Below are 53277 nucleotides of genomic sequence, written 5' to 3'. Positions count from 1 at the left end.
AGCGTGTGGATGCTCGGAAACTACATCGTGTAGTGACGGGTGATACTCGCGTATTCCTCAAGCCGGAAGCCAAGAAGCGCCCTAACACGGCGGTTCACATCCTGGTTGATATGAGCTCCTCGATGGCCTACAAGGCCGCCAATGGAAAGGAGCGTCAAGACATTGCGCGGGAAGCGTCTTTGGCTATTTCGATGGCCCTAGCAGCGATCCCCGGCGTAAACCCGGCTGTTACCTTTTTTGGTGGCAATCGGAACCAACCAGTGTTTAGCGTCGTTAAGCATGGAGACACTGTTCAAAATCGGGCTGGTCGATTTGGGTTCAAAGCAACAGGCGGCACTCCTATGGCGGAAGCCATGTGGTATGCAGCCTTTGAACTCACCAAGACCCGTGAAGAGCGGAAAATGTTGATCGTGGTGACTGACGGGCAGCCTCAAAGCGCTCCGGCATGTCGCTCTGTGATTGACCTCTGTGAACGAAGTGATGTTGAGGTGATCGGTATAGGGGTAGAGACTACCGCAGTATCAGGACTGTTCCAAAAGAACATTGTCATTGATGACGCGGCAGCTTTACAACGCACACTGTTTAAGTTGATGGAGCGGTCATTGACTGCTTTTGCGGCCTAACAGGAAGTGAAACGATAAACGGCTATCCCTTCGGGGGTGGCCGTTTTTATTTGGAGAGTCTATGAATCAATTCCATCCTTCCTTGGATTTGTATCATCGGAACAAAGGTAAAAGGGCCATAGTGCCTGATACGCCTTTCATACTGCTTGCCAAGCGCATTCCTCCAATGTACTGGAGACTTTTCCAAGGTGTTACCTTGGATAGTCGTATGGGATACACAGGCAGGCGGCAGTTCCACAATCTTGGGCAAGCAATTGATTGGGCAAAGTCATCAGTTGGTGATTCCTGGTCAAATAAGAGCTTTCGTAAGCCAGTTGGCCTCGATACCTTACTTGTCTGTACTGCGAGCAAGGTGCCTGAACATCTGGTCGAAGAACTGAAAAGGCGTGTTAGTTGATACGTCTTTGATCTTTGCACCCTAAAAGGGCAGTTTGAGCGTTCCTGTTCACACTGCTCTCGTGGAACAATCAAAGTGAGGAGGGAATACCCTCCCACTTTCTCAGATGCCTTCGCTGAGGGTTGCTGAGAAAGTGAGTTTTGTTCTCTTCGGAGAGCGAAAACGTGCGATAGCTGGTCGCCTAAAACAAACAGCATTAAACCTCAGCCTAAGGGCGCACTGCGCCTGTCAGGCTCTGTGTGCCCCAAAATTACTTTAAGGAGCGCACATGTCTCATTTAACTAATCTGAAATCCGTAATGGTCTCTCTTGCCGCCGAACATAAGCTGCCTGAAATCTACAAAGATGACATCACTACCGATGTGGAGTCTCTGGAAAGATTTGATGGTTTGCGTTTGGTATGGCTGTTGCGAGATTGCGGCAGCGTTTTGGTGCCAACGGAAGTTGGTGTCAATCCGATCTATATCACCCATTGGCTGTGGTCTAACCACGGTCAGCAGGTGGTTCCGTTCTCTGTAGATACCCGCACGGGGTTGATTGAAAAAATCGACTTTGAGCAAGCTGAAAAGCTAATCATGCAGATGCCTTGCAATCTATCGTCATTGCAGAACAAGGAATATTTGGTTGACCAAGTAAACCGAGTTTTGAAACGTGGTTGTGAAATGCGTATCTGGGGTATCTTCGAGTCTCCAAGTTCGGTCGAGTCTGTAGGTGGTTGGAAAGAGTGGCAGAGCTATTTCAGCTCTACTGGGAATCGGCTGATGGCTGATTTTATTGGTAAAGCCATTCGATTTACGAACCCACATTAATCCGCCGTTCAATTAATAACCCTATGGGGCCTCAATAGCCCTGAGGGGCAGGGGCTCTGCAATCGCAATAAGGAGCCCTTATGAAAAAATTATCAGCTTTGGAATCAGTTCTTAACCACGACAAACCTTCTCGACGTTTTCTTGATGGACTCAACGAAAACCAGATGAAGGACCTGTCAGGAGAGATATTCGCCAAGCTCTATTGGAGCAAGCGTAATCCCCAGTGGTACGAGAAAGACACCAAGCGGCTGTTTGCACGACTTCGTTGGATTCAGCGCATCATCAAGAAGCGTTTAAAGACCGGCAAAGTTAAACCTGAACTGACTGAAAATGGTTCAGTGATGGAACGCTTTAGCTTTCCCTGCGGTGACACTCTCGATTTCTTCCGTCGGTACTTGCGCCATCCCAAATGGGAGGTTATGTACCAAGATTCGGGGTGCAGTGCCTTTTGGAAAAATGAAGCAACGCTTGAGCTATGCACCTACTGCGAAGGTGATGTTGTCATGATGAAGGCTCCCGATAAAGTTGCTTTCTTTCGTGATTGCAATCGCCTTAGCTGGTGGTATGCAGATAACGCTTGATCTTAATCCCTAACCAGGGGCGAACCTGCCCCTGATGGGAGCATGGTGCGCCCCATCTATGATGGAGGACGCCATGTTCAAATCATCAGTATGCTCCTACGAAAATAGGGGGCCTTACGGAAACAACAAGTACAGAGGTAACTGCTCAGGCTTTATTGTGAAGGACTTTATTGAATCCTACATGAGAAAGCCTAATGGTCTGGTGGCCGATCCCAGTGTAGGGGGAGGTTCCAGTATCGACGTTGCCAATGAACTTGGTATCCGTTTCAAAGGAACAGACTTGCATCAGGGATTCAATCTGCTGCGGGATGACTTCCTTTCGTTCCTGGGAGAGCCTGCCCACCTTATCTGGTGGCATCCTCCCTACTGGGACATGATTCAGTATTCCGGTATGCAGTGGGGCGAGCCCAACAAATGGGACATGAGTCGCATGAACTTGCCGGAGTTCGTTGAAGCTCTGGAGCTGGCTGTTATGAACATTCATGACGCCTGCGAGCGAGGGGGACACTACGGAATACTTATGGGAAACCTGAGGCGAGATGGGGACTATTACAACCTCTCTAGCCTTGTAGAACGTATAGCGCCTGGGAAGCTGGTGGATGAGATCATAAAAACGCAGCACAACTGTGTGAGTGATCGAACTCAGTATTCTGGGAAGCTGGTGCGTATCGCCCATGAGAAACTGTTGGTGTTTCGTCGTAACGACGTTGCCTCATCGCTTAGTCTTCTTGCTGCGGTTCACCGTCGAGCAACCAATATGGTTTCGACAACATGGAAAGCTGCAATACGGCGTGTCCTGCAAGGGAAGACGTTGAAGCTGGAGCAGATTTATCAAGAGATCGAACCTTATGCAAAGCATCGAGAGAATAACCACTGGCAAGCAAAGGTCAGGCAGGTTCTCCAAGATGCCAGGTTCTTTATTCGCATCGAGGTAGGTGTCTATGCACTTGCTGAGTAGCCCAACCGGGGCGTGACATCCCGGAAGGGGTGGTCGCGCTCATCAATAACTAAGGAGCGTGACCATGAACGTACAACTGCAAGCCAGCAACAATGTTCTGCTGGAACAAATCGAAAATAAAGGCCTCACTGTTGAAACGCATTGTCGCAGTGGCTTTTGTGGCATGTGCCGGGTTCGTCTTCTCAAAGGTCAAGTGGCCTATGACGAGATCCCCGTCGCATTTGTCAAAGAAGGGGAAGTGTTGGTTTGCTGCGCTAAAGCAAAAACTGATGTGACCTTGGAAATTTAACCCATCCGGAGGGGCCTTTCCTGCGGGTGGGGCTCCTCTATCCATCACGAGGAGAAACACTATGTCTATCAAAACCAAAGTTGAACAAATCGCATACGGTCATGCTACTGCTCAAGTGCTCAGTGAACTGGGTCAACAAGAGAATTGGTACAAGGCTTATGAGTATTTGTCTGAGTGCGTAGAGCGGGGAGATGAGCCTGATGATCTGATCGTTTGGCAACCGTTTGAGCACTGGGAGTGGAAAGACATTCTGGAACAAATCGAAAGCGAAGCCGAGTCTCTGCTTTCGACAATTAAGTCGGTTTTGGCATTGGCCCACAAAGGCATCATACAGTCAGCGATTGATTGTTCTCTGGATTCGGACATGACCCAGCTAGACCTGATTGGAATGGTCGAACTTGGCAATGACATCGAAGAAAGCGAGAGGGCTGGAGGTGGCTATGCAGCTTAACCGATACACGGCCAGAGAATCTGATAAAGGTCGGATTCTCCGGACTATAGGTTGGTGCAAACGCAACCACCTTACACTTGCCGGTCTTCCATACGACGACAACCTTGCTGGGAGCGAGGGGATCAGCCTGGAGATAATCACTCCACCAGGTATGTCGAGGGAAATGCTGGAGCAAGCTGTCAGAGAAGGGTATTCGGAACGAGATGTTGTCAGACATCGCATTCTGGAGTGCCCCGTCGGCTGGTTCATGGAAGCTGATGGCAAGTCATTTGATCATGAATTATTCCACGATTACGTGGTTGCTCATGGTTATGGCGAGCCTTCCAGTGAAGCCTATGAGCTGGCGGAACGATGGTTCTGGCAAGGTAACGATTATGCGTTGATAGCAGCGGAGATAGTTGCTCGTGATCTTTGTGTTCGTGATGACGAGGATTGAGCCTATGACCGCTGTAGCGCATATAGCAGCAGATAACCTTTTACCAGCCTGTGGTGGTACAGAGAAGCCGTTTACCGTCAGTGGTAGGCAATGGCTTTACTGTTACCACCCTGCTAGTGGAAGGCACTGCTACTTAGATCTCGATAACGACCATCCAGTTTGGCATCGAGGATTCCATCCCGCTTTTCATCCTGAGTTTGAGTTTGCTGACGAAGCTGAATTGCCTCAGTCAGTCAAGCAAAAGCCGGATCATGAAGAGCCGGAGGATTTTTACTTTTAACCCTCGGGGCTGCTCTTCCTGATGGGAGACGGTCCCACATTCTCAAAGGAGAAGACCATGACAGATCACAGTCAAACGATTGTGTTCCCAGGGAACAATGTTGAATCACTTGCTGAGGCTAACGCCATGTTGAGCGCTGTGTCGGAAGATGCACGTAAAGCAAGCAATCTGAAAGACAAGTGTGACCTTGAATCACTTCAAATCTGGCTGGAAGAGAGTATCAACTCTCAACTGGCAGGCGCGAAGTAACTATGACTGTAACCCCACTGGGGGCTTCATGCCCCCGTGGGGGCATGGTGCCCATAAAAGGAGCCACCATGAACGCAGTAAAGATGATCCAGAAGGAAAGCCAGCTTGAGCTGCCTCTTTTCTTCTTGGACGAAGAGCCGAAAACCGCAGAAGTTATTCCATTTGAGCCAAGGCTTGAATGGTCTGATGATGAGGTGAAGCAGTTAAGATATGGGCTTCTATGGCACAGCCTTAGGGTCCTGGCAGATGGTCGAGCAGGAACTGAAATCAAGCAGGAAACTATGGAGTGGATGATGTCCGACGAGGTGCATCCTTTCTCATTTGTGGCCTGCTGCGGTGAAGCAGGTTACGATCCATCTGGAATAAGGGAAGGCGTGAAGTCTATCCTAAACCGCTTAGCGCGGGTTAAAGCGGGGGGTTAACCCCCTGCTTTCCCAGTGGCATCGACTTTCACATGTGAAAGTTTTGTGCCACTCGGAAAGCAAGATTTTGCTCTCTTACGAGAGTGAATAGTGAGGTAGCTGGCCTCCTCAAACAAACAGCATTCAACTTAACCCTTGGGGGATCACTGCCCCTGGGGCTGGTGGTTCCCTGTCAAACATGGAGCCACAACTATGACTACTCTTGCCAGCTTTGCGAATCCGATTTCTGTTATTCAACTCTCACCAACCAGTGGGGTGTTTGGCTCAAATCAGTTCGTAGGAGACAAAGAGGGATTTGTACAAAAGGTGCTCGGGAAGTGGTACTGCAATCCAGGGAATACCATTCCCGTTGAGAGCATGTCCCACCTAGAGCAGGCTGAGAAACTGTATGACTTTTATGTCAAGTATCTCCAAGTGAAAGAAAAGACCTCTGTGAACCTTGGACGGGTGCTGCATAAGCTGTACAGCACTGGTTCTATCAAGGAGGCAGAGATCGCTCTTGAAGCAATAAAAACTCAGGCTGGCGTGACAGCTTGATCAATCAATCAACCCTAAGCCGGGTGCATCCGCCCGGCTCGGGACGTGGTGCGCCCCCAAACTAATTGGAGAGCATCATGGAAAAACATAACCTCAAATCTGGATTCAGCATCTATTTCGCTGACGTCCATTTCGAGAAACAAGTCTACGCATTCGGCTCAGGACTTGGCTTCACCTCTGTGATTTACGCCTACTCGCTGGGCCGAGATCCGGAAGAAGCTGAAAAGCTGGCGCTTGAGAAGTACGACTCTGACGATACGAAGGTGAAAAAGGTACATGTCAATCTGGCTCGCAGCCAGGACATTAACCGCTACACCTTTCCTGAACATATGGCTGGCTTTGCTAATGCCATTCAGTCTCACGGCGTTGCTGTGAACTGAGAACCACTTTAAACCCATCGGGGCCATTACTTCCCGATTGGGACGGTAGTGGCCTCTCAACCGAAAGGAGAGAGCTCATGGCTACTATCGTAAACACTAAGTTAGGAGAACATCGAGGCAAGAAGCGCGTTTGGCTGGAAGGTCAAAAGCTACTGCGTGAAGGTTACTATCCTGGCATGAAGTACGATCTGGAATTGAAAGACTCCCAGGTTGTGCTCCGAGTCAAAGAGGAAGGTAAATTCACCATCAGCAAGCGTGAGCGCAATGGCCGAGTGTATCCAATCATCGATCTGACCGCGCAGGAACTCGCTACCGTTTTTGACGGCGTAGAGATGCTCCGCGTGTTCATTCGTAACGGCGCTATCGTGATCTCCGCTCACCATCAGCAAGAGCGAGTGATCGAGCGTGTCAACAGGCTTATCAGTAAGCTGGAGAATGGAGAATCGCTGTCAGTATGCAGCCTCTTTCATGGGGGTGGTGTGCTCGACAAAGCGGTTCACGCCGGTTTTCACAAGGCGGGAATTGCCAGTGCCATATCTGTGGCCGTGGAGATGGAAGGGAAATATCTCGATTCGTCTTTGGCAAATAACCCCGAGCTCTGGAATGAAGATTCAATAGTTATCGAATCACCAATCCAGGCAGTGAATCTCAGCAAGCGCCCACCGCAGGTGGATGTCTTGATGGGGGGAATACCTTGTACCGGCGCATCGAAGTCAGGTCGTAGTAAGAACAAACTGGAGTTTGCCGAATCGCATGAGGCGGCAGGTGCTATGTTCTTTAATTTCCTGCAATTCGTAGAAGCGCTAAACCCAGCCGTTGTGTTGATTGAGAACGTGCCCGAGTACCAGAACACAGCTTCGATGGAAGTTATCCGTTCTGTACTCTCTTCGTTGGGCTACTCCCTACAAGAGCGCATTCTCGACGGCAATGAGTTTGGGGTTATTGAACGCCGCAAGCGTCTTTGTGTCGTTGCGCTTTCCCACGGGATCGACGGTTTTGAGCTTGCGAAGGTTCAGCCTGTTCGTACCAAGGAAAGCCGCATCCACGAAATCCTTGAGCCGGTGCCTCTCGATTCTGAACGTTGGAAGTCATTTGACTATCTGGCTGATAAGGAATTGAGAGACAAAGCCGCTGGCAAGGGGTTCTCTCGTCAGCTCCTGACTGGATATGATGAGTATTGCGGCACCATAGGTAAGGACTATGCAAAATGCAGAAGTACCGAGCCTTTCATTGTTCATCCGGAACAGCCTGAGTTGTCTCGCATCTTTACACCGATAGAACATTGTCGAGTGAAGGGGATACCAGAGGAGCTCATCCAAGGTCTATCGGACACAGTTGCCCACCAGATTCTCGGGCAATCTGTAGTCTTTCCCGCGTTCGAGGCTTTAGCCCTCGCATTAGGGAAGAGTCTTTGGAACTGGGTTGGAATGATGCCGATCATGGTCGAAGTCGTGGATGAGTCACAGCCGGTTATCGGTGGTGAAGACTTCCATTGGGCAACGGCTCTGGTTGATGCAAAGGGCACTCTCAAGCTGTCACCGACAGCAGAAAGACAGGGGATGCCCTTCAACATTATGGACGGTCAATTGGCTGTCTATTCACCTAATGGAACCAAAAAAAGCTGCGGCCATGAACCTTGCGAATATCTCCCGGTAATGATGACCGGAGACGCAATTGTGGTCACTTCATCTTTGGTTCATTAGTAACTCACCGGAGCAATGCCGAAAGGTCTTTGCTCCGGCCTATCCGTAAGGAGAGTAATTATGAAAATCGAAACTGTTGTGCCTTTACCTCCCGAGGATTCAGGCCTTCAATACTGCATTGCCAGGTTCCATAACCGCAATATGGATTCCAAGCGAAAAGACAAAACCCGTTTTTTCAGGAGGGAGCCGGTTATGATCGTAAACCCAGAGACCAAAGCAAAGGTACTCCGGTATGCGATGGGCAACCCTGGGAATTTATCCATCACCAAGCTGGCGGTCGCGCTGGATTACGATGCGGTAGATGCTCTGGGTGTTCGTTTTAAAGACACTGTAAATCTTGAGGTTCGCAGAGCCAGGCGCTGGGAAGTCTGGCAGTGGTTCTGGAATCATCCGGATCAAAGTGTCCAACTGTCAATCAAACTGGGCGTGGTTGGTGCTGTGTTGGGAGTCATGGGCTTCCTGACCGGCGTAGCTCCGTACCTCTTGGGATAAACCAATAAGCCGTTAACGGGCAATGTAAGTCCGGAGACGGCTTGCATTGCTCTCTCGAAAGTGGAGAGTCAAATGAATACATTGGAACAACTTGTAAATCAGAGGGTGCTTGAGGAAGGTCTGAAAAAGGCGAAGCCATTGGCCGCGCAAATGGGGCTTGAATCAGTACCTGATGAGATGCTTGAAATGATCTGCCCGAACTTGAACTACTCAGGGCAATTTACGCCAGCTCTGTACGCAAGATTTCAAAGCGTAAAGCGATTGCTGAAAGAGTTGTCGGAACAAACCTCACCGAAGCACGGGCATATTGTGAAGTTTACCTACCAATATGGGAGCTACGACGAGTCTGCTTTGCTGTTCAAAGAAGGAGACGTCAGAAACGAGAACCTGATTGCTTGTGTAGGTGGAAAAACGCTGAACCTCGGAGAATTAGAGCTTCGAGATTATGGGCTCGATATGCACATTGGTTGCGGTGGCCCATTTGAGCCGATCTCAGAATCGCAGATTCAGTCGTTGTCTGAGTTTGACTTTTATGAGACGACCTACAGATTTTGGGGCCAGAATCCATGTGGAAATGGGTTGATAGAGATCACCGTTCCTATGAAGCGTTGGTTCTTGACTGTGTAGGTTCAACCTGAGTGCGCCGAGAAATCGGCGTACCTTTCCCTGAAAATGGGTAATAAGCGCAGGGGGGGAACCCCCTCGCTTTCCCAAGCATCTCGCTCTACCTGGATGTTTCGGAAAGTGCCTTAGGCGCTCAAGTGCGGTAGCTGGCTGCCAAAAACAAACAGTAAATTATCAACCCTGCCGGGGATAGCTCTCCGGTAGGAGACTATCTCCAAAAAACTTATGGAGATATAGATATGTCAAATTTCGATCAAATAGCAACCGTACACAAACTTACGGTTGTGAGAAAAGTTGATAAACATGACTCAGAATTCGATGTTTACTTATGTGAAGACCATCTCGGTAACGAATGGGCTTTATCAAAAGAAGGGGAGCCTGAGTATGCTGAATGGGGTGTTTACAATTATATCGTTCGTAACGATGTTTTTATGATCACCACTCCTGTATCACTACCTTGTATGACATTGGAGCTTGTAGAGCTTCCCAAAGATTATAAAGGTGAGCTACAAGTCGGTATGTCAATTAACTAGATTATTAACCCTGACGGGAGATCCTCCTGTCAGGGGATCTCCGTCACAAACTGGATGGAGATATAGCATGTCTAAAAACGTCAACGATGTTTTTTCAAACCGAACTTCTTTGGAATGTACTGTGAATGCAGCGCTGGATCGTCGTATCGGTCTGCGTGTCGGGTTCCCTCATTACCGAGAAGGGGCAAACGGTGTGGTTTGTGAGATCGAAGCAGAGTACCCATTGCTCAACACTCATTCGAGTGTTGCATGGCCCCTGATCGATGAGCTCAACAGTTACACCATCCAAAAAAACCAATCGCTCATTGATCACATTGATAATGCGATTGCTGAGTTGTTGAAACACAAGGCTCGTCTACAGCTTGATATTCAAAAGCTGCAAGACGGTGACATTGATCTGGTTAAACAGGCCAAGCGGCAATACGACGACAATCAAATGTCGAGTACCAGCTAGTGAGGCTCTGATAGGCAGTTTCAATTTTAACCCTACCGGGGTGCTTTATCCCGGAAGGGATGGGCACCCTGCTAATCCAGGAGGCCCTATGCAACAAACATTAAACTTTGATCTATCAGAACACCCCCTCCCTGTGCTTTTGCGTGGGGATAAGTGGGATTCTGTTTGGTCAGAACTGACTGATAACGAGGATTTGAACTTCGTTGATGCCAGTAGAGGAACCAGTCTGTCATCGTTGATCACGTCATCGGTTGAGGCCATTCACACGGCCTTAATTGATGGATGGACCATGATGATCGGCTATTCCAGTGGTAAAGATTCTGAAACGGTCTTGCATCTGTTCCTGATGGCCCTGATCCGGGCTGTCAGGAGTGGGGCGACCATCAGCCAACACCACTTCATCTTGCACACTGACACACTGATCGAAAGCCCTGAGGTAAGGTGGCTGGCGGATCAGAAACTGGCCGAGCTGGAGCGTTTCATTGCGAAGGAAAACCTTCCTCTGACCATCGTTCTAGCAAAGCCTGGGATCTCGCAGAGTTGGACGGGCCGAATCCTTACTGGGAGGGGGTTGCCTACGTTTTCCAACTCCACGGCCCGCCAGTGTAGCCAGGATTTAAAAATCACCTCGGCCAAAAGAGCGAAGGCAGCTTATATGCGAGAGCTTCCCAAAGAGGTTCGGCAGAAAGTCTGCCTTTTGCTGGGCAGTCGTGATGCTGAAAGCACTATTCGTGCAGCCAACATTGCAAAACAGCGAGGAAGCTCAGATCGCGTCATTAAGACGAAGGATGGGGGTGAGCTGTATGTAGTGAAAAACTGGTTGGCGAGTGATGTATGGGAGTTCTTGTTATCCGCTGGCATGGACTCAAAATATCCTCTGCCAAGTTACTTGGAGAGCAATGTCACTACGGCAGAGCTCTACAAGGCGGCAACAGGAGAGTGCGTGTGGTCGGCAACAGAGAAAAAGGCCAGTGACGCCTGTGGCGCTCGCTTCGGTTGCTGGGCTTGCCAGGCTGTTGGGTTGGATAAGTCAATGGAGACATTGCTTACCACGGACCCTGAAAGGCATGGCTACATGTCAGGGCTGAACCGCATCCAGCGCTACTTGGCTAAGCGCCGGTACGCATGGGAAGACCGCCATCCCGTAGGTCGAACGATTTACGAGGGTGGATACATCAAAATACAGCCTGACGTTTACAGTCCTGTTTTCCTTGAGCGATTGCTTCATGTCTGTTGCAGTATGGACTACATGGAGCAAAAGAGAGCTGATGAGCTGGCTTACAAGCTGGCTACTGGACAAGCAGAGGATAACGACTGGAACCGTCGAATGGCAGAGCCACAATTCCGGATCATATCGGAAGAGGCTTTAGTCCATATCGACTTCATGTGGGCCTTCCATCATTTCAATGATAAGCCTTTCCATGCTCTGGAGATTTACCACAGGGTTTGGTCGATGGGTGATCTGGACTTGCTGGAAGATGAGCCGCAGTGTGAAACCGTTCCTCAGTCACCAATTCCGAAGCCATTGTGGTTGAAGGTTGGACGATGGGGCGATGGTTCGCTTTCTGATGGCTTGGCCGATCCGTTAGCGGAAATGGTTTACTTTGACGGCGGGGATGACCCGTTGGCAACGAAAGTAATCAATACCTCAGACGGAAAGAGAAGGGTGGTTTGTTTCGCAGAAGATGATGAGGTGAAAGTCGATCCCGACTCCGCTGCGTTCATCATCTGGAACGAATACCCGCGACTAAGAGAGTCTGTGCTAAAGGGACATTATACGCCTGGCAGCGCTGCTCAGTTTTACCTTAGGTTTGGAGCAATCCAGCTTGCGAAAGGAAAAGGCGCTTTGTATCACCGCATGATGCAAAGAGGCCAAACCTACCACCAGATGGGCCTTACTGGGCTCCAGACGATGGAAGGAATCCAACAACGTAAGGATGTCAAAGTGCTTAGCGATGCCAAGTACAAAGATTTGGTTATGCGAAAAATCAAAGGAAGACTGGCAACTGTACGCTGGTGGGTAAACTTGCACTTAACGTTCAAGTACCACCTGCACCACCGGACTCCGACAGGTTTGTTCATCGAGAAGCAGCTCAACCAGGAAGTAATGGAAGAACAGAAGCGGCATCAAGCACGATGGTTTAACTACGTGACCGATGCAATGCTATGTTACTCCAGTGCATTCTGTATGAGCGTCATGGAAGGGCGAGAAGGAAGCGGAAACGCTAACATCCGCCGCTACATGATAGCGACCAGAAGAAAGGCTTATACGGCGCTCTGTGAGCTCCTAAACAATACTGATGCACCTTGGGTGTCTGATGTGTTGCAGGGGGCATTGGGGCAGTATGAGTCGATACAGGCAGCTTTAACCGAAGGTTCAGCGCTGACTATTTATCTGGATTGGATCAACCTACTGTCAAAACGTCACCCAGCCTCTTTGGAACGACATGTCAGAACGATGATCAAGGCGGTTCAACGCAAACATCGTCGTAACGGCACAGAGTTGCAAAGAGGACAACAAGGCTTGTCCTTGGCCGCATAAAATGCCCTCCTTCGGGAGGGCTTTTTCTCTTGCACCCCAAAAGGGCAATTACAGCGTTTTACCCTTGTACATGCCTGTCATACTCTTTGCTTATTGTCAGCGTTTGCTGGCTATAACGGTAGCTGGCCTAAAACAGCAATAAACTTACCCCTCGGGAGGAAAACCCCTCCTGGGTTTCTCTCCCATAACCAAAGGAGAGAAGCATGAGCCTAAAAAAGTTAAGTCGGCTGGTGGACCAACAACGAAAGACCCAGGATGAAATCAATGATGAAATCATTCTGGCCGTCAAAGAGGTGTTGGCTACCAATTCAGTCGGTTTAGCCCGTGAGCTTGTTGGGGGTGTCCCGCAAGATCATCCATTCCATCCGTTTTTACTCGCTATAGCTAAGCAGCTTGACCCGAGATAACTCATTAACCCAACCGGGTATACCAAGGCCCGGTCGGCTTTGGTGTACCTCCAACCAATTTTGGAGGCACTATGTCTAATTCAAATTTCGGCTTTTTAGCTCTGGCCTTGCGCCAACGCCTGATCAAACGCTGGTCACTGATGCACTCTGTTCAACCAGAGTCTGTGTTAGAGCACAGCGCTGTTGTTACCTTACTTTCCTATCTGGCTGGCAATATCGCTATTCAGCAAGGTAAGTCGGTGGATCTGGCAACTATGCTGGCTCATGCTTCTTTGCATGACGCTGCCGAGGTTCTCTGCTCTGATGTTGTAACACCAGTCAAGAAAGCAAATGCTGTTTTGCAGCGTGAGTTTGAAAGATTGGAGAAGGCCGCAGAGGACAAACTCATTCAGACTCTTCCCGTAGAGCTACAGGATGCAGTCGCCATAGCCTTCGCTCCCGGTGGCTATGAACAATCACTGGTTAAGGCCTGTGATACCTACTCCGCTTACATCAAGTGCAAACTTGAGGTGGCCGCAGGTAATGGCATTGAGTTCCAGGATGCGCTTAGCAAAATGGAGCTGGTTGTTGCTCAGGTGAAATTGGACTTTCCGGAAATCGACGCTCTGGATAAATGGTTTGGTAACGGACTCGGCCATTCAGTAGATAAACTGCTGTCAGGGGGTAACGATGACTAACCTACAACCTGGCGAAATCAAGATTAAGGACTTTGGCCGCGACCGGAAATTCCGTTCGGTTGATGAGCTTCAAAGCACTTTGTCTGAACAGTACAAAGGTCAGCATGTCAGTATCGTTTACCCAGCAAAGCCTAACGGGTTACTCCGAACGGTCTTTGTCAGTGTTGATGATGCTGGTGGCGTAAATCAGACCTATGGAGACCAATCTCCAGTCGATTTTTCTGCCATCAAAGATGACCTTTTTGGTGAAATGCTATGAAAGCATCACTAAAATCCTTATCAAAAGAGCAGGTTAATACACTGGCATGTAAGCTAGGGGAAATTCAAAGGTATTTGGCCGAAGATACTGAATTACTCTCTGATTTAAGTGAACTAGGTATTGATTTGTCGTCTGAGATTGATGGCTACGATTGTGTGATAGAAGCTCTATTTGAGTTGCAACAGTTCGCCAATCAAAATCTGTCTTAATAAGTTAACCCTCACTCGGGCGCATCATCCCGAGAGGGTGTGGTGCGTCCTAACTATAAGGAATGCACTATGTCTAACTTTGAACAAGCTCTGGAACGTACTGACGGCAAGACACTGATTCTCAGCAACGGGAGTAAGTGGGCAGGCCAAGACCCGGATAACATTCAGACTTTGCTGGATGTTCTCGGCAACAACGTTCTTGATCCAATGTTTGAGCAGTATCACTGCTACCGTTCTTATCCGTTTGAACCCCTGATTAAGACGGGGCGCAATGATAAGATATTCCAGCCTTGGCTGGGAGCAGCTTGTTTCTTTGGGAACTTTCTTACGGTCTCTCATGTTTTCAACATCATCACGAAAGATGACAGTGTTGTTGAGGCGTTAAATGAGGCGATCCAGAAGAACATAGCGACTGAACAATACCAGCAGTATGCCTATGAGCGTTACGCCGGTTGGTTCTACGTTGAAACTAGCGAAGGGTTTAGGCTTGTATCTCCAAGTGAGGCTGCCGACATCCGTGCTGGCGCAGTTTCAAAGCTGCGTTACCCAAGAAACTTCGAGGTTATGAAAACTGCGGTTATCAAAGGCCCTCGATTCGATGCTGAATTAAGCCGCAAGGCTTCTTAAACCCAAATATTAACCCCACGGGGGACATTAGTCCCTGCGGGGGTGGTGTCTCCCTCTGAAACTAAGGAGATACCAATGATTAAACAGCATTTTCAAAACGAACTGGTTAAGTGCGGATACCCGGATGATCTGAAAATTGAGTACAGTCTCGGGTACTGCCAGGGCGATGGAATGGCATTTTATGGAGACTTGGGCGTTGATGACGTAAAAGCACTCATGAAGCGCCTATTCAGCACTGAGCTCGGCCAAGTAGATGCTGTCAGTCGCGTGAAGAACCTGATGGCACAGAAAGACATTGAGAATATGCTTTTTGTCCTCCGTGAGTATGGTTCCTGTGACTTGTCCATTACCCGGAACAGTTATGGGCATCACTACTGCCACTGGAACTGCATGAACATCGACGACAACGTGGACTTTACAGGGATCTTCCCTGATGATGACACCATGCTAGGAACCGGCATTGAAGCGATTAACCAGGATATGATCGAGCGTTGGCAAGACATCTGGGATCGTTTTGTGTTGGAGCTGGCGGATGATGTGAAAAGCATTTCCAAGAAGCTCGAATCCGACGGATACTCGCTGATAGAGGCATCTCCATGCGAAGAAGAGGTGGTTTGGGAACGGACCACTGAAAACTACCTGGTGCGTGTGACTGAACTCCCTGAGCGGGATTTCGATATGGGCCACTGGGATGACGAAGTACGAGACCAAACAATTTGCTCCATTCTGGAAGGGAAAGAGCGAGTTCTTGGCCTACGAGTTGAGGTACTCTCTCGTGAAAACGAGATAGTTCTGGGTGAAGATAGTCTGCACGGTTTGACCGTTGCCAGTGATGACAAGAGTTACGCTGGTTACAGACGAGAACTTCTCCGGGCTGCTATCCAGCAAACCAGGGACTTCTTCTCTCGCCACCTCAAAGCGGCATAATCAAGGCAGGGGGAAACCCCTGCTTTACTTTCCAAGTCTTTTTACTCATGGTAAAGCCATCAGTAAGCAGATTTTGTTCTCTCCGGAGAGCGAAAACGTGCGATAGCTGGTCGCCAAAAACAAACAGCAAATTAACGTTAATTTACTAATCCCTGCGGGAGTTTATCTCCTGCTGGAGATACCTCCCGTTTTTTCTGGAGGTATCCATGAATAGCAAATTCCAAAATTTTAAGCTGGTTTATCGTCAAGGTGGTCGTCGCTTAGAGCGTGTCTTTACAGACACTCTTTACGTGAATGTGAAGCGTGTCGCTGACTCGTTTCCCCCGACCGTTCTTTGGCGCATCTTGCCAGCGTAAAATTCGGAACCTTAAAGCTCGGCTTTGGCCGTGACCTTTCAATAACCCATGCGGGTACACTTCCCCGCACGGGGTTGGTGTACCCATTAACTTTGGAGTACACCTTATGAACCAATTAGCTAAATTGGACATCGCCCAAATCCGTCAACAAGCCATCAATGATGGACTGCTGGTGGACCAATCTTCCATCGGTAAGCAAGCTGGTTTCCTGACGAATGTGGCAGTGACCCCGGCAATTGTCGATGGTGTATTTGGTGCAGATGGTAAACACTCAGTAGAAGACTTCCTTTTCATGTTTTTGCAGCTTTGTGTTGCTCAAACAAAGGTCGCTTTTACCGACAACAAGAACTGGGGAAAGATTCGTCTTTACTACCCCATGCCTACTGTAGATGGCTTTTTCAAACCCACTGAGGTTGTGATTAAGTCAGATCCTGTAACCGCAGATGTCACAGTCATGATGGCCTCGGAAGAGGGCACCCATTTGTGCTTGTGATATTCACAAAATTCGCCTCCGTTTCGGGGGCGATCTTTTAAACCCCTTGCCGGGGAGTTCTCCCCGGCTGGGGAGCCTCCTTGGCACATCCTCCCAGTGTCGGGGTTTCCTTAAAACCCTGGCAACGGGGGGTTAAGGAAGCCTCGATGCTGGGGTTCACGCTAAGGAGAAAACCTATGTCTTACTACAAAGCTGACACCGTTCGTGAAGCGGCTAACGGAAACTGGCTATTCATCCTGGCGGCCCTAGCGCCCCATCTTGAACCAGCTCTCCGTAAACCAGGTCGTCATGTTTCTTGCCCTATCCACGGCGGGAAAGATGGCTTCCGACTGTTCAAGGATGCCCACCTGACTGGTGGCGGCGTATGCAACACATGCGGTGCTAATCATGATGGTTTTGAGTTGCTCATGTGGCTCAATAATTGGGACTTTAAGCAGTGCCTAAGCGAGGTTGGTGATTACTTGGGAGTTGAGAAAGAGCAACCCCAGTATCAACAATCTGCTGCACCGTCACGAGCTCCTGCCCAGGCCAAAGCGCCTGTTCAGCAAGAGCCTATGAAGGTAAACAACAAGGTTCTCGATTCCAAGAATCGCAAGAAATCCATTGCCGGTACTCTGATCGCCCACGGTAAAGCTCCCTACGAGCATAACGAAGACAATGAGCTTAGCTACTTTGCCTTCATCCGTGACAAGAGTGGCTTGGAACGCACCGTTTGGGGTGTGGATCTTGAAAGAGCCATTGGTGAAAGCGAGGCCAAGTATGGGGATGAGATCATCATGACAAACCTCGGGCGCGAGCCTGTAACTGTCGTCGTTGAAGTTAAAGACGATCAGGGGAATGTTGTGAGAGAACAACCTATGCAAACGCACCGCAACACTTGGTTGGTCGAACGTCGTGGCGCTACGGTAACGCAGTTCCGCGCTCGTTCAAACGGTGGTGTTGAACCGGTGAGTCACTATGTTGAGACGGCCCCTGTGGTCAATCACACGGTAGCAACTCCGGCACCGCAAGCACAATCTGCGGCAACACAACCCGAAGCGCAAAGCAGTGAAGTCAAGCCGAAAGTTGTTCCGATGTTTCGTGAACAACCCAAGCCTTGGCTGCTTGAGCTCCAAGAGGAAATGGAGAAGAGAATGGAGCGCGAACGCGCTTACAGTGCTCGTCTCCGTGAGAAAATCGAGAAGGTATGGAACGAGTGTTTACCGTTCTCCAGTCATGTGACTGAGCCAATGCGTCTGTACTTCAAAAACCGTGAGCTTCTGTTCAAGGTCGATGAAGTAGAAAAAACAGACTGTCTGCGGTTCAATCCGGCTATGGCCTACTACGACGAAGATGGCAATGAAGTTGGGAAGTTCCCGGCTATCGTCTGCGCTATCCGAGATGTGGAAGGCAATCTGGTAACGCTCCACCGCACCTATCTCACCCCAAACGGTAAGAAAGCTAAGGTCGGCAACGCCAAGAAAATGATGCCCATTCCGGAAGGTTTGGATGTCAATGGTGCGGCCATCCGCCTTGGTGAACCGACTGAGGGTATCCTGGGTGTTGCAGAAGGGTTGGAAACAGCTCTATCCGCTTATCGAGTCACTCAAATCCCGGTTTGGTCAACGGTCAATGCGACCCTGATGGAGTCCTTCGAGGTTCCGGAAGGTGTTCACACCGTACTGATCTGGGCTGACAAAGATAAGTCTGTGACTGGTGAGAAGTCAGCGAATGTGCTGAAAGCCAAGCTGGAGAAGCGCGGCATTCGTGTGTACATCCTGCTGCCTAAGCTCCCTATCCCGCCCAGAGCGAAAGGGATTGACTGGAACGATGTCCTGATGAGTCAGGGAAGCCTCGGCTTTCCAAATGCTCGCTACCTGCGCGATTTTATTGCGAGAAGGAGAGATGAGTATGCCCGTCATTGATGTCTCAAAGGTTGATACCACGCCTGGTAACGACGAAGTGTGCTCCTTCTCACCCCCTGAGGGGTGGGAGGGTGACTCTGCGGCTTACATTGAGCTTATGCGGTCTCGGTATCGTAATCTGATGCACTGCCAGAGAATGATGGTGACGGCTTCTTTCGCAAGAAGGGAGTCCATCCAAGTTACTGGTCCTTTTGCTGACGAAGCGACTAAGATCATTAACTCAATGAAAATGAACAAGGCAAAGCCGCCATCGGCTTTGTCTGCTTAAAACTTTAACCCTGAGGGGGTGTTCATGCCCTCTCGGGCATGATTCGCCTCCTCTTCAACTGTGGAGGTAATTATGAAAAAGTTTTTGCGTATTAAGACGTGGTTTGTGCGTCTTTTCTCTCCTGACAAGAAGACTCTGGGAGCTATCGGTGAAGACCTGCGTAAGGTCGCCGTAACAGCCATCGGTGTTGGTATTGTAGGATTGGCTGTATCTGGGGACACTATTACCGTCAAAGAAGCCGGTTTAGTGTTGTTTGTTGGGGTTATCCTGTGGATCTATGGTATAATCTTAACCAAGGTCAGCAATTCCTAAGGGGGTCAAATGGACGCTTTCACATTAGGTATGTTAGGGTTGCTTTTATTTTTCACTGTCGTCACTGGCGGCAGTCTGTATCTCTACCATGAGAAACAGAAAGAAAAAAAGCATCACAATGCCTAAAGAATAACTGCGAAAATGAACGAAAAGGCCAGCAATAGCTGGCCTTTTTTTATACTTGAAGTTTGATGTGTTACATGTCACGATAAGATAAGTGTGACATGTAACGGAAAAGGTGGTTTTTTGAAAGTATCCAATGAAGACGCTCATTCGACGTCAATATATCTCCTCAGAGCCGCTTCACGTCCAGCGTTTTGGCGTGACGTTCCCTTTGATAAGAAACTTGAAGCTGTGAATAGTCTGAATAGCATAGGACGCTCACCCTCAGAACTCACCGAATGGATTAATAAATATCTGACAGCAGAGCAAATTAATAAGCTCGGGACATCTATTAGGCAACGTCGCAGAAGGGGATATGGTGTTGGTAAAAGCATAACTATAAGCGATAACGCCCACAGGATTTTGAAGCGGTTGTCAGAAGTCGATGGTTGCAGTTTGTCAGAAGTGATCGAGAAACGCCTAGCCCGAGCTTATAAAAATACATGGGACCATAAATAGAGTGACACGAGGGGTTGCATTTTTAAAACCCGTGATAGCATCTAAATGAACCCAAACGAATAGGGGTGCTGGCGGCGATGCCGACCATTATCCCGACAATGGAGAAATAGACCATGATGACATTGACTACCGTCTCGAAGAAAACTTCAAATAATTCAGCCCTTGTATTCTGGCGCGTTGGTACAAAACGGAAAGGCATCCTTGATGTCCATATTGATTTTGACCACGAAGAAGCGGATCTTTTGGCTGAGCTCGTAGCCATTCGCTATCTGGCGCTGGACAAACAGGTTTTTTGCAGAGAGCCAGGTGCTGGTGCTGGTTACAAGCTGGTTGTATCTAAAGGCGCAATTAAGAAGCTGGCGCTGGGCAAATCCAGCAAGAAGTTTGCTTTCAAGTTTGCAGCTTGTCTCACCGGTCGCTTGAAAGGCGCAACCATTGAGGTTTCGCAGAGCATGGAGTTCATGGATGAGCCAGGGGAGGGGAATGTTGAGCTCCTCGATGTGGACAAGCAGGCCTATACCCAGACCCATGACGAAATCTCTACACCAGCCATTGGCCCCGTCTTGGTGACTCAACATGCCATCGATCAGTATCAGGCCCGGATAACCTCTGGAGACCCCAAAAAACCGTGGGCCTCACTCGTTGGCCGCCTCCAGCATCCAGAGCTACAGGTCCAGCCTTTTGACGAAAAGGTGGCTCGCCATAAAGCCAGAAAGTATGGCCGCGTCGATAACGTGGAAGTCTGGGGCCACCGCGATTCCAAATTCAAGTACCTCATGGTGATCAACGACGACAACAAGAAGCGTGTTCTCGTGACAGTGTTTGAACGAAATGAGTAAGAAAAGGGAAGTTTTTGATGAAAAAGGGGTTGATAAATAAGTATCAAAATTATGCAGCAACAGAAGAGGCATTTGCTGTTCTATTTGTTAGAAATAATCTTAGAAAGGCTTTGGGTCACTGGGTTGATATAACGGATTCTAGGCAGTACGAAATGTCAGATGATAAACTTCATTTCCGTTATGTTCGTGGCGGCCTGTTCAGGCGAAAAATAGATCCAATGTATCCTAAAAAGTCCATGTTCACCGTTGATGGTGTGTTTAATGAAAAAGCATACATATTGGCTGTTCGCGCTATAACATGGGAGACGGCGAAAAAAGATATTAAAAAACAAAAAGAACAAGGTGTTAAGCCATTGAGATTTAATATAAATGGAATCGTCTACGACAAGAACAAAGACAAGTTTTTCATAGATGAAACGCCACCAGAGATTAGAGTTCTTGAAAAAAACCTTTCTGATCGCACTAATCCATTGTGGGATAAGGCAATGGGTTATATGGCTTCGCCTGAATTTGTTTATAAAATCAAAAATATAAGTATATATAAATAACTTTGAGAGGTAACTGATGCCTGAGAACTTCATTTCTCAGCTCTTAGGGGGCGTTTTGGCTTCACTGATAAGCGAACCGTTAATTTGGTTGCTTTTTGCGGTAGCGGTCGCTGCGTTTTTTGTCAGAATGTATTCACGAAACATCAAGGGGCGGTTCGGAGAGTGGGCGTTATCAAAAATACTGCACAACCGATGTGGGCAGGAGTGCGTTGTTTTGGATGATGTCACACTGGTGGTTTCAGAAGGGGATACGACGCAGGTAGACCACATTGTCATTGCTCCAACCGGAATATTTGTCGTCGAGACAAAGTTCTATAAAGGCCGGATTTATGGCAAGGAATCGGATAAGCAGTGGACCCAGAAAATCTTCAAGAGCACCTATAAGTTCCAGAATCCGTTTCGTCAGAACTACAAGCATGTGAAGGCTATCGAGGCTCTTCTTCCTAACGTCGGGTTGGCAAACATTCATTCCTTGGTTGTCATGCTCGGGGAATGTGAGTGGGCAAGCAAAGAACAACCAGCAGCTCTCTTCACTTCAGGGTGGAAAGCGGCGGACTACATTAACGACATGATTGCCAGTGGACAGAAGGTGCTCGATGTCGAAGAGGCCTCTGCGAGGCTCCAGAGTCTCAGGCTTCAACGTGGTTTGAGGACTAACCGAGCTCACATTGAGAATCTGCGACGGAACAACGAAGTCTAACAACGCAACCCTGCAACCATACTTTGCACCATCAGCGCAAACATAGCTTTACTGCTCTTCATTCCCTAAAAGGGCAGAAACGCAGTCGCTGAAAACGACCCACCTACCTGAAAATGGCTCCAGTGCAACAACTGGAGCTGTTTATGAGATCGAGACCTACCCTTTCACTGATGCGAAACCTACGGTCATTGGCCGTGGTGGTGCTCGCAACCTTGCCGTGCATCGCTTTTGCACAATGGCGGGTTGTGGCCGTGAGCACCGAAGTAGATGCAATGCGCTTCAACACCATCATGGACGCGCATTCCTTCATGAAGAGCTACCGCATTGAAGAGGAGAAGGGGTACGGAGAGTTCGTCAGCGAAAAGCTGTATCCGGTCGAGGGATATGGTGATGGCCGCTACACCTCCAGGATCTGCTTCAAGTACGTTGGCGGGACCGCAAGCTATGACCCTGAAACCTGTACTGGTGGAGCATACTGGCGGTCAACCTACATCCTGCCGGGCGAGATGGACAACACTCCATTCCTGGACAGGGATCTCGGGTTTCCATCAACAGCCATGTGTGTGGGGAACCCCATCCATCTCGGCACCGGCAACAAGTTCCAGGCTGAGCTGGATTATCAAAGCGGCGGTTCAGACCCGCTCACTTTCACCAGGTACTACAACAGCCATCTTCCGGATGAAGAGATCGGCGGCTGGCGGCATACCTACTCGCGGAGCGTCGAGGTTAACGCCTCGAAGTACGGTGAGAACATGGTTGTCCTGCACCGGCCAGAAGGGCAGGAACTCGCCTTCTACAACTTGTCCTCTGTCTGGGTGCCAACTTGGAAAACCGATGATACCTTGACGAAGGAGGCAACCGGCTGGCGCTACACCCAATCTGACGGGGTAGTTGAGGCCTATGATGAAACCGGACGACTGACCGGCATCGAGAAGCCCAACGGCAATCACATCACCCTGAGCTATCTGAATGGAGAGCTCTCCTCGATCACTGACGGCTTTGGCCGCACCATCCAGTTCCAGTATCAAGATGGCCGCATGGTCAGTTTCACCGATCCTGCTGGTGGTAGTATTCAGTACCAGTACAACAGTGCTGGCAAGCTGGGGGAAGTGATCTATCAGGACAATACGAGCCGCAGCTACCTCTACGATGACCCGAACGCACATGGTTTGCTCTCTGGGCTGGTGGACGAGAACGGCAACCGTTTCGCCACATGGGGATATGATACTCAGGGGAGAGCGGTTCTAAGCGAACACGCCGGGGGCGCAGAGAAAACGCAGGTAAGCTACAACGCTGACGGAAGCGTTTCTGTCACCAACGCACTCGGCCACGTTCAGCGATACACCTACAGCCGTCACAATGGGATGCTCAAGCCTGATGTTGTTGAGGGTGCGCCGTGTACCGGCTTTGTGGGAGGCAAGGAAACCTACGTCTACGACAGCAAAGGTCTCGTCTCCAGCATTACTGATCGCGCTGGGCAGAAGCGCATGTTCACCCATAACGACCGGGGATTGGAAACCACCCAGATAGACCAGGACGGGGGCAAGGTTACGACCGACTGGCTTCCTTCCAAGTCGCTCCCGGCAAAAATCACAGAACCAACCAGGATCACTGAGCTCACCTACGACACTCATCTTCGGGTGATAAGTCGCAAGGTCACTGATCGCAGCTCGGGCGCTTCCCGGACATGGACGTACACCTATGCCCCTGTTGGTACAGGAAAGCCGAGCCTGTTGGCCTCGGTTGATGGTCCTCGCACCGACGTCAGCGATGTGACGACATTTGACTACGATGACCAGGGCAACTTGATCCGGACAACAAACGCGCTGGGGCAGGTGATGCAGTTTGGTGACTACGACTCGAACGGTCGCGCCGGGACCATTCAGGGTGTCAACGGTGTAACCCAAACCCTCACCTATGACGCCAGAGGAAGACTTGTTAGCTCCACTGGACCAGAAGGCACCACGGTCTACAACTATGATGCTGTGGGCCTCCTGAGCTCGCTGACCAAGCCAAATGGTGCAACCGTCAGCTATGAGTACGACGCTGCACATCGGCTGGTGGCGGAAACAGATGCACAGGGCAACCGGCGCGAGCTTGAGCTCAATGACCTCGGGAACCCAGTAGAAGAGCGACTGCTCGATGCGCTGGGCCAGACCCGTTGGATAGAGCGCCGGATCTTCAACGAAATCGGCTGGCTCTCCAGTGTCTCCGATGCCTATAGCAATCAGTCATCGTTTTCCTACGATGTGGTGGCAAACCTGATACAGGAGACCAGTCCCTCTGGTAACACACACTCCTACAAGTACGACGGCTTCCATCACCGGACACAAACGACCGATCCACTCGGGAAGGTCACGCAGGTGCTCTACAAGGATACCGGCGATGTTTACCGTGTCTCCGACCCTCGTTCGCGCCTGACCTACTACAGCTACAACGGCTTTGGCGAAGTGACTCAAGTCCGGAGCCCGGACACCGGCACCACCGACATTACCTATGACGAAGCCGGTAACGTGGCAACGCGCAAGACGGCCAAGGGACAAACCACAAGCTACAGCTATGACGCGCTGAACAGGATCATCGAGACCTCCAGCGATGTCGCTGGCGAATCGCCAATTCTGTACGGGTATGACGAATCAAGCTCACCATACGGCATAGGCCGCTTGACCTCAGTCGATGATGGCAACGGTGTCCGGAGATATGGCTATACACCCGAAGGATGGCTGGCTTACGAGACCTGGGAAACCCACGGGCAGAGCCTGACTACCCAGTACCAATACGATGGTGCAGGCCTCGTCACGAAGATCACGTATCCCAGTGGCCGTGAGGTCTCCTACACCCGTGACTCAGCCGGTGACGTCATCGAGGTGGCAACGACACAAGCAGGCACCACAACAAGCCTGGCAAGCCAGATCGAGCGAGCGCCCTTTGGCCCCGTCACCAGTATGGTAAGAGGCAATGGAATTTCTGAAAGTCGTTCTTTGGATCTCAATTATCGAGTCACCGGCATCGACGCTACTAGGGTGCATTCGCTGGTATATCGGTACACGCCAGACTCGTTGATTTCAGCCATAGACGACAATCTCAGCTCATCAGTCAATCAGTCACTCGGTTATGACTCGGTTGGCCGCATCACCTCTGCTGAGGGGCTCTATGGCGTTTTGGGCTATAGCTATGACGCCACCGGCAACAGGACCTCGATCACGACCGATGGCCTGAGCCAAAGCTACACCATCAACTACATGAACAACTGGTTGGTGAAGGCCGGGCAAACCTCCAGAAGCTATGACGCCAATGGCAACCTGACGAAGCAGGGGGCGGATACCTTCACCTATGACAGCCAGAACCGGCTGGTGGCCGCAACGGTCGCGGGAGTGACTGTAAGCTACACATACAACCATCTGGATCAGCGTGTAACCAAGACCCTAAACGGGCATACCCGGCTGCTGGTTTACGACCTGGCAGGAAACCTCATCGAGGAGCTGGACGCGGCCACTGGAGACGTGCTGGCGGAGTATGTCTGGCTCGATGGGACACCCTTGGGCTTTGTTCAGTCAGGACAGACCTACCAAGTCCACGTCGATCACCTGGGCACCCCGAAGGCGCTGACCGATGCAAGCGGCCAAGTGGTTTGGAAGGCGAGCTACAGCCCCTTTGGTAAAGCCAGCATCACCACCCAGGGGCCGACCTTCAACTTGCGGTTCCCAGGACAGTATTACGACGCGGAGACCGGGCTCCATTACAACTGGCATCGCTACTATGACCCAGCACTTGGCCGTTACTTACAATCAGACCGCCTTGGCCTGTTCGATGGGGTGGATACCTATGGGTATGTTCGCGCAAACCCTTTAAGGCTAATTGATCCTACTGGGGAATATGGGCTCGCGGGTGCGGCCTATGGACTGATCTCTGGGGGAATAGGTGGCTACATTTCAGGTGGGTGGCAAGGCGCATTAGCTGGAGCTGGCACTGGTGCATTAGTTGGTTTCGTTAATATATTTGGAGCACACTCTGCCGGAGCGGCGGCTGGTGCGGGTATAGCCAGCCTGCTTGGTCAAAGTGCTGGTCTATATGTTTCAGGAAAGGATGTTACTGATTACTGTAATTATGATTTTTCCGCTGTGGCTGGAGCTGCGCTGGGAGGGGCTTTAGGAGGACCTCTAGGAAGTACAATAGGGCGTTATATTAGCCCTTATCGCTTTACAATCATTGGACGTCCATTAAGTTCATCAGGGATAAATAAAATTCCGGGAAATACTGTTGGCTCTGTGGTTGAAGGTGTTACCGTTGGCTCGGGTGAATTATTTGGTAAGGGGTTTTAATATGATGTGGATTGTTACGGCCATGTACTTTGTTGTTGTATCAGGTCTTTTATTAGTAGGGTTCGTTGTTTATGGGAAAACTCTATTTTTCCTGGGTAGGTCCGGTGCCTTTGCTAAATATGTGGGGGGGGGTATTGTTTACGTGTTGTTTGCGTGTGTATTGGTTGCACCGTTATTTATTGCCCCCGTGTTTATCAATGGGTGGCGTGAAGCTTTTAATTCTAATGTGGTTTATGCAGTTTATTTTATGGTGCTTTTTGTTTTAGCAGCATTGCCGGGTGGGCTGTATTTCAAAAAGAATTTCTTATCTCGTCTGAGAAGGCTTGGCTACTTTAAGAAAAGGCAGTATTGAGAACGGCTTGAAATATTGCCACCAGCGGTTAAGCCTGCTGGTGGCGTAGATGTGCTCTATGTTTACGGCCTCGATGGCGAGTTATTGGCCGATGTAGCTCTGGGGACTGTTTATGGAAATCAATAGTTGGTTCGATTTTATTATATACACAATTTATTTTTTTGGGGTGGTGGTGATTATCCTACCTGTAGGGGCTATTTTTCTTTGGTTAACATTGAAGAACCTAATAAAAATGAGACTACCTAAATATGAAAGAAAGCACTACAAGTATTTCTTGGCAAGAAACGTACTTGAAGTATGTATTGCTGGGGGGGGTTCCGCTATTTTTTCTGTTTGGTATTTGTTTTTTGCTAAAGGCGGAAATTTATTTCTCTATCCAATGGAAGTAATGACATTTTTTTTAGGCAGTTGATGGTGTGGTTCAGGCTCTGGCGTTGGTCCTGTCAACGCCAGCGGCCAAGTGGTTTGGAAGGCAAAATGAAGAATGAATATCGAAAAATTGAATCCACACTAGAGCTTTTGCTGATGGCGCTTTCTGATTCGTTTTCTGAATGTGAAAGTATAGAAGTGCAAGAATTTATTGATGTGGGTGAGTATGGAATCGCACTAGAAACTATCATTGACATTATTAATGAAGAGTCAAAGAACATAACAAATGAAGCTGAGTTTCTGATTGAAAAAGCAGGGAGGATAATGAATATGGATACTACATCCATTGTGGATAAGATTTCAAAACATATAGATAAAGAATAAGATGAAAAAAACCGATTTGAAATATAGAGCAGTATATCTGCTTGGATTTCCGTTAGCTGGAGCCCTTATAGGAATTGCAGTGTTCGCTTTATTAAATTATGTGAATGGGCCTCTAAGCAAATTCGCCTTATATCTGTCCGTTGGTGTTTGGGGGGGGTATGGAGTGTTCTCAGGAATCTATGGATACTTAAATCTAAGGAAAATATTAAAGTTAAAGAGAGCTAATGAGGAATCCAGTGATTAATTACGGCTCACATGGTTCTGCTATTGGATCAGCTTTGGGGACGGCTTATGGAAATCAATAACTGGGTGGATATGTTTTTATATACATTTATGACAGTTGGCGCTGTGTTTATTGCGCTTCCAACAGGGATAAGATGTATATACGTTGGATGCGTGGCTTTATTCAAACATCGGGTGATCAAGTTCGATAATAGGAGCAGGCTTACTATTTATGCGAGAACATCATTAGAAATGATTCTTGCAGGAATATTCTGTGTGGCAGCGTCTGTTTGGTTTCTGTTCTTCGATAAAGGAGGGCACCTATTCCATTACCCAGCGGAAGTGATGAGATTCTTCTCCGGAACATAAGGCGGGTGATGTTGGTGCCGGTTGTGGCTAACCGACACCAGAGGCCAAGTGGTTTGGGCGGCGTATTGGAGCTGAGTGAATGTCGGGTGGTATTGGCATGAAAGCATCGTTTGTACTGCGAATGGTCGCACTGGGTATATCTGTTTCATGGGTGCTTTTTTTATCAATCCCAGCTTTTGGGGTGATGCACGAACTGGGCTTCTTTACTCTGGGAAGGCACGAATTGGGCCGCATCATATACCCTCTATTGGCCGTTGCTCCGCTGTCAGCTCTAGCGTCTATTTTAGTGAAGTGCAAGCACTGCGGGGGAACACCTTTGCATGTTGGGAGAAGGGATAATCGCTTTCTGTCAATTAGAGTAAAAAGCATCGGTTCGATATTGTTTACACGCTCTTTTAGGTGCCCACACTGCGGAGGAAGGTTGTAGCGTGAAGATATTAAGGAATGAATACGATTACCGGAAATAGGAATACTAATGAAGTCGGAAGAATTTATTGAAGCAGTCAAAGATGTTGTAAAAAATGCGGCCATTGAAGATGTCATAAGCAACCTTGAATCCCCTCCGGGTAGAAGAGTGAGCAAAACTGAGTCTGAGCGCTCTGAATGGTATAACCGGCTCAAGGAGGATGAAAAGGGCAATGTCAATGCCGTAATTGAGAGCGCTGTAAATGAGGCCATCTTTGGACTTCTTGCTGTTCTGGACGGAGTTAGGCCCATCTGTCCAGCCCACAATAGCAACAAAGGCGAGTTGGTTCTGATTTATAGAGACCAACAAGGGGACTCGGTTTTGAATGCCCCCGATAAGATAGGATTGCACGATCTTTACAATTCTTAGGGGGTTAAAGGTCGAAAGCCTGCGCCAAGACACTCAGTTGACATGGATGGCTACTGGGAAAACACTGGGACAGAAATGGAATCCTCTAATTAGTGTACTTGACAGGGTTCCATATACATGGAAAGGGACAGTAACAGGAGCCGCAGCAGGTGCGGGAGCAGGAGAGGTTTTAGGTTCAAACGGAGGGTGTAATTGTGGTAATTAAGAATTTGATAGATAAGCTGATATATGGTGGAGATAAGAAGCTACGTGAATATGAAGTCGTAGTGTTGAGGGCGTTTCGAGATGCTCTAAATGAAGATCAGAAGAATAAACTTGACTGTCAAATTAAGTTGTTGTGCAAAGTCCAAAGATGGCATGGTGGAAAAGTGACAGCATTTTTCGACATAAACGATGAAATGAAGCAATGCTGGCCGAAGAATATTGCTTTATTTCCAGATAAAGAGATTGTCGCCAAAATAGAGGGGGTTTTAGGGGGAAGAAAATTTACGGCAAGAATAGAGTTTTACAAAGGCTACTTACTTTATATTAAGTTCTCGCAAGATATGAACCTCTTCGGAAAAGAAACTCGGGAAAGCATTGGTGCAATTGGTGACTTCCTCGAAATAAATCTGAGAGGGGGATGCCAAGTAAAAAAAATCACAACCATGTTTAATGATGAGGAGTGATCTGGAAAGGCAGCGTTGAGAGCAGTTGGATAAATTGCTACCAATGGAGGGTGTGGTTGTGAGTGAAGTGAATAACATGGTTCTCATTGTTCAAAAGGAAAATGGTGATTTATGTCCGTGCTGTGGGTTTCGCACTTTCGATGATAGTTCTCGCGGTAACTACGAAATATGCCCTGTGTGCTACTGGGAGGATGATCTTAATCAAGAGGTAGACCCAAATTATGAGGGTGGTGCAAATGGTATCAGCCTTAGCCAGGCTAAGAAAAACTATAGGGAAATTGGTGCCATAAAAAATGAGCTCGTGAAATTAACTAGAGAGCCTTTGGATAATGAAATCCCTTAGTGTTGCTCGCAAAAGGAATTGAACGACACATGAGAGAGACGCAAGGAAATAACCAAGAAAAATGAGCATGGAGGAACCCAGGTGATTTGGTGGGAAAAAACAGTTGAATACGCTTTTGTGCGGTCATGTCTATTGGACGGCAATATGATAACCCCATTTGATGGAAATCATGAAGTAATGGGTGATGCAATGATGAGTCACAGAAATAAGTTGATCCTTATTGAGTTCAAGAGGGATCTGTCGCTATGGAGAACAGAGCAGATCAAATTTAGAGATTACAAAGAAGCAAAAGCGGAACTTGAAGGAGATGATTCTCACCACTTTATCGTGGCGGGATCACAACAAGGAGAAGGTGCTATCTTGGTGGCCCAAAACTATTTTTCGAGCCGTCCTTCCTCACTAAAAAATATGCTTGAAGCTGCCGTCGATGAAGAAACAATGTCCCGGTATATTTTAAGGCTGATAAAGCACAAGCTAAATGGTGAGGCGTCAGGAAAGAAAAGTATATTAGTTTCTAGTAATGCCTGCCTTTATGGCGTAAATGAGCGAGGTGTTATAACCACAACTCTTACTCTGGATAGCTCTTGGCTAGACATTGCTATTAATCATGTTCGAGGAAAGATGGGCATCAAAGTGCAAAAGGTTCAGGATAAGCCTATTAAGCACAGAGGTCATGATCTCACTCTATAGGGGGCTTCATTTTGGTGGAGGGAGAAATTAGCTATGAAATATTTAAAGGTGAGATGGGTACACACTTTCCATGATGAACCTGCGCTCATGTACAGCGAGTTGGATGATCATCGTTTTGAGAAAAGGAAGGTCGAAGTCTTTCCGAACGGAGAGTATGGATATGCCTCTGATAAAAAGACGAAAGGAACGACACGTTTGTCTGAAAACGAAATCCCTATGGAAGTTGAAATATCATGCGACCCTCAATTTCAAATAGAGGCAACCACAAAAGATGAATTTGAGAGCGTTTGGCTGAAAGCCACACAACGATAAACATATAGACGCCGATGCCAGCGGCCAAGTGGTTTGGAAGGTGAGCTACAGCCCCTTTGGCAAAGCAAGCATCACCACCCAGGGGCCAACCTTCAACCTGCGGTTCTCCAAGGTAAATGTGAGCCCAACAAATACAAAACACCATTGGAGTATTTCTATGACCAGTAAAATTAAACATCACTGTAGAGTATGCGGTCTTTTCCACGAAGATCCACCTTGGGGCGAAGATGATAAAACACCTACATACGAAATATGTTCATGCTGTGGAGTGGAGTTCGGTTATGGCGATACCACGCTCGAAAATGTACGAGCTCTAAGAGGCGGCTGGCTCTCTAGTGGATGCGAATGGTTAGAGCCTAGTGATAAACCCAAAAATTGGGATGCGGAAGAACAAATCAAGATGATTCCTGAACATTTTAAGTAAGTGAACCCTGCTGGCGTTGGGCATTTCAACGCCAGCAGCCAAAAGGTTTGGAAGGCGATTTTGATGAAAACTTATAAACGTTGGATGTGGTTTTTGGGAACTATTTACTTCCCGTTCTTATTTGGATCTGTGTTGATAGGGTGGGTTGTGGGCTATGGCGGTCAAAAATTGGCATTGATTTTAGGATTGCATCAAACGAACCAGCAAAATGAAATGGTGTTTTGGGTTTTTTTGGCGATAGGTGCCGTGATTGGTGTGATAGGTTCAACTATGTCCTTAATCGAGTTCTGCCACAGTAAACGGCGGTGAGTAATGACTAGAAATAAAGCAATTGCGGCATATTTGATCTGCCTGCCAGCTTTGGGTGGTGTATTTGGACTCCTTTCCTATGTAGCGTACAGGCTAATAAATGGAAATGATTCCATGTTTGTATTTGTGATGATGATGGCTGTATGGGGAGGTTTTGGAGTCTTTATCGGTGCTTATGGTGTTTTTCAGACGATTCGAACAGAAAAGAAAATCAATGAATTTAGGGGTGGAGGTGGAAAATAGGTCTACGCGAACGTTTCTGGCGTTGGTATTGCCAACGCCAGCGGCCAAGTGGTTTGGAAGGCGAACTACAGCCCGTTCGGTAAGGCCAGCATCCCTATCTTTCACATGTGAAAGTTGCTTCTTTCGTTCCTTTATGCGCCCCAAAAGGGCAACTTGAGACGAGTGCTTTCTTAATAATCAAAGTGATAAATGAGATTCCTAGTGAAAAATTAATGAGTTATTCTTGGTACAGTAGGGCTGTCGCTCGATCTTGAAAAGGGGGATTTCAAAACAATGAAAAATATGAAGGTAATAGCTTTGATAATGGCCGTAGCCGCATCTGGTTCGTCAGTCCACGCCGCGACATTACCGGCCAGTGAGGTGGACGCATACATACTTGCGATGAACACCATGTCACCTATCACTGCAAAGTACACCATTCAGTACAAGCAAGCGGTTGAGCAGAAATGCAATACAGCCCTGAGCGTTGAGCAGCTCAACTCAAAGGCATTCACCAATGTTGTCCAGGCAATGGTGAGTAGTGAGACCGTCGATATAATGGGGCTGGATGCTGCTGGTGGATCACTCAAGGATACCCTGTCTGTGATCGGCAAGAACGTCACATGTAGTGACCTGAACGCGCCATTTAAAGCGCTCCTGGATGATAAAGACTTCACCCGAAAGCATCAGCACCTATCGAAGGTCTTGCATACGTGGGATGAGGTGGTTTCGCAGAGCAAACCTTGAATAATAAAAAGGAGCCTAACTGGCTCCTTTTTTAATGGGGATGATGTTACGTTCGTGGACGTTATTTTCACTCGGGATATGTAACGTTGAAAAAGGCGTACCGACAAGAGAGTGGTCACATAGCTCTCCATAATAGATAAGCGACAAAATCTCTTGCTCGTTGATTTTTCCCACTTTAAAAAGGTAATTGATTATTGCTGTATCCAGTAGGTCGTGACACCCATTAAGCAGGTCCACGATATTTGCCGCAGCTTCATTTTCCTCTCCGTCATCTCGATCAGCTGATACCGATTCAACCCAATCCTCAAGGCTTTCATGTTCCTCAGCCAGTTGTATTTGTCGGCACTCCTTTTCAATGAGGCTAGTAATCGCTTCATTGAGCATTCCGCCATGCGTCGGAATATTGAGAACAACACCAAACCCCGGGATCTTCTTTTGAATGGGTTTTGCTTTTATTGGGGCTGATTTAAGCCAAAGGAAAAACCAAATTCCTGAGTTTATTTCTTCCGGCTTAACCTGATTGGCCGCAAGGAACTTGGAAACTTCGTTATAGATTACGCCGCCTGGCGCGGCCATCTCGTAAATACCGGCCATCAGATCTTCAAGGCTCTTATACATATTATTTCTCGCACCTGCACATGATGTGTTCACTATCGTTGTTAAGCGTTTTTTCAGCAAGTATGTTCCAACGCAACATCTTATACCATTCCGTTTAAATCTGTAAAATTATCGTATTACCGTAATTATCATAATTACGGTAAATAAATTGAATTTTCTCTATTGTTGTTCTACTTATTAAAATGTTTCTTTGAAAAAGTAGAGTTTTTGAAATAGGATAGGTGGTGGAGAATGCCAACTTTATACGAGGAACGAGATCAGTGATTTTTGATGTAAGAGCAGCCTTCGAGGTAGCGCTCCAGACGGACACCCACCTGGTACTTATCGATCTGGATCAGGGAGCATCAGTTACGAACGATGCGGAAGCGGTAATCGCCTGGTTGGCCGCAAACCTCGAAGGTGGAATTGGAAAACGTAAGGTGTACTACCGGGACACCTATGAACGATTTGATGAGCTCAAGGTTAATGCTGGTACTTTTGCCGGTTTTTCTCCTTGTAGCGAAGGCCAGCAGATCGCCTTGGCTAAGATGCTGGACAAGTAACCCTGTACGGAGAACTCGATGTTAAATAAGAACAAATTTGAAAAAGTGTTAAAGAGAATCCTCGATAAGAACTTTGAGCGCTGCTCTATTTGCAGGAAACCATTCCCTGGACCGTGCCATACTTTTGCGGGTTTGGATTCGGACAATAAAGTTCAGAACGTAGGTTCTTGCTGTCGGACCAGTATTGTGGACTTGCGGCATGGAGGTGTGTATACGACCGCTCCTGTAGATACTCAAGAGGGGCAAAGTCAGGTGCGTGAGCTGCTCGCAACGCATCCTTGTAAGGAGATGATGGGACATGCTTAGCAAAAAAGTCTTTTTTATCAGTCAAGCGGAGGCCGAAAGACTGGAGCCGGTTCCCGGTGCGGCCATGATCTCCATAACTGACCCTGATAAGTCCCCTGCTACGCTTGGTGCCTGGGAGCTATTGTACCGTGACAGCTTCTACGACGGAGGCTATTCCGAGAACACCATCTACACGATGAAGTCAGCGTTCCGGATGAATTACGCATCCTACATCGACTCGTTCCAGGCTGAAAAGCTGTCCACCTTCCTAGATGGATTGGTTGGTAGCGGTATCGATCAGATATTCGTTCATTGCTACTACGGTGAATCCAGAAGCGGAGCGGTAGCGCTGTACCTACAGAACAAACATGGTTTCACTCCGAACAAGCCGATCACCAAGCCCAATCGAACAGTTTACGAATTGCTGTGCGCTCCGACCAAGTATGAATCACTGATACAAAGCTACGAAACGCAACATATTGAGAGGGAAACCCCTCTCCACCTCAAAATATGGGATTTGGTTCTCGTGGCGGTCGGCCTTAGGAGGTGATTTTGTACAATACGAACAACGACAAAGAAGGGCCAATTCCACTTACAGGAGCCCCTGTTCCGTTAGAACAAAGCGTCCGTAGTGAGTTGCTGCCATCATCGAGTTCTCTCCAGAACATCCATGACAACCCTGCCATCGCCTATCTGTTGAGTCTTGGCTCAAAGCGAAGTAGGCAGACTATGGGCTCATTCCTTAATATTGTCGCCAAGATGATCGGGTTTCAGAACCTTCGTGATTGTGCATGGAGCTCAATGAGGAGGCACCACATTTTGGCCGTGCTCGAAATGCTAAGCGATTCAGGTAAAGCTCCGGCAACCATCAACACCTATCTCGCAGCGCTGAAAGGTGTAGCTCTTGAAGCGTGGACGATGAAACAAATAGACACGGACAGTTTCCAGCACATTAAGCAAGTGCGCTCTGTGAAAGGGTCCAGGCTACCCAAGGGCAGAGCCCTTGAACGCCATGAAATTCGCAGTCTTTTTTTTACATGTGAAAGCGACCTAAGCTCCAAGGGGGTGCGTGACGCGGCTATTTTGGGGGTTCTTCTCGGATGCGGTTTACGTCGTTCTGAAATTGTCGCCTTGGACATGGTGGACATGATTTATAAGGACCGAGCTCTCAAGGTGCTTGGCAAGGGCAACAAAGAGAGAATTGCTTATGTACCTGGCGGTGCATGGAAAAGACTGGAGAAGTGGGTTGAAGAGGTTCGGGGGGAGCATGAAGGTCCTCTTTTCCCGAGGATAAGGCGATTTGATGATGTGACAGGAGAGAGGATGTCTGATCAGGCCATCTACCACATTCTGGAAACCAGAAGAGTCGAAACAGGTCTGGAAAAGTTCGCCCCTCACGATCTTCGGCGTACCTTTGCCTCCTCGATGCTGGATAACGGTGAGGACATTGTGACCGTGAAGGATGCTATGGGCCACTCAAGTATCGCCACCACCCAGAAATATGACAGACGTGGTGATGAACGTTTGAAGAGAGCAAGCCAACGCCTCGATCTAGCGGATTAACAACATGAATGATGAAGAACTCGAACTCGCCAGAGCCGATGCCATAAAAGACGATAGATGCTTTTCAAAGGGGCGGCTCAGGGATGAATTTAGGATGAAGCCCAAGCCCGGAGTGGAGCCTGTTTCGTTCTACAAAAACGGGTATGGCAGACAATTTGGCGTGTTCCGTATTGCTGATTGCGAGCCAATGAAGAGCAGGGCCTGTTCACCGGCCTCAGAAAAACAAATCAGGGCTCAGCTTATCCTATCTATCAAAGCAAGAATGCGTAGCAACCTAGCAAAAGCATCGGTTGTGGCTGAAACATGGGTAAACCTGGAGCCCATAGTTCTCGACACTGAGACGACCGGCCTTGGTGAAAGAGACCAGGTGATAGAGTTGGCTGTCACAGACATCTGGGGCGATGTTCTACTGAACACCAGGTTGCGGCCAACCGTGAAAATTTCCCCTCATGCAATGGATGTTCATGGAATCAGCGAGGCGGATCTGACGAATGAGCCTATGTGGCCTCAAATTGCGCCAGCTCTTGCCCAGCTTCTCTCTGGCCGACATGTAGTGATATTTAACTCCAGTTTCGATAGCAGGCTGTTGAGGCAGACTGCCGGTGCATTTGGAGATCATATGCCTTGGTGGGAAGAGAAAAATTTGCTGTGTGCGATGACGCTGGCGTCTGATGCCTTTGGTTCAACCAACCGGCACGGCACTATCTCGCTTGCGGATGCAACCTACCAAGCAGGCGTGGTTTGGAAAGGTCGAGCCCATTCAGCAGCGACCGACGCCATTGCCACCGCCGATCTGGTGACAGAGATAGCAAAAGTCCAACGTAATCTCGTGGTTCAGCTCCAGGAGCTTCAAAGCAAAGGTAATTTGGAATGACAGAACAATCCTACGGCGAAAGCCTGAAATTTTTCTCAGACTGGCAGAAAGACCCGGCGAAACGTACCGGCATTAATGTGCAACACACGCTAACCAGAGGTGATTATCCTACTGTCAGCATCGAGATTGCACCGATCAGGGCGTCGGGGTCCAGCCCAGACTGGAAAAGCAAGATCACAGTGCAACTCACTCGTGGCGAGCTGACGGCGTTTTGCTGTGTTCTCTTTGGCTTGCGTAGCAAGGCTGAGGGTTCATATCACGGTGACTCGAAGAACAAGAGCTTTGCGGTTTACAACAACGGCAAAGCCGGTGTTGCAATCATTCTCAGCGAGAGAGGCAACCAGCTCCAGAATTTTATCAATGATGACGACCGGATGGAGCTTGCAGTTTTCGCAGTTCGCCAGCTTTCCAACGCATGGAAAGTTACCCCTTCTGATGCCATCGCGCTGCTACGCCAATCAGCGTGGATGGACCGAAATTTGTCCTAATCGAGCAAATCTAGGCACCCTAAAAGTCGTCCTATAACCACAAAGTTAGACCATCATGCAAAGTGGGGTATAATGGGTGCCAGCCCCACCCCCGCAGTCCCACTCAGCCACATTTCTGGCCTGACCCGCGCTTTTCTTCTTTCTCTCTTTTTCTCTCTCTTTCTCAATCTAATCTCACACACGAAGGTCAAACAGGACACCCGCCGAAGCGAAGCGGAGGCGTATTCTTGCTTCCTCCCCTCGTTGCATGATGGTCTAATACTGTCTACTATGTAACCAATGATCTGTTAGAACAAACCCACACACAGGCGGCAACATGGCTAAAAACTTCATTTCAGAACAATTCTCGGCCATGTGCCGGGACTTAACGAACCTGTCTTCCATTATCAAACGACTACCACCACGGTACGCAAAAGTTGCGGCCATCCCCCCTACCAGAAAGGGAATGGAGAATGAGCGTATCAACAATATTGTCGTGACGGAACAAATAGGACGCGAAGCTCTTGAACTCGCAGCGCATAGCTACAAAGATCTGCACATCAACCCAGACTATTCGCAGAAGTCCGCCAGGCGCACAGTGGGGGTCCTATGGTTCTCCCCTTCCAAAGTCGGGCTGGCTGCTGAAATTGCTGCAACAGTTGATCGTATCAATGCGGCCAAAGCCGGTATAGAAGAGTTCATTATCTCTACATACCCCTCCAGGCAAGAGCGGTTTGAAGCACTTCGAGTAGACTGCCCTGGAGTAATGACACTTCACCTTTACAGGCAAATCCGATGCTATTCCAGTGGCGACATCGACTCTATCCGCTTCACCTGGCAACGGAAGGACTCTTTAAAGAAGCCTGTGAAAGAAGAACTCTTGCAACGAATAAGAGAGGAGCTTGAACGCTCTGGTGCTGACTATCAGCTTCCCCTTGAACAACTTATCCAGAGGATAGTCAGCACTCCAGAGCCTTACCTCCGGGAGCGAAGGGAGGTAAAAGTGCAGCCGGTAGCAAACGTCATGGCCGCAGGCGTACTCAAAACCGTTACCGCGCCCATGCCCCTGATTCTGCTACAAGACAAGGATGTTGAGCTCAAAATGCTTCGCAGCTTCGACGCATCAGAACAGCGCAAAACACGATCAGATAAGTCGGCTTCTGAAATCCTTGGCACCTTTGGCGGCGTCACCATCGAATCTACCCCTGAGTAAACGTGACCATGTAACAAAACCCTTCTCAGCACGGAAGGGTTTTATCCAGACGAAATAATTTCAATCTATCTTGGGGTCGTCTCAGAAAACGGAAAATAAAGCACGCTAAGCCGGATGCAGTGGTCGCAGCGGCCGGAACTTGCCTGCGCCGATCTTGGCGCTGCTGCGCCAGAGGTAATCGCCGGTCAGGTTGATGTGCTCCCAGCCGAGCGGCGACAGGTATTTCAACAGGCCGTCATCGACCGCTTGACCGTGGCCGCGTAGTGCGTTCGCTGCCCGTTCCAGATAGACCGTGTTCCACAGCACGATGGCGGCCGTCACCAGGTTGAGGCCGCTGGCTCGGTAGCGCTGCTGCTCGAAGCTGCGGTCGCGGATTTCACCCAGGCGGTTGAAGAACACGGCGCGGGCCAGCGCGTTGCGGGCCTCGCCCTTGTTCAGCCCGGCATGCACACGGCGGCGCAGCTCGACGCTTTGCAGCCAGTCCAGGATGAACAGCGTGCGCTCGATACGCCCCAGCTCGCGCAGGGCCACGGCCAGGCCGTTCTGTCGCGGGTAGCTGCCGAGTTTGCGCAGCATCAGCGAGGCCGTAACCGTGCCTTGCTTGATCGAGGTGGCCAGCCGCAGAATCTCGTCCCAATGGGCGCGGACGTGCTTGATGTTGAGCGTGCCGCCGATCATCGGTTTGAGCGCGTCATAGGCGGCATTGCCCTTCGGGATGTAGAGCTTGGTGTCGCCCAGGTCGCGGATGCGCGGCGCGAAGCGGAAGCCCAAGAGGTGCATCAGTGCGAAGACGTGATCGGTGAAGCCCGCCGTGTCGGTGTAGTGTTCCTCGATCCGCAGGTCGGATTCGTGGTACAGCAACCCGTCGAGCACGTAGGTCGAATCGCGCACGCCGACGTTGACCACCTTGGTGTGGAACGGCGCGTACTGGTCGGAGATGTGGGTGTAGAACGTCCGCCCTGGGCTGCTGCCGTATTTCGGGTTGATGTGGCCGGTGCTTTCGGCCTTGCTGCCGGTTCGGAAGTTCTGGCCGTCCGACGATGACGTGGTGCCGTCGCCCCAGTGCTCGGCGAAGGGATGCCGGAACTGGGCGTTGACCAGTTCGGCCAGCGCCGTCGAATAGGTTTCGTCGCGGGTATGCCAGGCTTGCAGCCAAGCGAGTTTGGCGTAGGTCGTTCCGGGGCAGGACTCGGCCATCTTGGTCAGGCCGAGATTGATCGCGTCGGCCAGGATCGTGGTCAGCAACAGATTCTTGTCCTTGGCCAGATCGGCCGATTTCAAGTGTGTGAAGTGGCGGGTGAAGCCCGTCCACTCATCGACTTCGAGCAGCAGTTCGGTGATCTTGACGTGCGGCAGGATCATGGCCGTTTGGTCGATCAACGCCTGCGCGGTGTCGGGCACCGCTGCATCCAGCGGCGTGATCTTCAAGCCCGACTCCGTGATGATGGCGTCGGGCAGCTCGTTGGCCGTCGCCATGCGGTTGACGGTGGCGAGCTGCGTTTCCAGCAGCATCAGCCGGTCATGCAGGTACCGGTCGCAGTCGGTGGCCACGGCCAGCGGCAATTCGCTGGCCTGCTTGAGGCTGGCGAATTTCGCGGTCGGCATCAGGTAGTCCTCGAAGTCCTTGAACTGGCGCGAGCCTTGCACCCAGATGTCACCGGAGCGCAGCGCATTCTTCATCTCCGACAGCGCGCACAGCTCGTAGTAGCGCCGGTCGATGCCGGCGTCGGTCATCACCAGCTTCTGCCAACGTGGCTTGATGAAGTCGGTCGGCGCGTCGGCAGGCACCTTGCGGGCGTTGTCGCTGTTCATGTTGCGCAGCACCTCGATGGCATCGAGCACGTTCTTGGCGGCAGGCGCGGCCCGTAGCTTGAGTACAGCGAGGAATTCCGGCGCGTAACGGTGCAGCGTGGCGTAGCTTTCGCCGATGCGGTGCAGGAAATCGAAGTCCTCAGGTTGCGCGAGCTTCTGGGCTTCGGTGACGCTCTCGGCGAAGGCATCCCAGGACATGACGGCCTCAATGGCGGCGAACGGATCGCGCCCCGCCTGCTTGGCCTCGATCAGCACCTGGCCGATGCGCCCGAACAGGCGCACCTTGGCGTTGATCGCCTTGCCGGACGCCTGGAATTGCTGCTGATGCTTGTTCTTCGCGGCGTTGAACAACTTGCCCAGGATGCGGTCGTGCAGGTCGATGATTTCGTCGGTGACGGTGGCCATGCCTTCGATGGCCAGCGCCACCAGGGTGGCATAGCGTCGCTGGGCCTCGAACTTGGCCAGGTCGGCGGGCGTCATCTGGCCGCCCTCGCGGGCGATCTTGAGCAGCCGGTTCTGGTGTACCGACCGCTCGATGCCGGAAGGCAGGTCGAGCGCCTGCCACGCCTTGAGGCGTTCGATGTGTTCCAGCATGTGCCGCGAGTTCGGTTTGACGGGCGACTGGCGCAGCCAGGCCAGCCAAGTCGTCTTGCCGTTGTCGCGGCGCTTAAGCAAATCGTCGAGGCGATGCCGGTGCACGTTCGACAACGGCCCGGACATGGCTTCGTAAATGCGTCGGTTGGCGCGGGTGATCGCCTCGGCACAGACCCGCTCGATGGCGTTGAGCGCGGGCAGAATGATCGACAGCCGCCGCAGATGCTCGATCAAGGCGCTTGCGAGCACAATGCCCTTGTCGGTCTGCATGGCCAGCTCGGTCAGCGTGTGGACGGCCTGCCGGTAGTGGCTCATGGTGAAGGGCTGGAAGCTGAACACCGTTTGCAGTTCGACCAGGTGCTCGCGCCGGGTCTGCTCCCGCTGTCCGTACTCGCCCCAACTTTCGATATTGACCTTGATTTGGTCGGCGACCAGCTTCAACAAGGGCGGAAACGGTGGCTCATCGACGCCAAGGATGACACCAGGAAAACGCAGGTAGCAGAGCTGCACGGCGAAGCCCAGCCGGTTGGCCGGGCCGCGCCGCTGCCGGATGATGGACAGGTCGCTTTCGCTGAACGCGTAGTGACGGATCAAGTCATCCTTGGTATCCGGCAACGCCAACAGGCTTTCCCGCTCGGCGGCGGACAGGATGGAACGACGCGGCATCTCTATTGATCCAATCTCAAGTACTGATACAGGGTCTCCCGGCTGACACCAAACTCGCGGGCCAACTTCGCTTTTTGTTCGCCGCCGGCGACACGCTGCCGCAGATCGGCTACCTGTTCGGGCGACAGCGCTTTCTTGCGGCCCCGATAGGCTCCACGCTGCTTGGCGAGCGCGATGCCTTCCCTCTGACGCTCGCGGATCAAAGCCCGCTCGAACTCGGCGAACGCGCCCATGACGGACAGCATCAGGTTCGCCATCGGCGAGTCCTCGCCAGTGAAGGCCAGGCTCTCCTTGACGAACTCAATGCGCACGCCGCGCTTGGTCAGCTTTTGCACCAGGCGGCGCAAGTCATCGAGGTTGCGCGCCAAGCGATCCATGCTGTGAACCACCACGGTGTCGCCTTCGCGCACGAAGGCGAGCAGTCTTTCCAGCTCCGGACGCTGGGTGTCCTTGCCCGACGCCTTGTCGGAAAACACCTTGCCGACTTCGACGTGTTCGAGTTGCCTTTCCGGGTTCTGGTCAAAGCTGCTGACCCGGACATAGCCAATGCGTTGACCTTGCAAGATGCCTCCCAAGACGAGAATGTCAGGAAGAAATCTATGACCTTTTGCGGCATGTGTCAATAAATAACACACTGGACTCTATACTGACGTTTCAAGGCGGGCCGCCCTGACATCAGGTTAGGGTATAGATCAGGTTGACGCCCCAACTCTGGGTTTCGGCTCCCGGCCAGAAGCTGTCGTCCGGTAGGTAGCTGTGAAAGGCAGGTCTAGGTTGATCACAGTCAATCAAGCACTGTGAAATTTGCGACAGATGTCGTTAGCCATCACTGTTGACGGTGCTTAACTTGCGCACAGGCGTCGTCTGCAAGCACCCCATACCTTCCAAGGCGGCCTCCACCGCCTCATCCAGCGGCGTATGCGGCTCATGCCCAAGCGTCGAGACCAGCTTGGCGTTGCTCATCTTTACCCGCGTGCTCCACAAATAGCGCATCTGACATAGCTCTCGCAGGGTCGGTACAAAGGGCGCAGCAAGCACGGTAAGCCACCAGGGGAAGGCTCTCACTTTGGGCTTGACTCCTCCGCGCTTGACTACCACGCGGCAGATCGCTTCCGCCAACTGGGTGCCGTCTGCGTCCCAATGACCGGCCGTGTGGAAGGCGGCAAAGGGATCCAACGTGCTACGCAGCTGCAACAGCTCCACCATAGTGCGGGCTACGTCGGGTAGGTAAGACCACTGGTGGCCCATGCCGGGTGCGTTGGGCACACTAATAGACTTAACCGGCTGACCGGGCTTTAGCATGCCCTGCGAGAACCAGCTACTGCCCAGCTTGGGTCCGAAGAAGTCCCCCGCACGCACCAGGAGCACTCTGCAGTTCTGGCTGCTGGCCTGCTTCAGACGCTGCTCCATCTCCACACGTATGCTTCCCTTCCGGGTGATGGGCTGCTGCGGTGAATCCTCATGTAACGTGGGAAAGGAGCTGGGACCGTAGTTGTAGACTGTGCCAGGCAGCACGATAGTAGCTCCGTTAGCATGCGCGGCGGCGATGGTGTTGTCCAGCATGGGCAGTACCAGCTCACCCCAACGACGATAACCGGGTGGGTTGACTGCGTGCACTATGACGGAACAGCCTTCTGCTGCTGCCAGCACGTCCTCGCGGTTCATGGCGTCGCGCCGCTCAATTTGCTGCTCACCGCTTCGGCGCAATGCACGCACTGTCCAGCCAGCATCGCGTAATTGCCGAGCCATTTCGCCACCAATGCCGCCGGTGGCTCCTAGAACCAAGGCCGTGTTGCTTTCCATTCATTACCCCCGGATGTGTTGCGATGGCAAGGAGTTTCTAGCGGGCACTGCTATTAAGCAATTGACCAAGATGTGATAGTCGCCATACATTTTCGTATGACCATCAACAACACCGATATTGGCTGGGAGCTGTATCGCACCTTTTTGGGCGTACTGGAAGAGGGCTCGCTGTCCGGTGCAGCGCGCTCCATGGGAATTGCCCAGCCCACCGTGGGGCGGCATGTCGACGCACTGGAAACAGCATTGGGCGTGACGCTGTGTAAGCGGCCGGCCATCCCACCTTGGCTAGGCATCGGTGTGGGATGCCGCTAGATTGGCTATCGGAGGTTCAGGATGCGCCGGGCACCGCTGAGCACTATCAGCGCAATGACTGCGCCAATCACGAGGTCAGGGTACGAGGAGCCCGTCCAAGCGACCAAAACACCAGCGACTATCACCCCCGCGTTTGCGATCACATCATTCGCAGAAAAAATGTAGCTTGCCGTCATGTGGGCGCCCCGATCCCGCTTCTTGGCGATCAGCACCAGGCAGGTGACGTTGGCGATCAATGCGACCAGCCCGATACTCATCATGAGCATGGACGCCGGCTCACTTCCCACAACTGCCCGCCGAACGACCTCCAAAAGCGCGCCAAGCGCAAGCACGACTTGCAACCAACCAGCGATGTGCGCTGCCTTCATCTTCAAGGCGGCGGCGCGGCCCACCGCATAGAGCGCCAGTCCGTAGACCGCCGCATCGGCGAACATGTCAAGCGAGTCCGCTATGAGACCTGTGGACTGGGCGATCAGGCCAACGATCAACTCAAAGACAAACATCGCACCGTTGATAGCGAGCAGCAGCTTTAAGGTCCGAGCCTCAGAGGCATTCCCCTCTGCGTCTGGGGCCGTAGACTCGTCGCTTTGCACGCTGTCCAACACTTGCGCGCCGAGGTTGAGAGGGATGAGACGGCCCAGCAGCTCTTGCGTACTTCCCCCATGCTGCACGGTGAGTACACGGTCCTTCAGATCGAAGTCCAGTGCCGCAACAGCCGACGCATCGGCCAGCGCCATCCGAATGAGATTCTCCTCCGACGGGCAATCCATCTTCGGCACGGAGAAACGCGTCTTCCACTGCCCGCCTTCGGTGCGCCTCTCGCTTGTCAGCAGAACCGCACCCAAGTTCAGGGGCGTCAGCTTCTGGGCGATCCTGGCGGGCTCGCCCGAGTGCACCACCCGGAGCTGCCGATGGGCCAGATCGAAGGTCATCGGCCCAACCCCGGTCAGACCACCCAGCGCCATGCGAATGAGGTTCTCCTCGGAGGGGCAGTCCATTCCCGGAACTGAAAATGTGCTCTCCACGGAAGCAATGGCGCTTGGGGCCTCGTCGACCGTCTGCGAATTGCAACTGCTCGAGCAGCTACTGCTTTGACATGTACTCATGTCCCGTATTAGAAACCCTCAAGTAGCTGTAGAGTCAAGCGGTAGGTAGGCAAATATGAAAATCGGTGAACTATCGTCATTGGCAGGGTGCTCCGTTCCCGCGGTGCGCTTTTATGAAGCAGAGGGCCTTCTGCAGGCGCCCCTGCGGGCCGCCAACAACTATCGGCAATATGGCCAACAGCATGTCGACAGGTTGGCCTTCATCGTTCGGTGCCGCTCGCTGGACATGTCGCACGACGATATCCGGGCTCTGCTGCAGTTGCAGGACGACCCCGCCATGTCCTGCGACGAGGTCAATGCCTTGCTAGACGATCAAATGCGCTTGGTAGAGCAGCGAATCGCCGAGTTGCAGGCGCTGCGCAAGCAACTGCGTGCCATCCGCAGTACCTGTGCGGGAGGGGTATGCGTTGGCGATTGCGGTGCACTTGAATCGCTGCGCAGCGCCACTGGGGCAAGCTGGCCAACCGTTCGCTGAGCGGAGCCTCAAATAACGACATTCAGCTCGGTGCGAACCAACGATGCGGTAGCAACTCGTGAACCAGGCTAACCCGTTGCGTCGGCAAGCGAGCCAAAACGTCCTTGAGATACGCATAGGGATCATGCCCATTGAGTCGTGCTGACTGGATGAGCGTCATGACGGCTGCTGCCCTCTGACCAGCTCGTAGGCTGCCCGCAAAGAGCCAGTTGTTGCGGCCAATGGCAATCGGCCGAATCTGGTTCTCGATCCAGTTGTTGTCCACGGGCAGCTGTCCGTCATCGACGAACCGGGTCAAAGCCTCCCAGCGCCGCAAGCTGTAGTCCAGCGCTTTGGCGCTTGCCGAGCCTTCCGGCACCTTCTGGCGTTGCAGCACCATCCACTGGTGCAAGGCATCAAGCAGCGGCTTCGTTTGTTGTTGCCGGATGGTTTGGCGCTGATCGGTCGCAATCTCCTTGACCTCACGCTCGATCTCGTAGACCCGCGCGAACTGCTGCAGCGCGACCTCGGCGATCTGGCTTTGGTTCGCCGCGTGCAAATCGAAGAACTTGCGCCGCGCGTGCGCCAGGCAGCCGACCTCGGTCACACCACTTGCGATCAAGGCCTTGTAGCCGCTGAAGTCGTCACAGGTGAGGCTGCCTCTCCAGTCGCCCAGGAAGCGCCGGGCGTGTTCGCCCGAGCGCGATTCGCAGAAGTCGTAGACGACCGCCTTGATGTTCTCGAAGGCGCCCGTGGCATAGGCCCATAGGTACGCCCGGTGCGCCTTGCCGTTGCCCGGCTTGAGCATGGACACCGGCGTCTCGTCGGCATGCAGCACGCGGCGCTGCAGCAGCTCTGTGGCTAAATTTGCCCAACGCGCCGAAAATGTAAAGTTAGCTTTATAACTAAGCTCTTGAGCTAAATTAAGCCACTGTTTTTTTTGTTTTTAATGTGGAATTTATCTGGTTACGCTCATTAACACTGAATTTAAGTCGTTACAGCTTACCGGATCATAGTTAATCTGATTTTGGTCCTTTGACTTTCAACGACCTGAACGGTATCCTTACCTAACTCTATATTGTGTTTCTGTATATAGCTAAAAATCAAAATTTTACTCATTTTACCTGTTGTAAGGATAATTTCTGTAATGAGCTTTAAGCCGCATTAGTTTAACCCCCTTCATTTTGGATCGCTCAGATCCGTTCGTAGTATCTACCCTTCGGTAGCTTTTGTTGTACCTCCATAAATCTAATATTGATTCGTCACGTTGACGAAAAAGCTCTTGTCTTTGCACATCTGTGTATATGGCTAGCGTTAGCTTTTGTTATTGATTTAATTTTAATCAGAGTGAGTAACATGATTCAAACCATGAAAAAAGAGTGGTTCTCCAATATACGCGGAGATCTGTTAGCCGGTATTGTGGTAGCGCTGGCGTTAATCCCTGAGGCAATTGCCTTTTCTATTATTGCAGGTGTCGATCCTAAGGTCGGCCTATATGCTTCATTCTGTATCGCTGTGGTTATTGCCTTTACTGGTGGCCGTCCTGGCATGATCTCTGCCGCAACAGGCGCGATGGCACTGTTAATGGTGACCTTAGTAAAGGAACATGGCCTTGAGTATTTACTCGCGGCGACCTTATTAACCGGTGTGCTGCAAATTGCTGCGGGTTACTTAAAACTCGGTAGCTTGATGCGTTTCGTCTCCCGCTCTGTGGTGACGGGTTTTGTGAATGCACTGGCGATTCTGATCTTTATGGCCCAGTTGCCCGAACTGACCAATGTGACTTGGCACGTATATGCGATGACGGTAGCTGGCCTCGGTATCATTTACCTATTCCCACTCATCCCTGTGATTGGTAAATCCGTACCTTCGCCTCTCGTGTGTATTGTCGGATTAACGCTTTTTGCGGTTTATATGGGGTTAGATATTCGTACTGTCGGCGACATGGGACAACTGCCTGATACTTTACCTATTTTCCTCTGGCCTGAAGTGCCCTTGACCCTTGAAACTCTGATGATCATCTTCCCTTACTCGGCCGGCCTTGCCGTGGTGGGCTTGCTGGAATCTATGATGACCGCCACCATAGTTGATGACTTAACCGATACCCAAAGCGATAAGAATCGCGAGTGTAAGGGCCAAGGTATTGCCAATATCGGCGCGGGTTTAATGGGCGGTATGGCTGGTTGCGCTATGATTGGTCAGTCGATCATCAACGTTAAATCGGGTGGTCGCGGACGTTTATCATCCTTCGCTGCAGGCGTTTTTTTACTTGTGATGGTGGTGTTTTTAGGAGAGTGGTTAAAGCTTATTCCTATGGCGGCACTGGTTGCCGTGATGATCATGGTGGCTATCGGTACATTCTCTTGGGATTCAATCCGTAATCTTAAGCATCATCCTATGTCAACCAACCTTGTGATGGTGGCGACGGTTGTGGTCGTGGTCGCTACCCATAACTTAGCAATTGGGGTATTTGTAGGTGTATTACTCGCGTCCCTATTTTTTGCTAATAAAGTGGGACGTTTTATGGTGGTTAAGAGTACAACGACTGCTGCTGACACTGGTCGCCATTATCAGGTTATTGGACAAGTCTTTTTTGCTTCATCAGATAAGTTCAGTAATTCATTCGATTTTAGGGAAGTGGTTGATAAAGTGACTATCGACTTATCTCAAGCACATTTTTGGGATATTACCGCGGTATCGGCCCTCGACAAGGTAGTGATTAAATTCCGCCGCGAGGGGACTGAGGTTGAGTTGATTGGCCTTAACGAAGCCAGTGCCACCATAGTCGATAAATTTGGGGTACACGATAAGCCAGAAGAAGTTGAAAAAATGATGTCTGGTCACTAAGCCATTAGCAACACAACAACAAAGGAATAAAACGATGACAAATGTGATTGCTTGTATTGACGGTTCAAATGTGACATCCGCTGTATGTGATGCCAGTGGCTGGGCCGCCTTTCAACTGAATGCCCCTGTAATCCTATTACATGTATTGGATAAGTCAGCCTATCCGATAGAGTCAGATCTGTCGGGAAATATTGGCCTAGGTACACGGGAGCACTTGCTCAATGAAATGGTTGAGCTCGAAGCGCGCCGGGGCAAGCTGGCACTCGAGCAGGGTAAGTATATGTTGCAAGATGCGCAAACGCGCATCGTGGAGGCACAACCTGCAGTCGTGGTTAAAACCTTGCAGCGTCACGGCGATTTAGTCGAAACCCTGTTAGAGCAAGAATCCCATGCCAGATTGGTGGTGATGGGGCGTCAAGGGGAGCAACATCAAGATCAAGCGCAGGCGATTGGCAGCCATCTAGAAAACGTCATTCGCACAGTTAAGCAGCCTATTTTAGTGGTGATGACAGAGTTTGAAGCACCGAAACGATTTATGATTGCCTACGATGGCAGCATTACTGCGAAAAAAGCCCTTAATCAAGTGCTAACAAGTCCACTCTTAAAAGGGCTTGAATGTCATTTGGTGATGGTGTCTGATGCTCAATCACAGGCGACAGCAGAACTGGCGTTGGTGACCGAATCTCTGATGGCGGCGAATTTCAATGTGGTTACCGCTGTTTGTCAGGGAGAAGTTCAAACGGCTCTTGAGATCTATCAACTTGAGCATCACATCGATCTTATGGTGATGGGGGCCTACGGCCATTCGCGGATAAGAGAGTTTTTTGTGGGAAGCAATACCACAAAGATGATCAGTAAAAGCCATATCCCATTATTATTATTGCGCTAACAGCTATTGATATTGCACTAATCAGTATCCAAGACGCTGGTTAGTGCATAGTAATAGAGATAGGTTCTGACGCTTAAGTTTGGAGGTGAAATGAACGAGCAGCTAAAGCAACAACTGCATTTACAGTTACAGCAAATGCTGGAAAGTTTGTTAGCGCAGATTGCAGCACAAACGAGTGATGTGCAAGTTGTCGAACTTGACCAATCACGACTCGGACGTCTTTCACGTATAGATGCATTGCAAGGACAGCAAATGGAATTAGAAACTGCGAGACGCAAGCAGCATCAGTTACAAGTTATTGAAGGTGCATTATTGCGCATAAATAGCGATGAATATGGCAGCTGTTTTGTCTGTGGTGAAGATATCGATTTGAATCGGCTTATGTTTGATCCTACCGTGACTCGCTGCATTAACTGTTCGTAGAAATATTGGGTAAGCGGATTAAATGGTTGATCTTACCTTTGCATGAGAGTGAGACAGACCGGCATCTCATCGGATTATCTGGTTGATGCTTCACCTACTGCTGGTGCATGTTTCCTTCGCTAATTCCAGCAAGAACCCCACACGCCTCAACTTCCCGGTCATCGTTGCAACTCGCTCTCAGTGAAACGAGTTGTTTCTCAAGCGCTTGCAGAGCGGTTATCTGCGACCGCACATGAGAGATGTGATCATCGAGCAAGGCGTTGACGGCGGTACAAGGCTGATGAGGGTCGTCCTGATAGCTCTGTAGTTCGTGAATCTCAGCCAGTGACAGGCCCAGGATTCTGCAGCGACGGATGAAGGCCAGCCCCTCACCATGCTTCTCGGTATAGACACGGTAACCGTTGTCCTGCCGATCAGGCGGCGGCAACAAGCCCTGCTGTTCATAGAAGCGGATCGTCTGTGTTTCGACCCCTACCAACTGCGCCAACTGACCAATGCGCATCAGCCTCCTCCCCAACGGATTCTTTACTCTATTGACCTTATAGTAGCTTTATAGTTTTAAATGGTACCACAACATTGTTCAAGTGGAGTCGTATCATGAGCAAATCCTGTGGTGGCGCCTGTGGCGGTGATGCAACGTCCGCAGCGGATACCGATATACAGGCCTCCTCCGAGGCGCCAGGGAGATGGGTCAGTGTTTATGCCGTGCCGAAGATGGACTGTCCATCAGAAGAACGAATGATTCGCCTAGCCCTGAACGGCTTTGAGGAGATTCGGGCGCTGTCCTTCGACTTGTCGAACCGCCGGCTGAAGGTCGTGCATGACGGCGAGGTCGAGCCCGTCACCTCGAAACTGAAGACCTTGGGGCTAGGCGCCTCGCTTCAGGAAACCGTCGCTGCAAATCCGGAGACCATCAAGGCCGCCGAGTTTTCGGCAGCTTCTGCTAAGCAAGAATCCGGGACCCTGCGCTGGTTGCTCGGCATCAATGCACTTCTGTTCGTGGTGGAAATGACTGCCGGTCTGATCGCCCAGTCCACCGGCCTGATTGGAGAATCCCTGGACAATTTTGCCGATGCGGCGGTGTACGGGCTTGCCCTTTATGCGGTTGGACATAGCGTGAAAATGCAGGTACGTGCCGCGCATCTTGCTGGTGTACTGCAACTGATCTTGGCTGTGGGCGTGCTCGTAGAGGTGGTGAGACGCTTTGTATTCGGTAGTGAGCCTGAATCGCTGGTGATGATGGCTATCGCATTCGTCGCATTGATTGCCAATACCAGTTGTCTGCTGCTCATATCCAAACATCGGGAAGGCGGGGCGCACATGAAGGCAAGCTGGATATTCTCGGCCAACGACGTGGTGATCAACCTGGGGGTCATCACCGCCGGCGCCCTGGTCGCGTGGACCGGTTCCAATTATCCGGATCTGATTATCGGCATCATCGCGGGGGGCATTGTACTTAACGGTGCCAGACGCATTTTGGCGTTGAAGGGTTAAATAATGCTCATTATTGGCAAAAAGCTCTCGCCGTATGCCCTATTGTCCATATCGGGCCTGCTGGCAGCGTCTGATCAGGCTGTAAAGTGGCTGGTGCAGCAATCAATGGCCTATGGCGAGTATGTTTCGGTGACCCCGTTCTTTAACTGGGTGCACCTATGGAACACAGGTGCCGCATTCAGTCTTTTTGCGAATGGTGGAGGCTGGCAGCGCTACTTTTTTATCGGAATCGCGGTAGTGGTCTCGATTTTTCTGATCAACCTGATCCTTGAAAATCGTCATAAAGGAGAAGCCATCGCTTACAGTCTTATCCTCGGTGGCGCCATGGGCAACCTGATTGACCGGGTCTTTCGCGGCTATGTTGTGGATTCCTTTGATTTCTATTGGCGAGATTGGCATTGGCCGGCCTTCAACCTGGCTGATATTGCAATTGTCCTCGGTGCCTTACTTTTCGTTTCCAGCAGTTTGTTGGGTAAAAAAGCAAACACCAATGCCGAGCCGGATGGATCTGACTGACACCTACGCCTATACAACACCATGACCGAACTTCCCGACAACATCCTTCACCTGCCGCAATACCAAGTACTGGGCTGCAAATCAACCGACGACGAAATGCACTTCCAGGTGGACGTGCCCGATCCCATCGCCTGCGAGGAATGCGGCGTGCAGGGTGAGTTCGTACGGTTCGGCAAGCGTGACGTTCCCTATCGTGATCTGCCCATCCACGGCAAGCGGGTCACTCTCTGGGTGGTCCGCCGCCGATACACCTGCCGGGCCTGCAAGACAACATTCAGGCCCCAGCTACCGGAGATGGTGGACGGATTCCGTATGACACTGCGGCTGCATGAGTACGTGGAGAAGGAATCCTTCAACCACCCCTACACCTTTGTGGCGGCACAGACCGGCCTGGACGAGAAGACGGTGCGCGACATCTTCAACGCCCGCGCCGAGTTCCTGGGGCGCTGGCACCGCTTCGAGACGCCCCGCATCCTGGGCATTGACGAGCTATACCTGAACAAGCGCTACCGCTGCATTCTGACCAACATTGAGGAGCGAACCCTGCTCGACCTGCTGGCCACCCGCCGCCAGGACGTGGTGACCAACTACCTGATGAAGCTGAAAGACCGGCAGAAGGTCGAGATCGTCAGCATGGACATGTGGAACCCCTACCGGGCAGCGGTCAAGGCTGTGCTGCCCCAGGCCCGTATCGTGGTCGATAAGTTCCATGTGGTGCGCATGGCCAACGATGCCCTAGAGAGAGTGCGCAAGGGCCTCAGAAAGGAGCTGAAACCGTCCCAGAGCCGGACTCTCAAGGGAGACCGGAAAATCCTGCTGAAACGCGCTCACGAAGTCTCAGACCGGGAGCGCCTCATCATGGAGACCTGGACAGGCGCGTTCCCGCAACTGCTGGCCGCCTACGAGCACAAGGAGCGCTTCTACGGCATCTGGGACGCCACCACACGGCTCCAGGCAGAAGCCGCCCTGGACGAGTGGATAGCCACCATCCCGAAGGGCCAAAAGGAAGTCTGGAGCGATCTGGTCAGGGCAGTGGGAAACTGGCGCGAAGAGACCATGACCTACTTCGAGACGGACATGCCCGTCACCAACGCTTACACGGAGTCCATCAACCGACTGGCCAAGGACAAGAACCGTGAAGGGCGCGGTTACTCCTTCGAGGTGATGCGGGCACGAATGCTCTACACCACGAAGCACAAGAAGAAGGCACCGACTGCGAAGGTCTCTCCTTTCTACAAGAAAACCATCGGTTACGGACTGCCGGACTTCGCAGAGGAACTCAACTACGGAGTCGATCTGTCAACCATCTGAGGGTGGTATCAGATTGATGGGGTGAAGGTGCCCCATCAACCATTAAATCCGTATACCCGAAATATTAATGTTAGGCTAAGGCTCTTTAGATAAGGAAAATTTATCATACCTATTGATGTTACGTTAATACAGTAAGGCTAATTTTAAACGTCAATACATACAATAGTCAGTATCAATCACGTTTTATATTTTCCATAATCTCGCAGCTCTTTAACATCTATCGAGTAGGGGGAAACAATTGATTGCTTAACTGAATTTATTGCCCGATAAATAGAAGCTTCTCCAAGGTGATACTCCTTGGCAAGCTGACCAATAGTGGCCCCCTCAGCTCTTTTATCATAAATTGCTTGTTTTAAGGTGTCCGTAAGTTTTACAGGCCTACCAAATTTAACTCCATTTTCATGTGCTTTTGCGATACCTTCAGCTTGCCTCTCTGTCCGCAAGTCATTTTCAAACTCAGCAATAGCAGCCAACATATTGAACATGAGTCTCCCAGTCGAAGTGCTCGTATCAATGTTCTGATCGATAACGAGCAAATCAATACCTTCACTTTGAAAACGCGAAGCAATCTGGGCTAAGTGGACGACTGAGCGAGCAAGACGATCGAGTCGGGTTACCACTAGGGTATCCCCTTCACGTAAATAACTCATGCAAGATTGAAATTCAGACCGTTCAGCCGTCCTCCCACTGCGTTTTTCTTGATATATCTTATTGCACTCAGCTCGATGTAACTTGCCCAGTTGCACTTCTAAGCTTTGACCCGTGGAACTCACTCGAGCATAACCAACTTTGGACATAAATCACCATATCTCTTTAAAGGTTTTGATAATGCACTTATGATAGTAGTTTTGATAGGTAATAACCAGAGCTATCAAATAGTATACATTTTGATAGGGTGCATTTTTGACTTTTATCGCCCAACTGGTGTAAATTGAGCGAATCGAACGATTCGTTTAAAGGTGATAAATGAACACTCTTTCAGCCAATGAAGCAAAAATTCACTTTGGAGATTTG

The 53277-nt window shown here is 50.4% G+C and carries 70 protein-coding genes and 4 pseudogenes (2 of these 74 only partly in view); 66 read left to right on the top strand and 8 right to left on the bottom strand.

Translation table 11 applies throughout. The features are described 5' to 3' along the window. The 51 genes and pseudogenes from VRUMOI_RS18475 to VRUMOI_RS18240 all read left to right on the top strand — a co-directional run. Positions 1-623: the end of a VWA domain-containing protein gene (locus tag VRUMOI_RS18475; RefSeq protein ID WP_089140443.1), read on the top strand. Its footprint begins 1174 nt before the window's first position; only the last 623 of its 1797 coding nucleotides appear in the window; the start codon falls outside the window, past its left edge; its stop codon occupies positions 621-623. Positions 624-684: 61 nt separating this feature from the next. Continuing rightward, positions 685-1020: a hypothetical protein gene (locus VRUMOI_RS18470; RefSeq protein WP_038220028.1), complete on the top strand. Its 336-nt coding sequence runs from the start codon at positions 685-687 to the stop codon at positions 1018-1020. A gap of 268 nt (positions 1021-1288) precedes the next feature. Further along, on the top strand, positions 1289-1828 hold the full coding sequence (locus tag VRUMOI_RS18465) for a hypothetical protein (RefSeq protein WP_071681730.1): 540 nt from the start codon (positions 1289-1291) through the stop codon (positions 1826-1828). A gap of 80 nt (positions 1829-1908) precedes the next feature. Further along, positions 1909-2409 carry a hypothetical protein gene (locus VRUMOI_RS18460; RefSeq protein WP_071681728.1) on the top strand — a complete coding sequence of 167 codons (501 nt, stop codon included), beginning with the start codon at positions 1909-1911 and terminating at the stop codon, positions 2407-2409. Between the two features lie 73 nt (positions 2410-2482). Continuing rightward, the gene (locus VRUMOI_RS18455) at positions 2483-3367 is read left to right on the top strand and encodes a DNA adenine modification methylase (RefSeq protein ID WP_071681775.1); all 885 of its coding nucleotides are present in this window, start codon (positions 2483-2485) and stop codon (positions 3365-3367) included. 64 nt (positions 3368-3431) lie between these two features. Beyond that, a complete protein-coding gene (gene yfaE, locus VRUMOI_RS18450) occupies positions 3432-3656 on the top strand; it encodes a class I ribonucleotide reductase maintenance protein YfaE (RefSeq protein WP_021293651.1) in 225 nt (74 codons plus the stop codon). Positions 3657-3717: 61 nt separating this feature from the next. After that, the gene (locus VRUMOI_RS18445; protein ID WP_021293652.1) at positions 3718-4107 is read left to right on the top strand and encodes a hypothetical protein; all 390 of its coding nucleotides are present in this window, start codon (positions 3718-3720) and stop codon (positions 4105-4107) included. Next, entirely contained in the window at positions 4097-4543 is a 447-nt protein-coding gene (locus VRUMOI_RS18440) for a hypothetical protein (protein WP_089140442.1), read from the top strand. The genes VRUMOI_RS18445 and VRUMOI_RS18440 overlap by 11 nt, the downstream gene beginning before the upstream one ends. Positions 4544-4547: 4 nt before the next feature. After that, positions 4548-4823 carry a hypothetical protein gene (locus tag VRUMOI_RS18435; protein ID WP_089140441.1) on the top strand — a complete coding sequence of 92 codons (276 nt, stop codon included), beginning with the start codon at positions 4548-4550 and terminating at the stop codon, positions 4821-4823. Positions 4824-4880: 57 nt separating this feature from the next. Then, entirely contained in the window at positions 4881-5072 is a 192-nt protein-coding gene (locus VRUMOI_RS18430) for a hypothetical protein (RefSeq protein WP_071681719.1), read from the top strand. A 68-nt stretch (positions 5073-5140) separates the two neighbouring features. Then, positions 5141-5494 (top strand): topoisomerase II, encoded by a 354-nt coding sequence (locus tag VRUMOI_RS18425; protein WP_231897577.1) that lies wholly within the window; start codon positions 5141-5143, stop codon positions 5492-5494. Between the two features lie 192 nt (positions 5495-5686). Further along, complete coding sequence (locus VRUMOI_RS18420; RefSeq protein ID WP_071681718.1) at positions 5687-6031, top strand: hypothetical protein; 345 nt, start codon at positions 5687-5689, stop codon at positions 6029-6031. A 77-nt stretch (positions 6032-6108) separates the two neighbouring features. Then, entirely contained in the window at positions 6109-6411 is a 303-nt protein-coding gene (locus VRUMOI_RS18415) for a hypothetical protein (RefSeq protein WP_071681717.1), read from the top strand. A 77-nt stretch (positions 6412-6488) separates the two neighbouring features. Beyond that, the gene (locus VRUMOI_RS18410) at positions 6489-8114 is read left to right on the top strand and encodes a DNA cytosine methyltransferase (protein WP_071681715.1); all 1626 of its coding nucleotides are present in this window, start codon (positions 6489-6491) and stop codon (positions 8112-8114) included. Positions 8115-8174: 60 nt separating this feature from the next. Then, the gene (locus VRUMOI_RS18405) at positions 8175-8606 is read left to right on the top strand and encodes a hypothetical protein (RefSeq protein WP_174208833.1); all 432 of its coding nucleotides are present in this window, start codon (positions 8175-8177) and stop codon (positions 8604-8606) included. A gap of 72 nt (positions 8607-8678) precedes the next feature. After that, the gene (locus VRUMOI_RS18400; RefSeq protein WP_071681713.1) at positions 8679-9233 is read left to right on the top strand and encodes a hypothetical protein; all 555 of its coding nucleotides are present in this window, start codon (positions 8679-8681) and stop codon (positions 9231-9233) included. A gap of 236 nt (positions 9234-9469) precedes the next feature. After that, the gene (locus VRUMOI_RS18395; protein ID WP_071681711.1) at positions 9470-9763 is read left to right on the top strand and encodes a hypothetical protein; all 294 of its coding nucleotides are present in this window, start codon (positions 9470-9472) and stop codon (positions 9761-9763) included. A gap of 67 nt (positions 9764-9830) precedes the next feature. Next, positions 9831-10217 (top strand): hypothetical protein, encoded by a 387-nt coding sequence (locus tag VRUMOI_RS18390; RefSeq protein WP_071681709.1) that lies wholly within the window; start codon positions 9831-9833, stop codon positions 10215-10217. An 88-nt stretch (positions 10218-10305) separates the two neighbouring features. Then, positions 10306-12759 (top strand): adenine nucleotide alpha hydrolase family protein, encoded by a 2454-nt coding sequence (locus VRUMOI_RS18385; RefSeq protein WP_089140439.1) that lies wholly within the window; start codon positions 10306-10308, stop codon positions 12757-12759. A 203-nt stretch (positions 12760-12962) separates the two neighbouring features. Continuing rightward, positions 12963-13166 (top strand): hypothetical protein, encoded by a 204-nt coding sequence (locus VRUMOI_RS18380; RefSeq protein WP_013141582.1) that lies wholly within the window; start codon positions 12963-12965, stop codon positions 13164-13166. Between the two features lie 71 nt (positions 13167-13237). Then, entirely contained in the window at positions 13238-13843 is a 606-nt protein-coding gene (gene yfbR / locus VRUMOI_RS18375; protein WP_071681624.1) for a 5'-deoxynucleotidase, read from the top strand. Further along, positions 13836-14102 (top strand): hypothetical protein, encoded by a 267-nt coding sequence (locus VRUMOI_RS18370; protein ID WP_071681622.1) that lies wholly within the window; start codon positions 13836-13838, stop codon positions 14100-14102. The genes yfbR and VRUMOI_RS18370 overlap by 8 nt, the downstream gene beginning before the upstream one ends. After that, a complete protein-coding gene (locus VRUMOI_RS18365; protein WP_071681620.1) occupies positions 14099-14311 on the top strand; it encodes a hypothetical protein in 213 nt (70 codons plus the stop codon). The genes VRUMOI_RS18370 and VRUMOI_RS18365 overlap by 4 nt, the downstream gene beginning before the upstream one ends. 69 nt (positions 14312-14380) lie before the next feature. Continuing rightward, a complete protein-coding gene (locus VRUMOI_RS18360; RefSeq protein ID WP_071681618.1) occupies positions 14381-14938 on the top strand; it encodes a pyruvate dehydrogenase in 558 nt (185 codons plus the stop codon). A gap of 75 nt (positions 14939-15013) precedes the next feature. After that, the gene (locus tag VRUMOI_RS18355; protein WP_071681616.1) at positions 15014-15865 is read left to right on the top strand and encodes an NgrC; all 852 of its coding nucleotides are present in this window, start codon (positions 15014-15016) and stop codon (positions 15863-15865) included. Positions 15866-16071: 206 nt separating this feature from the next. Then, positions 16072-16221, top strand: coding sequence for a hypothetical protein (locus VRUMOI_RS19330; RefSeq protein ID WP_013141588.1), 150 nt, complete (start codon positions 16072-16074; stop codon positions 16219-16221). A gap of 106 nt (positions 16222-16327) precedes the next feature. Then, the gene (locus VRUMOI_RS18350) at positions 16328-16714 is read left to right on the top strand and encodes a hypothetical protein (protein ID WP_071681614.1); all 387 of its coding nucleotides are present in this window, start codon (positions 16328-16330) and stop codon (positions 16712-16714) included. Positions 16715-16890: 176 nt separating this feature from the next. After that, on the top strand, positions 16891-18618 hold the full coding sequence (locus tag VRUMOI_RS18345) for a DUF7146 domain-containing protein (protein ID WP_071681635.1): 1728 nt from the start codon (positions 16891-16893) through the stop codon (positions 18616-18618). Next, positions 18605-18886, top strand: a complete 282-nt coding sequence (locus tag VRUMOI_RS18340; RefSeq protein ID WP_071681612.1) for a hypothetical protein — start codon at positions 18605-18607, stop codon at positions 18884-18886. The genes VRUMOI_RS18345 and VRUMOI_RS18340 overlap by 14 nt, the downstream gene beginning before the upstream one ends. Before the next feature lie 72 nt (positions 18887-18958). Continuing rightward, entirely contained in the window at positions 18959-19198 is a 240-nt protein-coding gene (locus VRUMOI_RS18335; RefSeq protein ID WP_021326768.1) for a hypothetical protein, read from the top strand. Between the two features lie 9 nt (positions 19199-19207). After that, positions 19208-19324, top strand: a complete 117-nt coding sequence (locus VRUMOI_RS19325) for a hypothetical protein (protein WP_013141592.1) — start codon at positions 19208-19210, stop codon at positions 19322-19324. Positions 19325-19444: 120 nt separating this feature from the next. After that, on the top strand, positions 19445-19819 hold the full coding sequence (locus VRUMOI_RS18330) for a hypothetical protein (RefSeq protein WP_113847821.1): 375 nt from the start codon (positions 19445-19447) through the stop codon (positions 19817-19819). Positions 19820-19932: 113 nt separating this feature from the next. Then, entirely contained in the window at positions 19933-20658 is a 726-nt protein-coding gene (locus VRUMOI_RS18325; protein ID WP_071681608.1) for a hypothetical protein, read from the top strand. A 17-nt stretch (positions 20659-20675) separates the two neighbouring features. Beyond that, positions 20676-21206: a hypothetical protein gene (locus VRUMOI_RS18320; RefSeq protein ID WP_071681606.1), complete on the top strand. Its 531-nt coding sequence runs from the start codon at positions 20676-20678 to the stop codon at positions 21204-21206. A gap of 16 nt (positions 21207-21222) precedes the next feature. Then, complete coding sequence (locus VRUMOI_RS18315) at positions 21223-21906, top strand: nuclease-related domain-containing protein (RefSeq protein WP_089140438.1); 684 nt, start codon at positions 21223-21225, stop codon at positions 21904-21906. 251 nt (positions 21907-22157) lie between these two features. Next, a pseudogene (locus VRUMOI_RS18310) lies at positions 22158-25784 on the top strand (RHS repeat-associated core domain-containing protein); the annotation flags it as partial. A 445-nt stretch (positions 25785-26229) separates the two neighbouring features. After that, positions 26230-26580 carry a hypothetical protein gene (locus VRUMOI_RS18305; RefSeq protein WP_089140437.1) on the top strand — a complete coding sequence of 117 codons (351 nt, stop codon included), beginning with the start codon at positions 26230-26232 and terminating at the stop codon, positions 26578-26580. Positions 26581-26692: 112 nt separating this feature from the next. Beyond that, positions 26693-26992 (top strand): hypothetical protein, encoded by a 300-nt coding sequence (locus tag VRUMOI_RS18300; protein WP_089140436.1) that lies wholly within the window; start codon positions 26693-26695, stop codon positions 26990-26992. 65 nt (positions 26993-27057) lie between these two features. Then, complete coding sequence (locus tag VRUMOI_RS18295; RefSeq protein ID WP_069369969.1) at positions 27058-27333, top strand: MafI family immunity protein; 276 nt, start codon at positions 27058-27060, stop codon at positions 27331-27333. A 1-nt stretch (position 27334) separates the two neighbouring features. Further along, a complete protein-coding gene (locus VRUMOI_RS18290; RefSeq protein WP_089140435.1) occupies positions 27335-27577 on the top strand; it encodes a hypothetical protein in 243 nt (80 codons plus the stop codon). Between the two features lie 47 nt (positions 27578-27624). Then, positions 27625-27924, top strand: a complete 300-nt coding sequence (locus VRUMOI_RS18285; protein ID WP_231897581.1) for a hypothetical protein — start codon at positions 27625-27627, stop codon at positions 27922-27924. A gap of 475 nt (positions 27925-28399) precedes the next feature. Next, on the top strand, positions 28400-28759 hold the full coding sequence (locus VRUMOI_RS18280; protein ID WP_089140433.1) for a hypothetical protein: 360 nt from the start codon (positions 28400-28402) through the stop codon (positions 28757-28759). Positions 28760-28953: 194 nt separating this feature from the next. Continuing rightward, positions 28954-29427 carry a hypothetical protein gene (locus VRUMOI_RS18275; RefSeq protein WP_089140432.1) on the top strand — a complete coding sequence of 158 codons (474 nt, stop codon included), beginning with the start codon at positions 28954-28956 and terminating at the stop codon, positions 29425-29427. A gap of 76 nt (positions 29428-29503) precedes the next feature. After that, entirely contained in the window at positions 29504-29770 is a 267-nt protein-coding gene (locus VRUMOI_RS18270; protein ID WP_089140479.1) for a CPCC family cysteine-rich protein, read from the top strand. 81 nt (positions 29771-29851) lie between these two features. Then, positions 29852-30460, top strand: a complete 609-nt coding sequence (locus VRUMOI_RS18265) for a hypothetical protein (RefSeq protein WP_089140431.1) — start codon at positions 29852-29854, stop codon at positions 30458-30460. A 33-nt stretch (positions 30461-30493) separates the two neighbouring features. Further along, positions 30494-30772 (top strand): DUF6881 domain-containing protein, encoded by a 279-nt coding sequence (locus VRUMOI_RS18260; protein ID WP_089140430.1) that lies wholly within the window; start codon positions 30494-30496, stop codon positions 30770-30772. 13 nt (positions 30773-30785) lie between these two features. Further along, positions 30786-30878, top strand: a pseudogene (locus VRUMOI_RS19790) (hypothetical protein); the annotation flags it as partial. Between the two features lie 51 nt (positions 30879-30929). Further along, positions 30930-31196: a hypothetical protein gene (locus tag VRUMOI_RS18255; RefSeq protein ID WP_089140429.1), complete on the top strand. Its 267-nt coding sequence runs from the start codon at positions 30930-30932 to the stop codon at positions 31194-31196. Between the two features lie 63 nt (positions 31197-31259). Beyond that, positions 31260-31505, top strand: coding sequence for a hypothetical protein (locus tag VRUMOI_RS18250; protein ID WP_089140428.1), 246 nt, complete (start codon positions 31260-31262; stop codon positions 31503-31505). A gap of 3 nt (positions 31506-31508) precedes the next feature. Continuing rightward, complete coding sequence (locus VRUMOI_RS18245; protein ID WP_089140427.1) at positions 31509-31748, top strand: hypothetical protein; 240 nt, start codon at positions 31509-31511, stop codon at positions 31746-31748. A 273-nt stretch (positions 31749-32021) separates the two neighbouring features. Next, on the top strand, positions 32022-32474 hold the full coding sequence (locus VRUMOI_RS18240; RefSeq protein ID WP_162598459.1) for a hypothetical protein: 453 nt from the start codon (positions 32022-32024) through the stop codon (positions 32472-32474). A gap of 15 nt (positions 32475-32489) precedes the next feature. Here the strand turns inward: VRUMOI_RS18240 and VRUMOI_RS18235 are convergent, their stop codons facing one another. Continuing rightward, positions 32490-33092, bottom strand: a complete 603-nt coding sequence (locus VRUMOI_RS18235) for a hypothetical protein (protein WP_089140426.1) — start codon at positions 33090-33092, stop codon at positions 32490-32492. A 260-nt stretch (positions 33093-33352) separates the two neighbouring features. On the opposite strand from VRUMOI_RS18235, the gene VRUMOI_RS18230 reads away from it, so the two are divergent. The 6 genes from VRUMOI_RS18230 to VRUMOI_RS18200 all read left to right on the top strand — a co-directional run bounded on the left by VRUMOI_RS18230 (position 33353) and on the right by VRUMOI_RS18200 (position 38036). Next, complete coding sequence (locus VRUMOI_RS18230) at positions 33353-33634, top strand: hypothetical protein (protein ID WP_114822873.1); 282 nt, start codon at positions 33353-33355, stop codon at positions 33632-33634. A 298-nt stretch (positions 33635-33932) separates the two neighbouring features. Continuing rightward, complete coding sequence (locus VRUMOI_RS18220) at positions 33933-34469, top strand: protein-tyrosine phosphatase family protein (RefSeq protein ID WP_089140424.1); 537 nt, start codon at positions 33933-33935, stop codon at positions 34467-34469. Between the two features lie 2 nt (positions 34470-34471). Then, entirely contained in the window at positions 34472-35482 is a 1011-nt protein-coding gene (locus tag VRUMOI_RS18215) for a tyrosine-type recombinase/integrase (protein ID WP_071681586.1), read from the top strand. Between the two features lie 4 nt (positions 35483-35486). After that, positions 35487-36356, top strand: coding sequence for a 3'-5' exonuclease (locus VRUMOI_RS18210; RefSeq protein ID WP_089140423.1), 870 nt, complete (start codon positions 35487-35489; stop codon positions 36354-36356). Continuing rightward, positions 36353-36844, top strand: coding sequence for a hypothetical protein (locus tag VRUMOI_RS18205; protein WP_071681582.1), 492 nt, complete (start codon positions 36353-36355; stop codon positions 36842-36844). Before VRUMOI_RS18210 ends, VRUMOI_RS18205 begins: the two co-directional genes overlap by 4 nt. A 316-nt stretch (positions 36845-37160) precedes the next feature. Next, positions 37161-38036 (top strand): DNA replication terminus site-binding protein, encoded by an 876-nt coding sequence (locus VRUMOI_RS18200; protein WP_022635564.1) that lies wholly within the window; start codon positions 37161-37163, stop codon positions 38034-38036. Positions 38037-38141: 105 nt separating this feature from the next. On the opposite strand, the gene VRUMOI_RS18195 is transcribed toward VRUMOI_RS18200, so the two are convergent. The 3 genes from VRUMOI_RS18195 to VRUMOI_RS18185 form a co-directional block, all read right to left on the bottom strand. Next, positions 38142-41108: a Tn3 family transposase gene (locus tag VRUMOI_RS18195; protein WP_060784211.1), complete on the bottom strand. Its 2967-nt coding sequence runs from the start codon at positions 41106-41108 to the stop codon at positions 38142-38144. Positions 41109-41110: 2 nt separating this feature from the next. Beyond that, complete coding sequence (locus VRUMOI_RS18190; RefSeq protein ID WP_089140477.1) at positions 41111-41671, bottom strand: recombinase family protein; 561 nt, start codon at positions 41669-41671, stop codon at positions 41111-41113. Between the two features lie 256 nt (positions 41672-41927). Continuing rightward, positions 41928-42911 (bottom strand): NAD-dependent epimerase/dehydratase family protein, encoded by a 984-nt coding sequence (locus VRUMOI_RS18185; RefSeq protein WP_055396456.1) that lies wholly within the window; start codon positions 42909-42911, stop codon positions 41928-41930. Positions 42912-43007: 96 nt separating this feature from the next. On the opposite strand from VRUMOI_RS18185, the pseudogene VRUMOI_RS18180 reads away from it, so the two are divergent. After that, a pseudogene (locus VRUMOI_RS18180) lies at positions 43008-43178 on the top strand (helix-turn-helix domain-containing protein); the annotation flags it as partial. Between the two features lie 50 nt (positions 43179-43228). On the opposite strand, the gene VRUMOI_RS18175 reads toward VRUMOI_RS18180, so the two are convergent. Then, positions 43229-44221 carry a cation transporter gene (locus VRUMOI_RS18175; RefSeq protein ID WP_010791742.1) on the bottom strand — a complete coding sequence of 331 codons (993 nt, stop codon included), beginning with the start codon at positions 44219-44221 and terminating at the stop codon, positions 43229-43231. Between the two features lie 163 nt (positions 44222-44384). Between VRUMOI_RS18175 and cadR (VRUMOI_RS18170) the strand changes: the two genes are divergently transcribed. Beyond that, on the top strand, positions 44385-44804 hold the full coding sequence (gene cadR, locus VRUMOI_RS18170; RefSeq protein ID WP_010791743.1) for a Cd(II)/Pb(II)-responsive transcriptional regulator: 420 nt from the start codon (positions 44385-44387) through the stop codon (positions 44802-44804). 22 nt (positions 44805-44826) lie between these two features. Here the strand turns inward: cadR (VRUMOI_RS18170) and tnpC are convergent. Further along, positions 44827-45648 (bottom strand): annotated as a pseudogene (gene tnpC, locus VRUMOI_RS18165) (IS66 family transposase); the annotation flags it as partial. A 491-nt stretch (positions 45649-46139) separates the two neighbouring features. Between tnpC and VRUMOI_RS18160 the strand changes: the two are divergent. The 3 genes from VRUMOI_RS18160 to VRUMOI_RS18150 all read left to right on the top strand — a co-directional run bounded on the left by VRUMOI_RS18160 (position 46140) and on the right by VRUMOI_RS18150 (position 48942). After that, complete coding sequence (locus tag VRUMOI_RS18160) at positions 46140-47630, top strand: SulP family inorganic anion transporter (protein ID WP_011787801.1); 1491 nt, start codon at positions 46140-46142, stop codon at positions 47628-47630. A 34-nt stretch (positions 47631-47664) separates the two neighbouring features. After that, complete coding sequence (locus VRUMOI_RS18155; protein ID WP_011787802.1) at positions 47665-48519, top strand: universal stress protein; 855 nt, start codon at positions 47665-47667, stop codon at positions 48517-48519. 90 nt (positions 48520-48609) lie between these two features. Further along, complete coding sequence (locus VRUMOI_RS18150; protein WP_011787803.1) at positions 48610-48942, top strand: TraR/DksA family transcriptional regulator; 333 nt, start codon at positions 48610-48612, stop codon at positions 48940-48942. A 94-nt stretch (positions 48943-49036) separates the two neighbouring features. On the opposite strand, the gene cadR (VRUMOI_RS18145) is transcribed toward VRUMOI_RS18150, so the two are convergent. Continuing rightward, positions 49037-49444, bottom strand: a complete 408-nt coding sequence (gene cadR, locus VRUMOI_RS18145) for a Cd(II)/Pb(II)-responsive transcriptional regulator (RefSeq protein ID WP_004364961.1) — start codon at positions 49442-49444, stop codon at positions 49037-49039. Positions 49445-49539: 95 nt separating this feature from the next. Between cadR (VRUMOI_RS18145) and VRUMOI_RS18140 the strand changes: the two genes are divergently transcribed. From VRUMOI_RS18140 to VRUMOI_RS18130, 3 genes are read left to right on the top strand one after another with little or no spacing between them, the layout of a single operon-like run. Beyond that, positions 49540-50436 carry a cation transporter gene (locus VRUMOI_RS18140; RefSeq protein WP_089140476.1) on the top strand — a complete coding sequence of 299 codons (897 nt, stop codon included), beginning with the start codon at positions 49540-49542 and terminating at the stop codon, positions 50434-50436. 3 nt (positions 50437-50439) lie between these two features. Further along, positions 50440-50952 carry a signal peptidase II gene (lspA, locus tag VRUMOI_RS18135; protein WP_089140475.1) on the top strand — a complete coding sequence of 171 codons (513 nt, stop codon included), beginning with the start codon at positions 50440-50442 and terminating at the stop codon, positions 50950-50952. A 21-nt stretch (positions 50953-50973) separates the two neighbouring features. Continuing rightward, entirely contained in the window at positions 50974-52263 is a 1290-nt protein-coding gene (locus VRUMOI_RS18130) for an ISL3-like element ISPpu12 family transposase (protein ID WP_004574636.1), read from the top strand. A 176-nt stretch (positions 52264-52439) separates the two neighbouring features. Here the strand turns inward: VRUMOI_RS18130 and VRUMOI_RS18120 are convergent, their stop codons facing one another. After that, positions 52440-53060 (bottom strand): recombinase family protein, encoded by a 621-nt coding sequence (locus VRUMOI_RS18120; protein WP_011787804.1) that lies wholly within the window; start codon positions 53058-53060, stop codon positions 52440-52442. A 169-nt stretch (positions 53061-53229) separates the two neighbouring features. Here VRUMOI_RS18120 and VRUMOI_RS18115 point away from each other — a divergent pair, with 169 nt between their 5' ends. Beyond that, positions 53230-53277, top strand: the 5' portion of a protein-coding gene (locus VRUMOI_RS18115; RefSeq protein ID WP_011787805.1) for a type II toxin-antitoxin system Phd/YefM family antitoxin. It continues 213 nt past the right edge of the window; 48 of the gene's 261 nt are visible here — the first part of the coding sequence; it begins with the start codon at positions 53230-53232; its stop codon lies off the right edge, out of view.

The organism is Vibrio rumoiensis (assembly GCF_002218045.2).
In the GTDB taxonomy this organism is placed as follows: Bacteria; Pseudomonadota; Gammaproteobacteria; order Enterobacterales; family Vibrionaceae; genus Vibrio; species Vibrio rumoiensis.
Note: the sequence above shows the minus strand (reverse complement) of the source record. Positions and strands in the feature narration are given on the sequence as shown.

Excerpts from the sequence above, each read along its gene's own strand:
- VRUMOI_RS18270 (WP_089140479.1), top strand. The coding sequence starts at position 29,504 with ATGGTTCTCATTGTTCAAAAGGAAAATGGTGATTTATGTCCGTGCTGT.
- VRUMOI_RS18155 (WP_011787802.1), top strand. The coding sequence starts at position 47,665 with ATGACAAATGTGATTGCTTGTATTGACGGTTCAAATGTGACATCCGCT.
- VRUMOI_RS18250 (WP_089140428.1), top strand. The coding sequence starts at position 31,260 with ATGAAAACTTATAAACGTTGGATGTGGTTTTTGGGAACTATTTACTTC.
- VRUMOI_RS18245 (WP_089140427.1), top strand. The coding sequence starts at position 31,509 with ATGACTAGAAATAAAGCAATTGCGGCATATTTGATCTGCCTGCCAGCT.
- cadR (WP_010791743.1), top strand. The coding sequence starts at position 44,385 with ATGAAAATCGGTGAACTATCGTCATTGGCAGGGTGCTCCGTTCCCGCG.
- VRUMOI_RS18200 (WP_022635564.1), top strand. The coding sequence starts at position 37,161 with ATGGCTAAAAACTTCATTTCAGAACAATTCTCGGCCATGTGCCGGGAC.
- VRUMOI_RS18315 (WP_089140438.1), top strand. The coding sequence starts at position 21,223 with ATGCCTGAGAACTTCATTTCTCAGCTCTTAGGGGGCGTTTTGGCTTCA.
- VRUMOI_RS18400 (WP_071681713.1), top strand. The coding sequence starts at position 8,679 with ATGAATACATTGGAACAACTTGTAAATCAGAGGGTGCTTGAGGAAGGT.
- VRUMOI_RS18455 (WP_071681775.1), top strand. The coding sequence starts at position 2,483 with ATGTTCAAATCATCAGTATGCTCCTACGAAAATAGGGGGCCTTACGGA.
- VRUMOI_RS18410 (WP_071681715.1), top strand. The coding sequence starts at position 6,489 with ATGGCTACTATCGTAAACACTAAGTTAGGAGAACATCGAGGCAAGAAG.
- VRUMOI_RS18120 (WP_011787804.1), bottom strand. The coding sequence starts at position 53,060 with ATGTCCAAAGTTGGTTATGCTCGAGTGAGTTCCACGGGTCAAAGCTTA.
- VRUMOI_RS18295 (WP_069369969.1), top strand. The coding sequence starts at position 27,058 with ATGAAGAATGAATATCGAAAAATTGAATCCACACTAGAGCTTTTGCTG.
- VRUMOI_RS18260 (WP_089140430.1), top strand. The coding sequence starts at position 30,494 with ATGAAATATTTAAAGGTGAGATGGGTACACACTTTCCATGATGAACCT.
- VRUMOI_RS18240 (WP_162598459.1), top strand. The coding sequence starts at position 32,022 with ATGAAAAATATGAAGGTAATAGCTTTGATAATGGCCGTAGCCGCATCT.
- VRUMOI_RS18305 (WP_089140437.1), top strand. The coding sequence starts at position 26,230 with ATGATGTGGATTGTTACGGCCATGTACTTTGTTGTTGTATCAGGTCTT.
- VRUMOI_RS18195 (WP_060784211.1), bottom strand. The coding sequence starts at position 41,108 with ATGCCGCGTCGTTCCATCCTGTCCGCCGCCGAGCGGGAAAGCCTGTTG.
- VRUMOI_RS18355 (WP_071681616.1), top strand. The coding sequence starts at position 15,014 with ATGATTAAACAGCATTTTCAAAACGAACTGGTTAAGTGCGGATACCCG.
- yfaE (WP_021293651.1), top strand. The coding sequence starts at position 3,432 with ATGAACGTACAACTGCAAGCCAGCAACAATGTTCTGCTGGAACAAATC.
- VRUMOI_RS18150 (WP_011787803.1), top strand. The coding sequence starts at position 48,610 with ATGAACGAGCAGCTAAAGCAACAACTGCATTTACAGTTACAGCAAATG.
- VRUMOI_RS18395 (WP_071681711.1), top strand. The coding sequence starts at position 9,470 with ATGTCAAATTTCGATCAAATAGCAACCGTACACAAACTTACGGTTGTG.
- VRUMOI_RS18430 (WP_071681719.1), top strand. The coding sequence starts at position 4,881 with ATGACAGATCACAGTCAAACGATTGTGTTCCCAGGGAACAATGTTGAA.
- VRUMOI_RS18335 (WP_021326768.1), top strand. The coding sequence starts at position 18,959 with ATGAAAAAGTTTTTGCGTATTAAGACGTGGTTTGTGCGTCTTTTCTCT.
- VRUMOI_RS18445 (WP_021293652.1), top strand. The coding sequence starts at position 3,718 with ATGTCTATCAAAACCAAAGTTGAACAAATCGCATACGGTCATGCTACT.
- VRUMOI_RS18370 (WP_071681622.1), top strand. The coding sequence starts at position 13,836 with ATGACTAACCTACAACCTGGCGAAATCAAGATTAAGGACTTTGGCCGC.
- VRUMOI_RS18255 (WP_089140429.1), top strand. The coding sequence starts at position 30,930 with ATGACCAGTAAAATTAAACATCACTGTAGAGTATGCGGTCTTTTCCAC.
- VRUMOI_RS18210 (WP_089140423.1), top strand. The coding sequence starts at position 35,487 with ATGAATGATGAAGAACTCGAACTCGCCAGAGCCGATGCCATAAAAGAC.
- VRUMOI_RS18365 (WP_071681620.1), top strand. The coding sequence starts at position 14,099 with ATGAAAGCATCACTAAAATCCTTATCAAAAGAGCAGGTTAATACACTG.
- VRUMOI_RS18405 (WP_174208833.1), top strand. The coding sequence starts at position 8,175 with ATGAAAATCGAAACTGTTGTGCCTTTACCTCCCGAGGATTCAGGCCTT.
- VRUMOI_RS18460 (WP_071681728.1), top strand. The coding sequence starts at position 1,909 with ATGAAAAAATTATCAGCTTTGGAATCAGTTCTTAACCACGACAAACCT.
- VRUMOI_RS18425 (WP_231897577.1), top strand. The coding sequence starts at position 5,141 with ATGAACGCAGTAAAGATGATCCAGAAGGAAAGCCAGCTTGAGCTGCCT.
- VRUMOI_RS18160 (WP_011787801.1), top strand. The coding sequence starts at position 46,140 with ATGATTCAAACCATGAAAAAAGAGTGGTTCTCCAATATACGCGGAGAT.
- VRUMOI_RS18320 (WP_071681606.1), top strand. The coding sequence starts at position 20,676 with ATGAAAAAGGGGTTGATAAATAAGTATCAAAATTATGCAGCAACAGAA.
- yfbR (WP_071681624.1), top strand. The coding sequence starts at position 13,238 with ATGTCTAATTCAAATTTCGGCTTTTTAGCTCTGGCCTTGCGCCAACGC.
- VRUMOI_RS18390 (WP_071681709.1), top strand. The coding sequence starts at position 9,831 with ATGTCTAAAAACGTCAACGATGTTTTTTCAAACCGAACTTCTTTGGAA.
- VRUMOI_RS18435 (WP_089140441.1), top strand. The coding sequence starts at position 4,548 with ATGACCGCTGTAGCGCATATAGCAGCAGATAACCTTTTACCAGCCTGT.
- VRUMOI_RS18290 (WP_089140435.1), top strand. The coding sequence starts at position 27,335 with ATGAAAAAAACCGATTTGAAATATAGAGCAGTATATCTGCTTGGATTT.
- VRUMOI_RS18285 (WP_231897581.1), top strand. The coding sequence starts at position 27,625 with ATGGAAATCAATAACTGGGTGGATATGTTTTTATATACATTTATGACA.
- VRUMOI_RS18385 (WP_089140439.1), top strand. The coding sequence starts at position 10,306 with ATGCAACAAACATTAAACTTTGATCTATCAGAACACCCCCTCCCTGTG.
- VRUMOI_RS18175 (WP_010791742.1), bottom strand. The coding sequence starts at position 44,221 with ATGGACTGCCCCTCCGAGGAGAACCTCATTCGCATGGCGCTGGGTGGT.
- VRUMOI_RS18325 (WP_071681608.1), top strand. The coding sequence starts at position 19,933 with ATGATGACATTGACTACCGTCTCGAAGAAAACTTCAAATAATTCAGCC.
- VRUMOI_RS19330 (WP_013141588.1), top strand. The coding sequence starts at position 16,072 with ATGAATAGCAAATTCCAAAATTTTAAGCTGGTTTATCGTCAAGGTGGT.
- VRUMOI_RS18340 (WP_071681612.1), top strand. The coding sequence starts at position 18,605 with ATGCCCGTCATTGATGTCTCAAAGGTTGATACCACGCCTGGTAACGAC.
- VRUMOI_RS18140 (WP_089140476.1), top strand. The coding sequence starts at position 49,540 with ATGAGCAAATCCTGTGGTGGCGCCTGTGGCGGTGATGCAACGTCCGCA.
- VRUMOI_RS18235 (WP_089140426.1), bottom strand. The coding sequence starts at position 33,092 with ATGTATAAGAGCCTTGAAGATCTGATGGCCGGTATTTACGAGATGGCC.
- VRUMOI_RS18220 (WP_089140424.1), top strand. The coding sequence starts at position 33,933 with ATGCTTAGCAAAAAAGTCTTTTTTATCAGTCAAGCGGAGGCCGAAAGA.
- VRUMOI_RS18280 (WP_089140433.1), top strand. The coding sequence starts at position 28,400 with ATGAAGTCGGAAGAATTTATTGAAGCAGTCAAAGATGTTGTAAAAAAT.
- VRUMOI_RS19325 (WP_013141592.1), top strand. The coding sequence starts at position 19,208 with ATGGACGCTTTCACATTAGGTATGTTAGGGTTGCTTTTATTTTTCACT.
- VRUMOI_RS18360 (WP_071681618.1), top strand. The coding sequence starts at position 14,381 with ATGTCTAACTTTGAACAAGCTCTGGAACGTACTGACGGCAAGACACTG.
- VRUMOI_RS18350 (WP_071681614.1), top strand. The coding sequence starts at position 16,328 with ATGAACCAATTAGCTAAATTGGACATCGCCCAAATCCGTCAACAAGCC.
- VRUMOI_RS18465 (WP_071681730.1), top strand. The coding sequence starts at position 1,289 with ATGTCTCATTTAACTAATCTGAAATCCGTAATGGTCTCTCTTGCCGCC.
- VRUMOI_RS18415 (WP_071681717.1), top strand. The coding sequence starts at position 6,109 with ATGGAAAAACATAACCTCAAATCTGGATTCAGCATCTATTTCGCTGAC.
- VRUMOI_RS18300 (WP_089140436.1), top strand. The coding sequence starts at position 26,693 with ATGGAAATCAATAGTTGGTTCGATTTTATTATATACACAATTTATTTT.
- VRUMOI_RS18345 (WP_071681635.1), top strand. The coding sequence starts at position 16,891 with ATGTCTTACTACAAAGCTGACACCGTTCGTGAAGCGGCTAACGGAAAC.
- cadR (WP_004364961.1), bottom strand. The coding sequence starts at position 49,444 with ATGCGCATTGGTCAGTTGGCGCAGTTGGTAGGGGTCGAAACACAGACG.
- VRUMOI_RS18380 (WP_013141582.1), top strand. The coding sequence starts at position 12,963 with ATGAGCCTAAAAAAGTTAAGTCGGCTGGTGGACCAACAACGAAAGACC.
- VRUMOI_RS18440 (WP_089140442.1), top strand. The coding sequence starts at position 4,097 with ATGCAGCTTAACCGATACACGGCCAGAGAATCTGATAAAGGTCGGATT.
- VRUMOI_RS18470 (WP_038220028.1), top strand. The coding sequence starts at position 685 with ATGAATCAATTCCATCCTTCCTTGGATTTGTATCATCGGAACAAAGGT.
- VRUMOI_RS18185 (WP_055396456.1), bottom strand. The coding sequence starts at position 42,911 with ATGGAAAGCAACACGGCCTTGGTTCTAGGAGCCACCGGCGGCATTGGT.
- VRUMOI_RS18420 (WP_071681718.1), top strand. The coding sequence starts at position 5,687 with ATGACTACTCTTGCCAGCTTTGCGAATCCGATTTCTGTTATTCAACTC.
- VRUMOI_RS18130 (WP_004574636.1), top strand. The coding sequence starts at position 50,974 with ATGACCGAACTTCCCGACAACATCCTTCACCTGCCGCAATACCAAGTA.
- VRUMOI_RS18205 (WP_071681582.1), top strand. The coding sequence starts at position 36,353 with ATGACAGAACAATCCTACGGCGAAAGCCTGAAATTTTTCTCAGACTGG.
- lspA (WP_089140475.1), top strand. The coding sequence starts at position 50,440 with ATGCTCATTATTGGCAAAAAGCTCTCGCCGTATGCCCTATTGTCCATA.